This window comes from Polaribacter sp. NJDZ03 (assembly GCF_019263805.1).
Classification (GTDB): Bacteria; Bacteroidota; Bacteroidia; order Flavobacteriales; family Flavobacteriaceae; genus Polaribacter.
This window is the reverse complement of sequence record NZ_CP079195.1, coordinates 2,635,687-2,693,357: the sequence shown is the minus strand read 5'-3', so window position 1 is coordinate 2,693,357 and position 57,671 is coordinate 2,635,687. Positions and strand designations below refer to the sequence as shown.

Annotated in this window: 53 protein-coding genes and 1 pseudogene (2 of these 54 only partly in view); 25 read left to right on the top strand and 29 right to left on the bottom strand. The window is 30.4% G+C overall.

Annotated features, from left to right (window positions below; genetic code table 11):
- Positions 1-457, top strand: partial view of an ATP-binding protein gene (locus KV700_RS11445; protein WP_166383800.1) — the 3' portion only. The gene continues 683 nt to the left of window position 1, outside the view; 457 of the gene's 1,140 nt are visible here — the last part of the coding sequence; its start codon lies off the left edge, out of view; the stop codon is at positions 455-457.
- A 633-nt stretch (positions 458-1,090) separates the two neighbouring features.
- On the opposite strand, the gene KV700_RS11440 is transcribed toward KV700_RS11445, so the two are convergent.
- The 10 genes and pseudogenes from KV700_RS11440 to KV700_RS11395 form a co-directional block, all read right to left on the bottom strand.
- Positions 1,091-2,281, bottom strand: a complete 1,191-nt coding sequence (locus KV700_RS11440) for a DUF1501 domain-containing protein (protein WP_218597953.1) — start codon at positions 2,279-2,281, stop codon at positions 1,091-1,093.
- 120 nt (positions 2,282-2,401) lie between these two features.
- Entirely contained in the window at positions 2,402-3,775 is a 1,374-nt protein-coding gene (locus KV700_RS11435) for a DUF1800 family protein (RefSeq protein WP_218597952.1), read from the bottom strand.
- Positions 3,776-4,347: 572 nt separating this feature from the next.
- Positions 4,348-4,923: pseudogene (locus tag KV700_RS11430) on the bottom strand (DUF6515 family protein).
- A gap of 288 nt (positions 4,924-5,211) precedes the next feature.
- Positions 5,212-5,511, bottom strand: a complete 300-nt coding sequence (locus KV700_RS11425) for a hypothetical protein (protein WP_166383809.1) — start codon at positions 5,509-5,511, stop codon at positions 5,212-5,214.
- Between the two features lie 126 nt (positions 5,512-5,637).
- On the bottom strand, positions 5,638-6,378 hold the full coding sequence (locus KV700_RS11420) for a LytTR family DNA-binding domain-containing protein (RefSeq protein ID WP_166383811.1): 741 nt from the start codon (positions 6,376-6,378) through the stop codon (positions 5,638-5,640).
- A gap of 3 nt (positions 6,379-6,381) precedes the next feature.
- Positions 6,382-7,416 (bottom strand): sensor histidine kinase, encoded by a 1,035-nt coding sequence (locus KV700_RS11415; RefSeq protein ID WP_166383813.1) that lies wholly within the window; start codon positions 7,414-7,416, stop codon positions 6,382-6,384.
- Positions 7,417-7,423: 7 nt separating this feature from the next.
- Positions 7,424-8,644 carry an ABC transporter permease gene (locus tag KV700_RS11410; protein WP_166383815.1) on the bottom strand — a complete coding sequence of 407 codons (1,221 nt, stop codon included), beginning with the start codon at positions 8,642-8,644 and terminating at the stop codon, positions 7,424-7,426.
- A 2-nt stretch (positions 8,645-8,646) separates the two neighbouring features.
- Positions 8,647-9,390, bottom strand: a complete 744-nt coding sequence (locus tag KV700_RS11405) for an ABC transporter ATP-binding protein (protein WP_166383817.1) — start codon at positions 9,388-9,390, stop codon at positions 8,647-8,649.
- Positions 9,391-9,394: 4 nt separating this feature from the next.
- Positions 9,395-10,609 carry an efflux RND transporter periplasmic adaptor subunit gene (locus KV700_RS11400; protein ID WP_218597951.1) on the bottom strand — a complete coding sequence of 405 codons (1,215 nt, stop codon included), beginning with the start codon at positions 10,607-10,609 and terminating at the stop codon, positions 9,395-9,397.
- Between the two features lie 11 nt (positions 10,610-10,620).
- Entirely contained in the window at positions 10,621-11,952 is a 1,332-nt protein-coding gene (locus KV700_RS11395) for a TolC family protein (RefSeq protein WP_218597950.1), read from the bottom strand.
- Between the two features lie 282 nt (positions 11,953-12,234).
- Here KV700_RS11395 and KV700_RS11390 point away from each other — a divergent pair, with 282 nt between their 5' ends.
- Positions 12,235-12,681 carry a hypothetical protein gene (locus tag KV700_RS11390; RefSeq protein ID WP_218597949.1) on the top strand — a complete coding sequence of 149 codons (447 nt, stop codon included), beginning with the start codon at positions 12,235-12,237 and terminating at the stop codon, positions 12,679-12,681.
- An 82-nt stretch (positions 12,682-12,763) separates the two neighbouring features.
- Here KV700_RS11390 and KV700_RS11385 read toward each other — a convergent pair whose 3' ends face one another.
- From KV700_RS11385 to KV700_RS11350, 8 genes are all read right to left on the bottom strand, one after another.
- Positions 12,764-13,132 (bottom strand): hypothetical protein, encoded by a 369-nt coding sequence (locus tag KV700_RS11385; RefSeq protein WP_208889126.1) that lies wholly within the window; start codon positions 13,130-13,132, stop codon positions 12,764-12,766.
- A gap of 53 nt (positions 13,133-13,185) precedes the next feature.
- Positions 13,186-13,530 (bottom strand): hypothetical protein, encoded by a 345-nt coding sequence (locus tag KV700_RS11380; RefSeq protein WP_218597948.1) that lies wholly within the window; start codon positions 13,528-13,530, stop codon positions 13,186-13,188.
- 315 nt (positions 13,531-13,845) lie between these two features.
- A complete protein-coding gene (locus tag KV700_RS11375; protein WP_218597947.1) occupies positions 13,846-15,387 on the bottom strand; it encodes an aldehyde dehydrogenase family protein in 1,542 nt (513 codons plus the stop codon).
- A gap of 182 nt (positions 15,388-15,569) precedes the next feature.
- Positions 15,570-15,914, bottom strand: a complete 345-nt coding sequence (locus KV700_RS11370) for a hypothetical protein (protein WP_166383829.1) — start codon at positions 15,912-15,914, stop codon at positions 15,570-15,572.
- 82 nt (positions 15,915-15,996) lie between these two features.
- Positions 15,997-17,322 (bottom strand): PorT family protein, encoded by a 1,326-nt coding sequence (locus tag KV700_RS11365; protein ID WP_218597946.1) that lies wholly within the window; start codon positions 17,320-17,322, stop codon positions 15,997-15,999.
- Between the two features lie 3 nt (positions 17,323-17,325).
- Entirely contained in the window at positions 17,326-17,829 is a 504-nt protein-coding gene (locus KV700_RS11360) for an RNA polymerase sigma factor (RefSeq protein WP_205860395.1), read from the bottom strand.
- A 46-nt stretch (positions 17,830-17,875) separates the two neighbouring features.
- Positions 17,876-18,280 carry a hypothetical protein gene (locus KV700_RS11355; RefSeq protein ID WP_240914561.1) on the bottom strand — a complete coding sequence of 135 codons (405 nt, stop codon included), beginning with the start codon at positions 18,278-18,280 and terminating at the stop codon, positions 17,876-17,878.
- A gap of 16 nt (positions 18,281-18,296) precedes the next feature.
- Entirely contained in the window at positions 18,297-18,989 is a 693-nt protein-coding gene (locus KV700_RS11350; RefSeq protein ID WP_218597945.1) for a hypothetical protein, read from the bottom strand.
- A 195-nt stretch (positions 18,990-19,184) separates the two neighbouring features.
- Between KV700_RS11350 and KV700_RS11345 the strand changes: the two genes are divergently transcribed.
- The 4 genes from KV700_RS11345 to KV700_RS11330 all read left to right on the top strand — a co-directional run bounded on the left by KV700_RS11345 (position 19,185) and on the right by KV700_RS11330 (position 22,878).
- On the top strand, positions 19,185-20,159 hold the full coding sequence (locus KV700_RS11345; protein ID WP_166383837.1) for an acyl transferase: 975 nt from the start codon (positions 19,185-19,187) through the stop codon (positions 20,157-20,159).
- A gap of 11 nt (positions 20,160-20,170) precedes the next feature.
- On the top strand, positions 20,171-20,629 hold the full coding sequence (mscL, locus tag KV700_RS11340; protein WP_166383839.1) for a large conductance mechanosensitive channel protein MscL: 459 nt from the start codon (positions 20,171-20,173) through the stop codon (positions 20,627-20,629).
- A 72-nt stretch (positions 20,630-20,701) separates the two neighbouring features.
- Positions 20,702-21,628: a septum formation inhibitor Maf gene (locus KV700_RS11335; protein WP_218597944.1), complete on the top strand. Its 927-nt coding sequence runs from the start codon at positions 20,702-20,704 to the stop codon at positions 21,626-21,628.
- A gap of 149 nt (positions 21,629-21,777) precedes the next feature.
- A complete protein-coding gene (locus KV700_RS11330) occupies positions 21,778-22,878 on the top strand; it encodes an alanine--glyoxylate aminotransferase family protein (protein WP_205860396.1) in 1,101 nt (366 codons plus the stop codon).
- Positions 22,879-22,976: 98 nt separating this feature from the next.
- Here KV700_RS11330 and thiL read toward each other — a convergent pair whose 3' ends face one another.
- Entirely contained in the window at positions 22,977-24,026 is a 1,050-nt protein-coding gene (gene thiL, locus KV700_RS11325; protein ID WP_166383844.1) for a thiamine-phosphate kinase, read from the bottom strand.
- A gap of 104 nt (positions 24,027-24,130) precedes the next feature.
- Here thiL and KV700_RS11320 point away from each other — a divergent pair, with 104 nt between their 5' ends.
- Positions 24,131-26,050, top strand: a complete 1,920-nt coding sequence (locus KV700_RS11320) for a M1 family aminopeptidase (protein WP_218597943.1) — start codon at positions 24,131-24,133, stop codon at positions 26,048-26,050.
- Between the two features lie 413 nt (positions 26,051-26,463).
- Entirely contained in the window at positions 26,464-27,225 is a 762-nt protein-coding gene (locus tag KV700_RS11315) for a UDP-2,3-diacylglucosamine diphosphatase (RefSeq protein WP_218597942.1), read from the top strand.
- Between the two features lie 46 nt (positions 27,226-27,271).
- Here KV700_RS11315 and KV700_RS11310 read toward each other — a convergent pair whose 3' ends face one another.
- Positions 27,272-30,193, bottom strand: coding sequence for a TonB-dependent receptor (locus tag KV700_RS11310; protein ID WP_218597941.1), 2,922 nt, complete (start codon positions 30,191-30,193; stop codon positions 27,272-27,274).
- A gap of 197 nt (positions 30,194-30,390) precedes the next feature.
- Between KV700_RS11310 and KV700_RS11305 the strand changes: the two genes are divergently transcribed.
- The 13 genes from KV700_RS11305 to KV700_RS11245 all read left to right on the top strand — a co-directional run bounded on the left by KV700_RS11305 (position 30,391) and on the right by KV700_RS11245 (position 44,754).
- Positions 30,391-31,380 carry a MoxR family ATPase gene (locus KV700_RS11305; RefSeq protein WP_166383852.1) on the top strand — a complete coding sequence of 330 codons (990 nt, stop codon included), beginning with the start codon at positions 30,391-30,393 and terminating at the stop codon, positions 31,378-31,380.
- 101 nt (positions 31,381-31,481) lie between these two features.
- The gene (locus KV700_RS11300) at positions 31,482-32,351 is read left to right on the top strand and encodes a DUF58 domain-containing protein (RefSeq protein ID WP_218597940.1); all 870 of its coding nucleotides are present in this window, start codon (positions 31,482-31,484) and stop codon (positions 32,349-32,351) included.
- A gap of 109 nt (positions 32,352-32,460) precedes the next feature.
- The gene (locus tag KV700_RS11295; protein WP_254712909.1) at positions 32,461-33,462 is read left to right on the top strand and encodes a BatD family protein; all 1,002 of its coding nucleotides are present in this window, start codon (positions 32,461-32,463) and stop codon (positions 33,460-33,462) included.
- A complete protein-coding gene (locus KV700_RS11290) occupies positions 33,449-34,453 on the top strand; it encodes a VWA domain-containing protein (RefSeq protein WP_218599848.1) in 1,005 nt (334 codons plus the stop codon). The genes KV700_RS11295 and KV700_RS11290 overlap by 14 nt, the downstream gene beginning before the upstream one ends.
- Positions 34,454-34,605: 152 nt before the next feature.
- Positions 34,606-35,652 carry a VWA domain-containing protein gene (locus KV700_RS11285; RefSeq protein WP_205860397.1) on the top strand — a complete coding sequence of 349 codons (1,047 nt, stop codon included), beginning with the start codon at positions 34,606-34,608 and terminating at the stop codon, positions 35,650-35,652.
- Between the two features lie 339 nt (positions 35,653-35,991).
- The gene (locus KV700_RS11280) at positions 35,992-37,386 is read left to right on the top strand and encodes a glycosyltransferase family 2 protein (protein ID WP_218597939.1); all 1,395 of its coding nucleotides are present in this window, start codon (positions 35,992-35,994) and stop codon (positions 37,384-37,386) included.
- A gap of 286 nt (positions 37,387-37,672) precedes the next feature.
- Positions 37,673-38,512 (top strand): tetratricopeptide repeat protein, encoded by an 840-nt coding sequence (locus KV700_RS11275; RefSeq protein ID WP_254712908.1) that lies wholly within the window; start codon positions 37,673-37,675, stop codon positions 38,510-38,512.
- Between the two features lie 78 nt (positions 38,513-38,590).
- Entirely contained in the window at positions 38,591-40,411 is a 1,821-nt protein-coding gene (locus tag KV700_RS11270; protein ID WP_254712907.1) for a BatD family protein, read from the top strand.
- 59 nt (positions 40,412-40,470) lie between these two features.
- Positions 40,471-41,229 carry an SH3 domain-containing protein gene (locus KV700_RS11265; RefSeq protein ID WP_218597938.1) on the top strand — a complete coding sequence of 253 codons (759 nt, stop codon included), beginning with the start codon at positions 40,471-40,473 and terminating at the stop codon, positions 41,227-41,229.
- Positions 41,230-41,283: 54 nt separating this feature from the next.
- Positions 41,284-41,577, top strand: coding sequence for a hypothetical protein (locus KV700_RS11260; protein WP_166383862.1), 294 nt, complete (start codon positions 41,284-41,286; stop codon positions 41,575-41,577).
- A gap of 79 nt (positions 41,578-41,656) precedes the next feature.
- Positions 41,657-43,249: a SulP family inorganic anion transporter gene (locus KV700_RS11255; protein ID WP_166383864.1), complete on the top strand. Its 1,593-nt coding sequence runs from the start codon at positions 41,657-41,659 to the stop codon at positions 43,247-43,249.
- A gap of 117 nt (positions 43,250-43,366) precedes the next feature.
- Complete coding sequence (locus KV700_RS11250) at positions 43,367-43,996, top strand: carbonic anhydrase family protein (protein ID WP_218597937.1); 630 nt, start codon at positions 43,367-43,369, stop codon at positions 43,994-43,996.
- Between the two features lie 131 nt (positions 43,997-44,127).
- Positions 44,128-44,754, top strand: coding sequence for a carbonic anhydrase (locus tag KV700_RS11245; protein ID WP_166383868.1), 627 nt, complete (start codon positions 44,128-44,130; stop codon positions 44,752-44,754).
- 73 nt (positions 44,755-44,827) lie between these two features.
- On the opposite strand, the gene KV700_RS11240 is transcribed toward KV700_RS11245, so the two are convergent.
- Positions 44,828-45,331: a CvpA family protein gene (locus tag KV700_RS11240; protein ID WP_166383870.1), complete on the bottom strand. Its 504-nt coding sequence runs from the start codon at positions 45,329-45,331 to the stop codon at positions 44,828-44,830.
- An 83-nt stretch (positions 45,332-45,414) separates the two neighbouring features.
- Here KV700_RS11240 and KV700_RS11235 point away from each other — a divergent pair, with 83 nt between their 5' ends.
- The 3 genes from KV700_RS11235 (at position 45,415) to KV700_RS11225 (ending at position 47,701) form a co-directional block, all read left to right on the top strand.
- Complete coding sequence (locus KV700_RS11235) at positions 45,415-45,765, top strand: hypothetical protein (RefSeq protein WP_166383872.1); 351 nt, start codon at positions 45,415-45,417, stop codon at positions 45,763-45,765.
- 80 nt (positions 45,766-45,845) lie between these two features.
- The gene (locus tag KV700_RS11230; RefSeq protein ID WP_218597936.1) at positions 45,846-47,210 is read left to right on the top strand and encodes a TlpA disulfide reductase family protein; all 1,365 of its coding nucleotides are present in this window, start codon (positions 45,846-45,848) and stop codon (positions 47,208-47,210) included.
- Positions 47,210-47,701, top strand: coding sequence for a TlpA disulfide reductase family protein (locus KV700_RS11225; protein ID WP_218597935.1), 492 nt, complete (start codon positions 47,210-47,212; stop codon positions 47,699-47,701). The genes KV700_RS11230 and KV700_RS11225 overlap by 1 nt, the downstream gene beginning before the upstream one ends.
- Before the next feature lie 5 nt (positions 47,702-47,706).
- On the opposite strand, the gene KV700_RS11220 is transcribed toward KV700_RS11225, so the two are convergent.
- From KV700_RS11220 to KV700_RS11210, 3 genes are all read right to left on the bottom strand, one after another.
- Positions 47,707-48,612 (bottom strand): DMT family transporter, encoded by a 906-nt coding sequence (locus KV700_RS11220; RefSeq protein ID WP_218597934.1) that lies wholly within the window; start codon positions 48,610-48,612, stop codon positions 47,707-47,709.
- Positions 48,613-48,735: 123 nt separating this feature from the next.
- Entirely contained in the window at positions 48,736-49,095 is a 360-nt protein-coding gene (locus KV700_RS11215) for a YraN family protein (RefSeq protein WP_166383880.1), read from the bottom strand.
- Between the two features lie 156 nt (positions 49,096-49,251).
- A complete protein-coding gene (locus tag KV700_RS11210) occupies positions 49,252-50,211 on the bottom strand; it encodes an LD-carboxypeptidase (protein ID WP_218599845.1) in 960 nt (319 codons plus the stop codon).
- A 172-nt stretch (positions 50,212-50,383) separates the two neighbouring features.
- Between KV700_RS11210 and metG the strand changes: the two genes are divergently transcribed.
- Positions 50,384-52,438, top strand: a complete 2,055-nt coding sequence (gene metG, locus KV700_RS11205) for a methionine--tRNA ligase (protein ID WP_218597933.1) — start codon at positions 50,384-50,386, stop codon at positions 52,436-52,438.
- Between the two features lie 462 nt (positions 52,439-52,900).
- On the opposite strand, the gene KV700_RS11200 is transcribed toward metG, so the two are convergent.
- The 5 genes from KV700_RS11200 to raiA all read right to left on the bottom strand — a co-directional run.
- A complete protein-coding gene (locus KV700_RS11200; protein WP_218597932.1) occupies positions 52,901-55,117 on the bottom strand; it encodes a molybdopterin cofactor-binding domain-containing protein in 2,217 nt (738 codons plus the stop codon).
- A 20-nt stretch (positions 55,118-55,137) separates the two neighbouring features.
- Entirely contained in the window at positions 55,138-55,599 is a 462-nt protein-coding gene (locus KV700_RS11195) for a (2Fe-2S)-binding protein (RefSeq protein WP_166383884.1), read from the bottom strand.
- 233 nt (positions 55,600-55,832) lie between these two features.
- Positions 55,833-56,279 carry a hypothetical protein gene (locus tag KV700_RS11190; protein WP_166383886.1) on the bottom strand — a complete coding sequence of 149 codons (447 nt, stop codon included), beginning with the start codon at positions 56,277-56,279 and terminating at the stop codon, positions 55,833-55,835.
- 91 nt (positions 56,280-56,370) lie between these two features.
- Positions 56,371-57,222, bottom strand: coding sequence for a universal stress protein (locus tag KV700_RS11185; protein WP_218597931.1), 852 nt, complete (start codon positions 57,220-57,222; stop codon positions 56,371-56,373).
- 274 nt (positions 57,223-57,496) lie between these two features.
- A protein-coding gene (gene raiA, locus KV700_RS11180; protein ID WP_166383890.1) for a ribosome-associated translation inhibitor RaiA crosses the window boundary here: on the bottom strand, positions 57,497-57,671 show its 3' portion. Its footprint extends 128 nt past the window's final position; the window shows 175 of its 303 coding nt (coding positions 129-303); its start codon lies beyond the right edge, outside the window — the gene reads right to left on this strand; its stop codon occupies positions 57,497-57,499.

The window sequence follows — 57,671 nt, the reverse complement described above, 5'->3', positions numbered from 1 at the left end:
AAAGTTGTTTTTTTCTGCTTTAGATGATGTACAAATTAGTTATAATCAGCACTCTTTTATTATCACCGAATACATCTATTTAGGATTAGAAAAGCAGGAAGAATTGTATCCTTTAGAGAAAACAATTATCCATTTTAAAGAAAACGGACAGCATGATATTGTAAAAGAATTCTTGTTTGTTCCTCCAAAATTTGATGTAAATATTATACATCACATTTACAATGATTGCAATGCTATTGTAAAAAAAATTGAAAACAACATCCCTCTTTCTGTAATTGAAGATGTGGATGTGTTACGTTTACCTACCAATTATTTAATCTGTTATTTACACGGTTATGTAGACGTCTCTAAACAGTTAAAGAAGGTAAAAACCTACCTAAAAGATTTAAAAGATAAAACAACGTATATAAAGTATAAGGAAGCTATGCGTGTAATTAGAAAAGTGCAGTATCATTAAATAAAAAGAGGTCGTCTAAAAAAGTATTTTTTTGTCAGTAAAACAACGTTTAAGACTTTTAAGACAACCTCTTCTTGCAAAGGGGTATTAAAATTTATAGGCTACTTTCTGGACTTCCGCTTCTTCATTTTTTTATCTTCTAATTTCTTTAAAATTTTCTCTTGTTTTTTCTCGTTTAATTCTGCTTTTGTGAGCTTTTTTCTCAATACAGCCATGATATTAGTATTTTTAATTTATATATAAAAAAACAGTATCGTAAACTCTAAATGGAAACATTATTACATATGCGAGTAAAGCCATTCAATTTGTTATTTTGAATATCTTCTATAAGAAATAATGAAATAGAGTTGTGTAGGCACACTCGAAATGCCTAATTAAGACACAAAGATAATTTTACGTTTTCTATACATTGCAAAAGAAAAAGAAGCACAAACAAAGCCATGGACGAGCGTCTCATAAAAGCCTTGTAGATATTTTCTTTTTATTGATTTCATTGCAGTATTAAAATAAAATATTGATTAGTTACCAAAGATAACTTTAAGATTTCGACTTTCCAAATTTACATGCATCGTTTAATTTTAATCTCTAAAAACAGGATATATTCTTCTAAATGTATTTTGAATATGAGAAATATTAAACAAAATTCAATTTAGAAAATGATTTATTCAAAATAGCCACATCATCTACTTGTAACCATTTGTCTAAAATTGTTGCATAAATCTCTCTAAAATCTATTTCATATTTAAGATTTCCGTTTTTATCTAAATCGCCCAAATTTGGTAAATTATTATACAAACCTTGTTTCTTTAAGTTTTTTCCCATCACAAAAACATTGTTGGCTGTTCCGTGATCTGTTCCTTTAGATTCATTTTGTTTTACACGTCTACCAAATTCTGAAAACGTAAGAATTAAAACATCATCAAACGTATTATTTTTCTGTAGATCGTTGATAAAAACCTCCATACTTTCTGCATATACTTTTAATAATCTTTCTTGTGTACCTGCTTGGTTTGCATGTGTATCAAAACCACTTAAACCCGCATAATATACTTGTGTTTCTAGACCAGAATTTATAAACTGAGAAATAGTATTCAACTGCTTTCCAAAGATGTTTTTAGGATATTCTGCAGAAGTACTTTTTGTATTACTTTTTTCAAAAATGTGTTTTGCAGATGATTTTGCATCAATCATAGTATTGTACAAATACCCTAAATTATGTTCACTTAAATGGGCATCATTATAATTGGTTACCACATTGTTAAAAAAGGGAGCTCGCATAGAATTATAAAACATTTTTGGATCTGTAATTGCCAATCCGTTTTGTGTATTTCCTTTCATCATTAAAGACAAACTTTCATCTACCTCAATAGCAGCATATGGATTTCCTTTGGTATAATCTAAATAACGCCCTACCCAACCATTTTGTAAGTACTCATTACTATCACTAGCCGTTTGCCAAATATCTGTAGATCTAAAATGAGATAAATTAGGGTTCGGATACCCCACATTATTTATAATACTTACAAAGCCTTTGTTGTATAAATCTTGCAAAGGTTGTAGGCTTTTGTGTAAACCAAGCTCATCAGAAATTTTAAATACATCGTTTTGTTTTATAGCGATGTTATTTCTTTGTTGATAATAAATATCGTTGTTAAAAGGAACCACCGTATTTAAGCCATCATTACCTCCTTTTAACTGAATAATTACTACTTTTTTATTGCTAAATGTTTTATTTGGAAGCTGTTCAAAAGCTTTTAAAAATTGAGGAACAAAAAACATTCCTGAAGCAAAAGTTGTCTGTTTTAAAAAATCTCTACGTTTCATGTATTTATTTTTTTTCAATGATCACATGTTGCATCATATAAACATTTAATTAAATAGCCAAAAATTTAATTATGAATGGTTCATAATTTTGATATTGTCATCTCGAGCGCAGTCGAGAGGTTAGCAAAGTTGATATTCTGGTAAACTCATTAATTGCACAACAAAATCGTGCTTAGAAAGTTGCTGATTTCTTTCTAACATTTCTTCGGTTCCACTATTAATTTTTGATGTTATAATTTGATGTACCAATTCCTTATTAGATTCCTTTTTATAATTTTCTTCAAAAGAACTCCAATCTGCAGAAACTTTTATGAAAGCTTTTTTACGCAATTTTCTTTTCTTAAAATTGGTAATCATGGTTTCTTCATCACCAATTTCTGAATACGCAATTTCTGCATTGTTTAACAAAACAGAAGGTAGACGCAAACGGGTAACAATGGTATTGCTGTCAATCCAATTTCTACCCGTTTGCCAGCCAGCAACATTTGGCGGACTCAATAAAATTTGCCCTAATAAACGTTGCAATAATAAAACTTGTTTTGGTTTTTCTATTTTATAAGGTACAATAGTGTTTATACCCACTAAAAATTCAATAGGCGATTTTATTTTCGTTCCAATATTTTCATCGTTATAAAACCAATTAGAAAGCAATACAAAACGCATTAGATTTTCTATATTATAATCTTTATAAAACACCTCTACCATTTCATCTACATGGTTAATACTAATGTTTTCGTTAACAAAATAGCTGTAAATTTTTTCTGATATAAAACGTGCACATTGTTTCTCTTCTAGAATGATATCTATAATATCATCACCCTTAAAATAGCCCGATTTACTAAAGAATGTTTTTTCTTCGGCATCATGTTGTCCTTGTTTAAAATTGAATTGTCCTTTAAAATTATGGTTATATCCTGTAAATGATCTTGCAGACTCTTTTATATCTTGTTCTGTATAATTGTCTTGTCCCAACGTAAAAAGTTCCATTAATTCGCGTGCAAAATTCTCATTCGGACTTTTTTTCTTGTTCTGTTTGTTGTTTAAATAAGAAAGCATAGCGGCTTCTTTAGAAACCGATTTTGTGAAATTTCTAAAATCTCCCAAAGCATTTTCACGCAACATATTATTGTAACTCTGTACAAATAATATGTTTCTATTTTCACACACAAAATGATTCGCCCAAAACAAGGTCATTTTTTCACGTAAAATTTCTGATGGATTATTTAAACGTTCAAACCAAGCTGTAGAAAGTTCTTGTACTTTTTTCCTACTATTTTTTTGAAGTTCTTTACGTTTGTTTTTATCCTTGGCATCTTTAAAAGAAATACCTTTTAAAAAAGAAGTATCTACAGATAAAATAGTTATTTTCTTAGAAGAAGCAAATAACTCGTTCACAACGTTTTTTTTACTTTTCTTAGATAAACGAGCCAATTCTTTTGGTGTAATACCAAAACCAACTCTGTTATATAAATGTTGTATGTGTGCTAATTTCATAAACCTTAGACTCTATAAATTAAAAATGGTTTAAATCTTATCATTTAAAGATAGCTTAAAAGAAAAATATAAAATGGAGGGGACTTAGGAATATGGTTTGTTGCGTGGTTAAGCAACCAAGTTATTAAATAAATCACGAACGGCTAAATTCCGAAGGAATTTCGTAAGTGAGCTAAAACTAGCAATAAATTATATACTTTGTTGCCAGTACTGCTTAATTCCATAATACTATGAATTTTGTTGTATAAAATCTTTTATGTCTCTTAAAAACAAATCATAATCTTTTAAAACAATTTTTAAATCCAGAGTGTGAAATTTTGGTTGATTTTTTAAATCGTTATAATCCAGCGTGTATGCAAAAACTACAGGGTATTCTGAACCTTTATATGAATGAGTGTTTAAATCCATTTGAAATTTCATTAATAGTTTGTAATGTTTCTATGTGCGAATTTAATTTTCCATTAATAATTATAGTGGCGATAATAAAACCAGATTCAAATTTATTAAATAGAAAAGTGAGTAATTATAAAATAACCACCCACTTTTTAATCACTATCAATCAAATCAATTTTTTATTCCATATCTATAATACCTACCACTTCATAGCCTCTTGAACCATCAACTTGCACTTTCTCATAAAGTATATTCGCATATTCGTAGTACGTTAAACCATCAATGATCACTTTTTCGTAATCGTCTGGTAGTTAGTAAACTATGGCACCAACTTCTGGGTCAACAACCTCGTATTGGTTGTTTATTTGAATATAAAATATGCCGTCTGCATTATAATAATTACGATTATTAAAACTCACACTTCTATAGTTAGTAGGCAATACATTTATTCTAAACCCAACTTTTGGTGCAATAACAATGTAACGTCCTCGAGATTGCGTGTAATATCTGTTATTTGCATAATAGTAATTCTGATTTTTGTATTTTACAACCGTTTTCTTAGGAAGTGATCTTACCGAAGTTACTTTTTTAGTGGGTTTTTTATAAGTAACCTTAGTACTTGAAATCCTTTTATTTGATGTTTTTTTTGCAACTGCATTTGTTCTTTTGGTTGTCGTTGTTGTAACGGTTTTAGCTTTCGCATTACTACGTTTTGCTTGTGCAGAAACCTGTGTTGTCACTGCCACAATAAACATTGCTGGCAAAATGATTGTTTTTATAACTGTTTTCATAATAACAAGATTTTAATGATTAAACTTTTTTTCTCAATACTAAACGTTATTTACTATTGATAGTTTAAAGGTATTTGAATTGTTTCTGAAATAAAAAGACAATAGAGGTTTGCTGTAATTGTATCTACGAATAAGAAACTTATATCGACATAGATATCTGAAGGTTAATACTAAACCACATAAAAAACCATAAAAAAAAAGGATATACTATTTAAAAGCACACCCTTTTTAGTTATAAATTTATCTAGAAACTTATTTTAACAAACCTAATAAACCCGTTAATTCTGTTAAGTTTAAGCTTGAATTATTATCTGTATCTAAAACATTAAAGTTTTCTGACACAGTACCAATTGCTTCTGTAGAACTAATAGCTTCATCATTATTAGTGTCTAATAAACTAAAAAGAGTAGTAATTTGTTGTACAGTAGAATTAGAGCTTAAAGAACCTAATAATGTTGCTGCTTGTGTAATACTTGATGTATTTGCGTTGTTAAGACTACTACAGCTAAACATAGTAGCAGTTAATGCTAATGATAATAAGATTTTTTTCATAATTATAGGTTAAGATTTTATGTGGGCACAAAAGTACTTTTATATGATTGTTTGGTAAAAGTAAATAGACAAACTATATCTATTTATCGCCCAATTAGGTTGTTTGATAGATGAAATGAAACAACCCTAGTTTTGTAATGAATTACCATTTACAAATGCTAAGAATTTAGGCTTGTATTGTTCTGAAACTGTAATACGTTGTTTGTTTATAATAATCTGACTACGTTCTATAACTTCTATATTCTTTAAGGAAACTATAAAAGATCGATGTACACGCATAAATTGTGTTTCAGGCAGTTCGGCTTCTAAAGATTTTAAGCTCATTAATGTTAAAATGGCTTTCGGATTATCTTTCAACCATATTTTTATATAATCTTTTAAGCCTTCAAAATACAAGACATCAGCCAATTTTATCCGTAATTGCTTGTATTCAGATTTTACAAAAAGAAACTCTTTTTCGGGCGATAAAACTTGTTGCTTCTCCCCTTTTCCTTTTACCAAATCGAACCAGGTATTTGCTTTGTTGGCTGCGGCAAGAAATTCAGCATAATCAAAAGGTTTTAGTAAATAATCTAAAGCTTCAACCTTAAAACCTTCTAAAGCATATTGATCGAAAGCCGTAGTAAAGATTACACGTGTTTCTTTTGGTAGCATTTTAGAAAACTCAATACCAGTTAAATCGGGCATTTGTATGTCTAAAAACAATAAATCTACAGGTTCCGTTTTAATAAACTCCATAGCTTCAATAGCACTACTACATTTTTGTTTAAGCTCTAAAAAAGGCGTTTTTTCGACATAACTTTCCACTAGATTTAACGCCATTGGTTCATCATCTACAATAACACATGTAATTTTTAAGTTACTCATATTTTAAGCTGTTTCTATTTTTAAATCTATTAAAAAACGATTATTCACTATACGCGTATTAAAACTATGTTTATTAGGGTAAAGTAATTGTAACCGCTTCTCAACATTTTGAAGCCCTATTCCAGAACCACTTTTATCGTTTGTTTTTTTAGGAAAATTATCGTTTTCAATGGCAAATTGAACTGTTTTTTCATTTGATGTCATAGAAATATTAATATAACTTTCTTTAGTTGCAGACACACCATGTTTAAATGCGTTTTCAATTAATGAAATAAATAACAATGGTGCTATTTTAATACCAGTTTCTTCTTCAGGAAAATTATAACTAACTTCTGTTTTATCCGAAACTCTTAACTTCATTAAATCGATATACTTTTTCATAAAATCGATTTCTTTAGAAAGTGGTAATACATCCATATTGGTTTCATACAGCATATAACGCATTAATTTACTTAAACTATGAATGGATTTTTTTGCCTGTTCTGGCGAAATATCCACCATAGAATATATATTGTTAAGCGAATTAAAAAAGAAATGCGGTTGCAGCTGGTAATGCAAATGTTGTAATTCTGATTCTAGTTTAGAATTCGTCGCTTCCTTACGTTGTGCTTCTGTTTTTATTAATCGCTTAGTGGTTTTAATGGCAGCTGAAAAAAGTACAGGAGCTAAATAAGATAGCATTTGCACATAAATAATCATTTTAAATGGTGGTCCAACACTAGTATTGCTTGATGATTTTCTAATTATATCAGTAAAAAAAAGTGCATCAATTTGCGATTTTATTGTTAAAAACACCATAATAATAGCACCATTTATTAGGATGTATTTAATGGTTTGATTCTTAAAAAGAAACCTGTCTATTAATACAAAATAATTGGTGTAAAAAAGAATGGCATAAAAAAATAAGGGAATCCAAAAACGAGAGATAACTCTATTAATTTCTTCTTCTAGACCATAAGATAGCACATAAGGAATACTAAATAAGGTAAACCAAACAATAAGGTGCGAAAAAAGGGTTACTTTTTTATTTTTTTTCATCATTAATTTATTCATAACGCAATGCTGTAATAGGGTCTAAAGCTGATGCTTTTCTTGCAGGATACCATCCAAAAAAGATACCAGTCACAGCACAAACAGCAAAGGAAATTACAACAGAATACATTGCTACACTTGTTGGCCAATTTAAGAATTTTTCAATAAATATGGTTGATGCGAGTCCTAAAAGTACACCTAAAATTCCGCCAGTTATACTGATTAACACGGCTTCAATTAAGAATTGCATTAAAATATCAGCTCCTTTTGCTCCAACAGCCATTCTTAAACCAATTTCTTTGGTACGTTCTTTTACAGAAACATACATGATATTCATAATTCCAATACCTCCAATTAATAACGAAATACTAGCAACTGCCACTAATAATAAAGTTAACATCTCACTTGTAGAACTAAAAGTAGAAATAAGCTCTTCCATAGATTGTACAGTAAAATCGTCTTTATTTGGATTAGATATTTGATGTTGAATTCTCATAATTTCTGAGACTTCAGTAACAGCATTTGGCGCATCGTCTTCACTTATTGCCGAAGCCATAATTTGATTGATATAATCAATAGCCAAAATACGTTTTTGTACGGTTGTATATGGAGCAATAACCACATCATCTTGGTCTTGACCAAAGGTGTTTTCTCCTTTTACTTCTAATACACCAATCACTTTAAACGGAATATTATTAAAACGAATCATCTGTCCAATAGGATCTTGCCCATCAGGAAACACATTGTCCACGACCGTTTGCCCAATAAGTGCCACTTTAGAAGCCATTTTTACTTCGGCATCTGTAAACATACTGCCGCTTTGCAAATCAACTACTTTAATTTTTAGATAATCTGGATTGACACCATAGATACCCGATGGCCAGTTGTTAGCACCATTTATAACTTGTCCTTTACCAGTAACCAATGGTGTTGCATAACTTAAAAAGGTGGCTTGATCTTTAACGGCTTCATAATCTTTAAGGGTAAGTGTTTGCATCTCATCTGCACTTGCACGAACACCACCACTTGAAGCAGATGCAGGTCTAATAGTAATAATATTAGAGCCCATACTTGAAATGTTTTCGCGAATGCTTTCTTTAGAGCCTTCACCTATAGCGAGCATTGCAATTACCGATGCTACACCTATAATAATGCCCAACATTGTAAGTAGGGTCCTCATTTTATTAAGAACAATGGCTTTAAAAGCGATTTTAAATAAATTTAATAGTCTCATAATTAATGATTTTCTTTAGGCAATTTTGCTAACTCTTCTGCTGCCGATTGTACATTTTCATTTTTGTAATCTTGAATTATATTTCCATCTTTTAAAACAATGGTTCTACTACTAAATGTTGCAATATCTTCTTCGTGCGTTACAAAAGTGATGGTAATGCCTTGTTTGTTCAAGTCTTGAAACAAAGACATAATTTCGTAAGAAGTTCGCGTATCTAAGTTTCCTGTTGCTTCATCGGCAAGAATCATTACAGGGTTGTTTACTAACGATCTTGCAATGGCAACACGTTGTTGTTGACCACCTGAAAGTTGCGAAGGCGTATGGTCTAATCTATCGCCCAAACCTACTTTTTGCAACGCTTCTATTGCACGTTTTCTACGTTCTTCTGTGGAAACTTTACTGTTATATAAAAGCGGTAATTCTACATTTTCAATAGCAGATGTTCTGGCTAATAAATTATAGGATTGAAAAATAAATCCGATTTTTTCATTACGTATGGTTGCTAACTGATTTTTAGTAAGGTCTTTAACCTTAACACCATCAATTTCATAGTTCCCAGATGTAGGTTGGTCTAAACAACCCAAAATATTTAACATCGTACTTTTTCCAGAACCAGATGAACCCATAATGGTTACAAACTCGCCTTCTTTTATATCAAACGAAATACCTTTTAACGCGTGAACCGTTTCATTGCCCATTGTAAACTCACGCTTTAAGTTTTCTATTTTTATGATTTCTTTTTTCATCGTATTATCTTTTTCCTCCACCTCTTGTTGTTTGTGGCATAAATGGACTTTTACTTTTATCTGCTGCACTTGCTGCTGTTTTACTAACGCCTTCTAAACTGTACACTAATTTATCACCTTCAGTAATACCACTTAAAATTTGCACATTTACGCCATCGCTTGCTCCCAAAGTGACTTTTTGAGGTTTTATTTCGCCATTGCTACTGTAAACCCAAACAACGCTACCATTACTTCTTTCTGTAGGTCTTTCATTTGTTTGTTGTACTGTAAGATTTTGTTGTTCATTATAAGCTGTTAACTCTGGACGTGTTGGTTTAAAGTTAATGGCTTTGGCTTCGGCAGTTAATACATCATTTAATTCCAAGGTGTAAATTGAAATGGTTGCTGTTAAGCCTGGTTTTAATTTTAAATCAGGGTTATCTGCTTTAATTACTACCGTATAAGTAACCACGTTAGAAGTTACCGTTGGGTTTAAACGTACTTGTGTAACAACACCCTCAAACTCATCTTCTAAATAAGCATCAACAGTAAAACTAACACGTTGTCCTTCTTTTACTTGTCCTATATCTGCTTCATCAACATTAGCCTCTACTTGCATTTGTTTTAAATCTTTTGCAATAGTAAATAGTGTTGGTGTGCTTAAACTTGCCGCAACAGTTTGTCCTTCGTCTATGGCTCTCGACAATACTACACCATCAATTGGTGAATGAATATCGGCATAACTTAAATTGGTTCTCGCTTTTTGTAAATCAGACAAACGTTGAGTAACTGTGCTTTTTGCTGTTTCGTAATTGAAGTTCGCATCATCAAAATCAGACCTACTTATAACCTGACTGTCATACAAGGATTTTTGACGGTCGTAAATGGTTTTGGTGTAGTTCTTTTGATTTACAGCATTATCATAAACAGCTTGCGCCTGCGATAATGTAGTTAACAGATTAGTTTTGTCTAATTCGGCAATTAATTGTCCTTCTTTAACTTCACTGTTATAATCAACAAATATTTTTTCGACTACACCAGAAACTTGCGTTCCAACCTCTACTTTGGTTATAGGCTCGATGGTTCCAGTTGCCGTAACCATTGTAGTAACTTTCGCTTTTTTTGCGATGACCGTTTTAGCTTCTATTATTACAGCATCATCATTGTTAACAAAGCTGTAAACTACGATAGCAAGTATAACTACTAGAATGCTACCTATTATTAATTTCTTATTTTTCATAGTATTGTTGATTAAAGTTTAATATCGTTTCCTTGGTAAAATTGTAATAATTGATGATATAAAATATTTAAGTATTTGGCTTGTAAATAATTTTGTTGAGCATTTGTATATGTGTTTTGACTAATCACTAAATCTGTAGTACTCAAAGCTCCTAATTCATATTTCTTTTGTGCCAGATTAAACGATTGTTCGGCTGCAGCTTTAGAAGCTTCTGCAGCAATAACTTGCTCTTGTGTTGAGAGTGCATTTTGGTAGGCAGTCTCAACTTTTCTATAGATTTCTTTTTCAGAATTTTGTTTTTGTATTTGAGCTTTTTTAATGTTTATAGTTGCTGTGCTTATAGCCGCTTTGGTCTGATTTTTATTAAAGATTGGAATATTTAGTGAAAGCCCTATTCTTTGATTAAAATTAAGATTAAACTGGTCTAAAAATGTATTGTCTCTAATACTTGTGTAACCAGTTCCCATACTTCCTGTTAAAGATAATGTTGGTAAATAGCCACCTTTTGCAATGTCCAACTCCTTTTCGTTAACAGCGATATTTAAGCTACTTGCTTTAATTTCTGGTAGATAGCCTAACGCATTGTTATAAATCGTCATTTTATTAAGTTCCAAATTAATTAAATCTATATTTTTATCAATGGTTTCAACCTCCATCTCTTGTGTAGGTGGCAATTCTAATAATTGCTTTAAAACAATTATATTTTGTTGGTAATTGTTTTTTGCAGCAATTACTTGGTACTTATTTGTTGCCGTTTGACTTTGTGCTTCTGTATAATCATTAAGTGCAATTTCTCCTGCGTCTAATCGTGCTTTGGCACGTAACACTTCTTTTTCTGAAGCCGAAAGATTATTTTCTGCTATACTAATACTTTCTTTACTATATAAACTTTGCAAATAGGTTTCTAAAATGCTAACAACAATGTTATTCTTTGCTACTTCTTCAATAAATGAACTCTGTTCTAAAAGTAATTCACGTTGTTTTATATCATTGTTAATTTGATTGCCTTGAAACAAGGTCATTGAACTATTGATGCCCACATTGGTGCTATAGATTTGGTCTGACACAAAATCACTTGTTATTGGGTCAATAGAATTTCCGTTAGAAAAATTTTGAGAAGCACTACCAAATAAGTTAGGCAGTCTGGAAGATTTTGCTTTATCATAATTTACTTCTGCAATATTGGTATTTAAAGAAGCATCCTTAACGGTAATGTTGTTTTCTAAAGCGTAGGTAATACTTTCTTCTAATGACCATATTTTTGCTACTGAAGTGTTAGACACTTCTTGTGCAAATGAAAATTGCACGATTAAAAAACTTGTTATGATGAGATATAATTTCATTTTTGTGTGTTTTTAATTAACACTTCAAATATGAAACTATATACTTCCTTATAAAACTGAAATAGATCTTTAAGGCAATTGTCTATACAGAACGGCTTTTTTTATCGACGGTATTTTTTATGATTTTATGAACTGGAAGATGTGATGAAGTCTTTTCTTCATTTATCAGATTATTGAATTTTATTTTTTTTTGAAATGAATTAAACCTTTTTTAAAATAGAATAGTCTTTATACCGTATGAATAATTTAAATCAGAATTCTAAACTCTAATAATTACAAAAAATGAAACATTTAGCCATTTTACTTACACTACTTTCAAGCCTTTATTCTTTTGCTTCAAATACAACAAATTTTCCCACGGATACAACACAAGTATCCAATGAGAACATTTTATATAAAGTTTCACAAGATGACAATTATGTTTACTTAAATATAAGTACTACAGACACAAAGACCTCTATGTCAATAATTAGAACAGGCCTTACCGTTTATTACGACATCAAGGGAAAGAAAAAAAAGAATGTTTATGTAAAGTATCCATATAGTACTGAGCCAAGACAATCAGGACAAGGTTCGCGGGGAAATAATGGCCAAAATATTATAGACTTAAATAGTATTATTGAAAAATTACCTACAGAAGCAGAATATAGTTCTTTAGAAGAAAAACAAACGTTTAACGTTTTTGTGTATGGTTTGTTGCGTGTTTTAAGCAGTGAATTTAGTAAATAAAACACGAACGGCGAAATTCCGGAGGAATTTCCCAAGTGAGCTAAAACCAGCAATAAAGTTTATACGGTGTTGTAAGCAGTTTTTATTCAGCTAATTTATTTTTTCCGTTTTCTGTTTTTATAAATTTTGCGTTCCTTTTTTCAATAATCTTTCCTAAATCTACAAAGTCTCCAATTTCTCTCGAAACTTCTGAAATTTTAATAGATTTTCCATCTTTTATAAAAACAAGGAGGTTTACAGAGTCGATATATTCAATTCCATTTACTTTAATATTTTCTAAATCTAAATTCAGCTTTTTTTCGACATTATCAATCATAGAATATGGTCCAAGAATTAATAATTCTTTCCATTCAAAACTGTTGAGTTTAGTTAAGTCGATTGTTTCTGATTTCGACTTAAATTTGGTTTCTATTTTTTTGGTCAGAGTTTTGTCAGAATGCAATGAAGTCATTTGTTGACAAGAGAATAAAGTCAAGGATATAATCGTAATTATTATTAGTTTTTTCATTTATGTTCAGCAATTCGTTTCTCGAAAATAAGTTCATTGTGTTCAGGTTTTTTTTCTGAATAATTAACTTCAAATTTATCTCCGTTTTTTATAGTTTCCTTTTTTACAGTTAATTTTTGATTTTCAGTATATTTTTTTCCATTTACTTTAAATTCATATTTTATAAATATTCCTCTCTGAAATCGTTCTTCAATTTCAATAATAGTTCCGATTACTGTTTTTGAATTCTTCAATTCATTTTTCTCAACCAAACTGTTCCAAATGCCAAAACAAATTCCAGTAATAATTAACAGAATTAAAATTGAAAATTGCCATTTATTTTTTTCTTTTTTTTCTTTCAATTTTAAATATTTTCTTTTAGTTCGAGTGGTTTTTCAAATTGCTTACAACTATAATGATAAGGTGAGTTTTAATTCATTTTATCAGAAGTTAAACGAAGTTAGCTGTTTTATTTTAGAAAGTCAAGTTTTTAAAAGCTTCTGTAAAAGAACTAAAGAGGCTGTCTAAAAAGGATTAAATCTTGTCATGCTGAACTTGTTTCAGTATCTCTACTTACTAAAAATCAACCTTCAAAATAATCTGAAATAAATTCAAATTGACAAAAAACTCACTTTTTATACAGCCTCTTCAAATATATTTAAGACTCTAAAAAACAATTAAAGATCAAACTTTATTCCTTGTGCCAAAGGTAATTCATCAGAATAATTAATGGTATTTGTTTGTCTACGCATATATACTTTCCAAGCATCAGAACCCGACTCTCTACCTCCTCCAGTTTCTTTTTCACCACCAAAAGCACCACCAATTTCTGCACCAGAAGTTCCTATGTTTACGTTTGCAATTCCACAATCTGAACCTGCATAAGACAAGAATTTCTCTGCCTCTTTTAGTTCGTTGGTCATAATTGCTGATGATAAACCTTGGGCAACTCCATTTTGTTTGTCAATTGCGTTTTCTACTTCTCCAGAATATTTCATCAAATATAAAATAGGTGCAAAAGTTTCATGCTGAACAATTTCAAAATGATTTTCTGCTTCTATAATTGCTGGTTTAACATAGCATCCAGATTCGTATCCTTTACCTTCTAAAACACCACCTTCTACTAAAACTTTTCCACCTTCTGCTTTTGCTTTTTCTATTGCAGCTAAATACGTATTTACAGCATCATGATCTATTAACGGACCAACATGATTGTTTTCATCTAAAGGGTTTCCTATTTTAATTTGACCATAAGCGCCAACAATAGCATCTCTTACTTTATCATACACAGATTCGTGAATAATTAATCTTCTTGTAGATGTACAACGTTGTCCGCAAGTACCAACAGCACCAAAAACAGCACCAGGCACCACTACTTTTAAATCTGCAGTAGGCGTAATAATAATGGCATTATTACCTCCTAATTCCAATAATGATTTACCAAAACGTTGTGCAACAGTTGCACCAACAATTCGTCCCATTTTGGTAGAACCTGTTGCAGAAATTAATGGAATACGAGTATCGGTAGTCATCATTTCTCCCACTTTATAATCGCCATTAATAATAGAAGAGATTCCTTCTGGTAAATTATTTTTCTTTAAAACATCGGCTATAATATTCTGACAAGCAACGGTACATAAAGGTGCTTTTTCAGAACCTTTCCAAACACAAACATCACCACAAATCCATGCTAAAGCAGTGTTCCAAGCCCAAACAGCAACCGGAAAGTTAAAGGCAGAGATAATACCAACAACACCAATTGGGTGCCATTGCTCTCTCATTACATGTCCTGGTCTTTCAGACGGAATTGTTTGTCCGTTTAATTGGCGAGATAAACCTACAGCAAAATCACAGATATCTATCATTTCTTGTACTTCTCCATAACCTTCTTGCAAAGATTTTCCCATTTCATAAGAAACCAACTTGCCTAAAGGTTCTTTTAAATCTCTTAATTTGTTACCAAACTGACGTACAATTTCTCCTCTTTGTGGAGCTGGCATATTTCTGAAAGATAAAAAAGCTTTAGCGGCTGTTTCCATCACTTTTTCGTAATCTTCTTTTGTAGTTGCTTTTACTTTTCCAATCAATTTTCCATCAACAGGAGAATAACTCTCTATCAATTCGCCATTAGAAAAATTAGTAGATCCTGTAGAAGTTCCATTATTTATAGCTTTTAATCCTAGCTTTTGTAAAGCTTCTTGAATTCCAAAGTCTGTCATTTTGCTGTTCTGTTTTTGTTGTTAATATCTTAAAAACGAATTTACGAATAATTTTTAGACTTACATATATTAAACAAAAACAACGCTAATTGTTTATTATTAAACAATTAGCGTTGTAGAAATAAATTATTTTTATTTAATCCCCAAAAAATAAAAATAGAATACTTTAATATAAAATTATACTACAAAGAGTATGCCAACCATTCTTCTGGTATTGGCCCTAAGTCTAATTCTACTTTTCTAGATTTTATAATTTTTTTAAAACCTAATCTAGATTTTATAGGTACGGATAAGTTAATATTGTTCTTATTATTAATAATCTCTAAAACTTCGTAAATTGTTCTTTTAGTGCACAATACTAAGCTATTCATCATAGCATTAGATTCTTTGTCTAAATCATAAAAATCTACAAAATAAGCAGGTTTTTCATCCTTATAGACAACCCATTGTGTAGATTTTTCTTCTAATGATACTATAATTTCTCTGGTACCACTTAATGTTCTATATGTGTTTGCTAAAAATGTCATATTGCTTTCATTTAAAAAGTCAAATTTAATATAATGAAGAAGTAATACTTCTTACATTTCGACGGAACAACAATAAATGTCGTTAAAATGTATATTTGATACCAGAGTAGATACCAAAATTAAAAGGGGAAAAACCATTAGAATCTTCACTAAAGGTATTTAACTGAGCCTTAAACATAGGGTTTAAATTTAAAGACCAATTATTATTTAAAAAATAATTAAAATCGAAACCTAAGTTACCACTAAAGTTAAGCTTATTTAAATTATTAGCAGTACCAGAATTTGAAATAAATTGAGAACTAAAATTAACTTCATTTTTATTTAAAAATAAAGAACTAAACCCTGCAACCACCTGTGTATTAAAGTTTTTAACACTTAAAAAATTATATTTCACTTCTAGTGGAATTTCTATATAACCGTATATTTGATTCAAATTTCCAGTTAAACTACTTCTATCTAAAACCGTATTGTTACTATAATCTAAACTTTGAGTAGGTGCTTTGTTAAAAGAAAAAGAAGCACCACTATTAAATGCTATAGCAGATGAACTTTTTGAAATTGAAGAAACAGCTGTTACCTGATTGTTCACAAAACTCATTTCTTGCAAATGTACACCAGATTGAATGCTCCATTTTTTATTAATCTGGTATCCTATTTGAAAACCATAAGAAAAAGAGCTTTTTCCTTTTGTAGAATTTGATAAGTTTTTATTTACAGGAGATGAATTTGAAAATGAATTTGAATTTAAAATTGCAAAAACAGGCGCAATAAACCATTTATTTTTTAAATTTTTAATAGAAAAAACACTATCTTTTTCTATTATAAATTTATCTAAATCAACTTTATTTTTAGGCAATTCTTTTTCCTGAGTTACAATCTCTACTATTTTGTTTTTTTCTTCAGAAAAAACTTCCTTATTTATAGTTATCGTTTTATCGTTAACAGAATCTAATATTTCGTTGTTTGTATTATTAGCTAATAAAATCTTTTTAGTAGCTATTTCTTTACGTACTAACTTCTTTTGAAAACCAGGTTTTTCTATTCTCTTTTTATCATTTTCTATTAGTTTCTTATCAGCAACGAGTATCTCTTCTTTAATTTTTATATTTTGAATAAGTGTATCTGTTTTAGGTTGATCATTTTTTTCAACTTCGTTTTCTGTACTTTCCGTAACAATAGTTTTAGAATCAATTTTTATAAAATCTGTTTTGTTTTTATCGACTGGAAACAACACCATTCCTAAAAGCAACATGGCTGCCGCTGCACCTGCAAACCACCAAAAAGGTACTACTTTCCTTTTCTTCTTTTTAAGTTTAGATTCTATATTGCTCCAAACTTTTTTATCTGGAGTTACCTCCAAATTTTTAAGCTGATCTTGAAACAATTTATCTAAATTCTTATTTTTCATCAATTAATCGTTTTCTGTTGTTTTTTGATGCATTTCTAATTGATCTTTCAAAATTTTTCTTGCTCTAGATAAGTTTGACTTTGATGTTCCAACAGAAATACCTAACATTTCTGCAATATCTTTATGAGCATAATCGTCTAAAACATATAAATTAAAAACCAATCTGTATTGATCTGGTAATTGCTGAATAAGGCTCAACAAAACATCCACATTAAAAGCAGTGTCTTCTATATTAAACTCTTCTTCTGTTTCTAATTCATCAGAAAAATTACTAACATTTTGCAAAGGAGACTTTACTCTATATTTTTGTAAAACTGTATTTACAGTTATACGTTTTAACCAACCTTCAAAAGAACCTTTATGATTATATTGTTTTATTTTCTCAAAAATAGTCATAAAACTATCTTGTAAATTATCTTCTGCATCTTGATAATTACTGGAGTATTTTAAACAAACCGCAAACAGCTTATCGGCATAAAGCTGATAAACTGTTGATTGCGCTGCCATTTTTTGCTGACAACATTCTTGTATGAGCTCTTCTATTTTGATGGTACTAATTTACAGGAACTATTACTTCCTCAAAAATATTTTCGCCCTCACTATCAGTTCCTTTAAAAAACTTAAAAATATAGTCTTCTGTTTGAGACACGGTAACTACAAACTTCTTTTCTTCTTGCACAATTTCTTCTGTACATTCTTTATCTAATAAAACCGTTGCTCTCACTGCAACTGTTCTTGTAGAATCTTTAGCCTCATAATAAATTTGATTAAAGGAATAACAACTGTTGGGGAAAGAATATTTTATGGTAATGGTATCTGTTTCTCCAAATGTAAAACTTTCTGGAGTAATTGCTTCGTCTATTTTTAAGAATTCATAGGCAAAATTTGGCGAATCATCTTGATCTAAACAAGAAGTAAAGATTAGTAATCCTAATAAAAGTAAACTGATTTTTTTCATGGTTTTTGTTATTAAATTAATATTTAAGGGTTGGAATTCCATTTTCGCATTCAACAGAAACTGGAACACTTCCTATAGAACAATCTGAAATTATGCCCCATTTAACATTAAATGTTTTTTCTGCTTCTGTGTATATTTCTATTTTATTTAAAAAATTATTTATATCTATTTCAGATGAATAAGCTATATATCCCTGCGAACCTCCACAAGCTTTTGCACCGTAAGCGGTAAACAACCAATTTGCAGTATCTGAGCAAGAAACACTGCTAGACAATTCTTGAATTTCATTGAATAAATCCATTAAACTTCTATGTTCAATTTCTTGCGCTGTTAGTTCTCTTTTAACCACTAATTTATGTTCTGTGAGTGTAATAATTCTCCACGCATAATTTGCTGGATAGTTTTCTGTAGAAATATTAACAAGGGTATTTTCTAACTCAAAAGTTCCTTCAATATTAAAAAAAGATAAAGGCGGTGTACCGCACCAACCAGAAGTTCGTTCTATAAAACCACCATTTTTATGAAATGAAATTCCGTAGGCATCATTTGGCAAAGAGTTTCCTCTTTTAAATGTTGTCGTTTCACCATTGTAAACAGGATCGAACCAAGTTCCTATTAATAAATTATCTGAATCTATTAGTACTTCGTTTTCTTCACAAGAAGATAATGAAACTAGAAAAACAATTAAAATGATACTTTTTAACGTCATTATTTGGCTCTTTTATTATAAGATGCAAAAACTTATAAAAGGTTGCGTTAAATAATTCTATTTTTGCATTGTAAAGTTTTTTAAAGAGAATTCTTTATGTAAATCTCCGTTTTACTGAAACTAGTTCAGCACAAACAAGGGAATGATAATTATAAGAAACTACAACAAAAGTGTTGTGGACGTTTTTTCGAATTTATGCAAAACAATATTTTTAACATCCAAAACCAAGAAGATTTTAAGCAAGTTGCTTTAGCTGTTTTTAAACATCAATTTAAAAACAATAAAGTATATAGGTCTTTTTGCGATTTATTATACATTCATCCTTCAGACGTTACTAAGGTTGAAGAAATTCCGTTTTTACCTATTCAGTTTTTCAAGAGCAAAAAAGTACTTTCTTCCTTAGAAGAAATTGAAGAAACCTTTACAAGTTCTGGTACAACAGGTAGTGTTACAAGCAAGCATTTTGTAACAGATATTAACCTCTACAAGGAAAGCTACCTAAAAGGATTTGCTCATTTTTATGGCAATATAGAAGAGTATGCTGTTTTAGCTTTATTGCCAAATTATTTAGAAAGAAATGGCTCTTCTTTAGTGTATATGGTTGATGATTTAATTCAGAAATCTAACAACTTAGAAAGTGGATTTTATCTAGATAATATTCAAGAATTAGCAAAAAAACTAGTTGAATTAGATAAAAAAGGACAAAAAACGCTCTTAATTGGTGTTTCTTTTGCGTTGTTAGATTTGATAGAAATGCAACAATTCAACCTGAAAAATACCATTATTATGGAAACTGGTGGTATGAAAGGACGAAGAAAAGAGTTGATTAGAGATGAATTGCATCAGCTTTTACAAAGCGGATTTGGGGTTACTGAAATTCACTCAGAATACGGAATGACAGAATTATTGAGTCAGGGGTATTCTAACGGAAACGGCGTTTTTGACACACCTCCTTGGATGAAGATTCTTACCCGAGACACAGAAGATGCTTTAACAATTCAACAAGTAGGAAAAACAGGCGGAATTAACGTAATTGATTTAGCCAATTATAATTCTTGTGCTTTTATTGCTACGCAAGATTTAGGCAAAGTACATAAAAACGGTACTTTCGAAATTATTGGTCGTTTCGATAATTCAGATATTAGAGGTTGTAACTTAATGGTGTTATAAAGAAATTAAAGATGAAGTTTAAATTAATTGAAGATTTTAAAGAGTTTGCCGTAAAAGGTAACATGATAGATATTGCTATTGGGGTTATTATTGGCGCTGCTTTTAACAAAGTAATAAGCGTATTGGTAAAAGAAGTTTTAATGCCTCCGCTATCTTTTATGACTCAAGGTACAAAATGGGAAAACAAAAAAATTATTCTAAGAGAAGCGATACTCGTTAAAGAAAAAATTACTGTTGATGAAATTGCTATTGGTTACGGTAAATTATTTGAAGCTAGTATCGATTTTTTAATTATTGCTTTTACAGTTTTTCTGGTTGTTAAAGTGATGAATTCTATAAAAAAGAAAGCAGACGACCCAAAGAATAAAGCAGTTGTAACTCCTAAAAATATTGAGTTAATGCACAAAACCAACGAGCTTCTAGAAAAACAAAATGACTATTTGCAAAAGCTTTTAAGTGATAAAAAGTAAATAATTAAACGTTTTGTAAAATTTATCTATAATTTTCGACCAATTTATGATTAACTACATAAGTTACAAAACATGATGAATACTAGATCTGCCCTTTTTTACTTAGTCCTTTTTTCTTTTATAGGTTGCCAATCCGGACAAACAAATAAAACATCTCAAGCAACTATAAAAAAAGAGACCAACCCTATTTCTAAAAATAATCAATTTAATAAGTATTGGTATTCTGGGAAAGCTGAGTTGAGTAGTTATACTTTAAAACAGGCTAGATATGGCGAAATACGAGACGGAGAAGTTGTTTTGGTTTTTGTTACAGAACCATTTTCTATTAGCAAGCAAGTAAAATTAGACAATCCGCAAAAAGCAGGAACCAACGCTGTTTCTGTCATGAAACTAAATCATGTTCGTAAATTTAATACAGGCATTTACGATTATGCTATTATCACTTCTACTTTTACACCTATTAACACTAAAAAATATCCTTTTACCTTAAAATCTTCAACCAGTATTCAAGAATGGTGCGGACATACTTTTACGCAGTTAAACCTTGCTGATGACACCTATAATTTTAAACAATTTTCTTATTTTGAAGCTGATGGAGACGAAGAGAAAACAATTAATGCTACTTATTTAGAAGAAGCATTATTTACTAAAATTCGTATTGCAAAAGGGCAATTACCAGAAGGAGAAATCAATTTAATTCCTTCTACTATTTACAGCCGTTTTAACTACAAAAAAATGGATGTAGAGAAAGCAAAAATTAGCAAAACAACATCAGAAAAAACACTCAACTATAAAATAAAGTATCTAAGTATTAATAGAACACTTACCATTGGAGTAGAAAAAAACTTTCCATACAAAATTTTGAATTGGACAGAAGATAATGGAACAGGGTTATTAACAACTGCAAAACTAAAAGCAAGCAGCACAGAGCCTTATTGGAAACAAAAAAAAGTATCGGATCAAGACAAAAGAAAAGCACTGAAATTAAAATACGAATAGACTTTTTAAAATTTCTACGGTTATTTATTTACAAGAATAGTTTACTTGGCTTTCTCATAAAAAACTACTAATTTCGTTTAACTTCTAATCTAAAACATTAAAACTTTACAGATCAATTAAGTTACCAACAATTTAAAAATAGAATACAATTGAAAAAATTATTAATGATTCCTGGCCCAATAGAGTTTGAAACAAATGTTTTACAATCTATGTCTGAACCTACACCAAGTCATTTAGACCCTCATTTTATAGATATTTTTGCAAATAGTTTAAAAGGTTTTAAAGAGGTCTGTCAAACAGAGCTTGGTCAAGTATTTATTGTTGCAGGAACAGGAACTTTTGCTATGGAAATGGCAGTAGCTAATCTTATTGAACAAGGAGATAATGTACTTGTAATTTCTACAGGTTATTTTGGTTTACGCTACGCTGAAATACTTAAACGATATGGTGCAAATGTAGATATTGTAGCTTCTGAAACAGGAGATATTGTACCTATGTCAGTTATTGAAAAGCATCTAAAATCTAAAAACTATAAGCTTTTAACGTTCACCCATGTAGATACTTCTACAGCGGTATTAAACGATGCAGAAGCTATTTGTAAATTAGCTACAAAATACAACGTACTTTCTATTCTTGATGGTGTTTGCTCTGTTGCAGGAGAAGAAATTAAACAAGATGATTGGGGAGTAGACGTTGTACTTACAGCTTCACAAAAAGCTATTGGAGTTCCTCCGGGTTTGGCTTTATTATCAGTATCAGAAAAAGCGATAGAATTATTTAAAAAAAGACAAACTCCTGTACCAAATTATTACGCTGACTGGAATAATTGGCTACCAGTTATGAAGGCTTATCAAAACAAACAAACTTCGTATTTTGGGACACCACCAGTAAACCTTATAATTGCCTTAGAAAAAAGTTTAGATAACATTTTAAAAGAAGGCTTAAATACTCGTTTTGAAAGACATAAACATATTGCAACAGAAATACGAATTGCACTTAAAAACCTTGGTCTAAAAATGATTCCAAAGCGAGAAAGTATAGCTGCCAATACACTTTCAGCTATATTTTACCCAGAAAATATGGATGCATCTATATTAAAATCAATCAATGAAAAAGGAGTTATACTTGCTGGAGGATTATTGCCAGAACTTAAAAACTCTTATTTTAGAATTGGTCATATGGGAGCTACCAATGAAAGCCAAATGAAAACTACATTAAATGCTATAACAGCAGTGATACAAGAAAAATAACTTTTATATCAAATTAGAAAAACTATTGATAACAGTAAATAAAAAAGGCGAAAAATTTAAAATTTTTCGCCTTTTTCTATATAACCTCATCACTGTATTTATTCATTCTTTAAAGCGTTCCAACCTTGCGCTTTCAATTCAATTTCTTGCTCTGCTCTTGTTACTAAATTTAAGCCCTGGTTTTCTGCAGTAATATGTCCAATAATAGAAAAGTGTGGGTTTCCTTTTATTTTATCAAAATCTGCAATAGGCACTGTAAATAAAAGTTCGTAATCTTCACCACCACTTAAAGCAACCATGGTAGAATCTAATTCAAATTCTTCACAAGCAGAAATTACTTGCGGATCTAAAGGTAATTTATCTTCGTATACCTTACACCCTACTTTGCTCTGCGTGCAAATATGAAAAAGTTCAGATGAAAGTCCATCAGAAACATCAATCATAGCAGTCGGTTTTACTTCCATTTCTTTTAATAAACCCGGAATATCTTTACGTGCTTCTGGCTTTAACTGACGCTCAATTAAATAGGTATAATTATCTAAATCTGGCTGATTATTTGGATCAACGTTAAAAACTCTTTTTTCTCTTTCTAAGACCTGTAAGCCTAAATACGCAGCACCTAAATCTCCAGAAACCACAATTAAATCCGTCTCCTTTGCTCCATCTCTATACACAACATCTTCTTTTGCTGCTTTACCAATAGCAGTTACAGAAATTAAAATTCCTTTGGTAGAAGAAGTAGTGTCTCCACCAACCAAATCTACATTATAGCTTTCACAAGCCAACTGAATTCCGGCATACAATTCTTCAATTGCTTCTAATGGAAATCTGTTAGAAACGGCAATAGAAACTGTAACCTGTTCTGCAACACCATTCATTGCATATACATCAGACAAATTTACCATTATTGCCTTGTAGCCTAAATGCTTTAGCGGCATGTAACTTAAATCGAAATGCACACCTTCAATCAACAAATCTGTGGTAACCAAAGTTTGTTTATCCGAAGCATCTAAAACAGCAGCATCATCTCCAATAGCTTTTATTGTTGATGAATTTTGTACTTTAAAATATTTTGTAATATGGTTGATTAAACCAAACTCACCTAGTTCGGCCAACGACGTCTTTTGTGTATTTTTATCTTCTAACATGTTGCAAAGATAGGTACATTCTAAAAAATTACAGAACTACTTTAACACCTATATTTTTTATTTTAAATTTTAAACAGTACTTTTAAATTCTAATCCTATTCATTATGATTCGTTTTTTGGTTGTCTGCCTCCTTATTTTTAGTCATATTTCAAGCGCAACTGCCCAAGAACTCATAAAAATAGCAGAATCAGAAGCAAAATTTGCCGCAACAAAAATTCATTTTAAAGCAAACCCAAACACGTCTAATTACAATATTACCTATCATAAATTAGAGTTTACTGTAGATCCTGCCATAGCAGCTATTTCCGGTAAAGTAACTACCACTTTTACTGCTTTAAACAATTTAAGCGCTGTTATTTTCGATTTAGATGATAATATGACCGTTACTTCGGTAACTCAAAATGGAAATGCAGTTACTTTTTCTCAGAATTCAAATGACGAATTAGTTATTACGCTTCAAAATACTTTAAATCAAGGAAATTCTACATCAGTTATTATCGATTACAACGGAAACCCAACAAGTAATGGCTTTGGTTCTTTTGAAGTAAATACACACGGAGCATCAAATACGCCAGTACTTTGGACACTCTCTGAACCCTATGGCGCTTTAGGTTGGTGGCCTTGTAAGCAAGATTTAAATGATAAAATTGATACGATTGATGTGTATATTACTGCACCAAAACAATATATTTCCGTTTCCAACGGATTAGAGCAGAGCACAACAACTACTTTAGGTTATAAAACCACCCACTTTAAACACCAACACCCTATTCCTGCTTATTTAATAGCCATTGCAGTGACCGATTATAAAACCTATTCGCATCAGGTTTCTCATAATGAAAATAATTTTCCGATTATAAATTATGTGTATCCAGAGAATTTAACTTCAGCACAAAACAACACTTTAATTACGGTTGATATTATGGAACATTTTATTGATTTGTTTGGCGATTATCCGTACAAAAATGAAAAATACGGGCATGCTCAATTTGGTTGGGGCGGAGGAATGGAACACACCACTGTTTCTTTTATGGGGAATTTTAATCGTGGATTAATTGCACATGAATTGGCACACCAATGGTTTGGGAATAAAATTACTTGCGGTAGCTGGAAAGATATTTGGTTAAACGAAGGTTTTGCTACTTATTTATCTGGTTTAACCATAGCGCACCTAGATGGAGACGCTTCTTTTAAAAGTTGGAGAAATTCTACAATAAACTCTGTAACCTCATCTAAAAATGGCGCTGTGTATCTTACAGATGCAGATACCACAAGCGTTGCCAGAATATTTAACAGTAGATTATCTTACAACAAAGGCGCAATGGTTTTACACATGTTGCGAAAGAAATTAGGAGATACCCATTTTTTTGATGCTTTAAAAAACTACATTTCAGATCCTGATTTAGCTTATAATTATGCAAAAACTCCAGATTTAATGGCACATTTAGAAACCGTAAGTGGTTTAGATTTAAATGAGTTTTTTAACGATTGGGTTTACAACCAAGGCTATCCAACTTATAATGTAAACTGGCATCAACCAACAACAAACACCATAAGCATACAATTAAACCAAACTCAGAGTCATGCTTCTGTTTCTTTCTTTGAAGCCAATGTTCCTATACGTTTATACGGGAGTAATGGAGAGGTTTTAGATCTTGTTTTAGACAATTTAACAAATGGAGAAACCTTTATAGAGAATGTAAATTTCTCTGTAAGCGCTATCAATATTGATCCTGATTCTCATTTAATTTCAAAAAATAACACCACTACGTTAGGTATAGAAAACAATCCTTTTATATTAGAAAACATCTCTTTATTTCCGAACCCAGTAAGTGATATTTTAACTATTGAAACATCAAAAAAAATAACTTTTAAAAGTGCTACCATTTACAACTCCCCTGGTAAAGAGATACTTACACCTACCAACAAAGAAATTAATCTAAGTAAACTTAGTAAAGGTGTTTATTTTATCAAAGTTTTTACGGATGCTGGTAACTTATATAAAAAGATTATTAAAGAATAGTTTTTTTGATTGAAGTGTTCTCGATACCAAATTTCTGAAAAAGAAATTTCACTCGAACTGACAGCGTGTATTATTCAAAATATTTGTTAAGCGGAAAGGGTAAAATACAGTTTTGTCATTTCGACAAAAGGAGAAATCTCATAACAGTGATACCACAGCGCCAACAAACTATATGTGATTTCTCCCAAAAGGTCGAAATAACAAAACTGGATGGAAACAAAACTGAACGCAAAGAAACTACGTGATTATTCATTCTAAACCCCATACTGTCACATCGAGTGATTTTGCTTTTTCGCAAAATTGTATCGAGATGTTTTTAATCTAAAAACAAAATCTGCTTCCAACCTTTTTAATTGCTTTTACCGGTTTATAAATTAGTTTTTATATTTTTACCGTTCTAAATAAATAACTCCTTGATTTCTATAACAACATCAGAGAATAAAAAAGTCTATTTCGCATCCGACCAACATTTTGGTGCACCTACTCCAGAAGCTAGTTTTCCTCGCGAAAAAAAGTTTGTTGCTTGGTTAGATGAAGTTAAAAAAGATGCAGAAGCCATTTTTTTACAAGGCGATTTATTCGATTTTTGGTTCGAGTATAAAACCGTAGTTCCTAAAGGGTTTGTAAGAATTTTGGGGAAAATAGCGGAAATAAAAGACTCAGGAATTCCTATTTACTTTTTTATTGGTAATCATGATTTATGGATGAATGGTTATTTTGAAAAAGAACTAAACATACCTGTATATAAAGAACCACAAGAGTTTTTAATTAACAATAAAAAATTTTTAATTGGTCATGGAGATGGTTTAGGCCCTGGAGACTACGGTTACAAACGCATGAAAAAAGTGTTTACCTTTCCATTATTCAAATGGATGTTTAGATGGTTACACCCAGATATTGGTGTAAGTCTAGGTCATTATATGTCTGTAAAAAATAGACTAATTTCTGGTGATGATGATGCTAAGTATTTAGGTGATGAAAACGAATGGCTGGTTTTGTATTGTAAAGAAAAACTAGCCCAACAGCATTACGATTATTTTGTATTTGGCCACAGACACCTTCCTTTAGAAATAAAATTAGAAGAGAATAGTACGTATATAAATATTGGAGATTGGATTCAGTATTTTACGTATGGAGAGTTTAGTGATTCCTTTAAACTTTTAAAGTACAAATAAAAAAAAGCGGCAAAATTGCCGCTTTTTTTATTATAAGATACTTATTTTATTTTAAGTTAAAACTTACTCTTGCAAATAAATGTCTACCACCAGCACCAAATTGTTGCGATCTTCTAGACCAATCGAAACGACCACTACTACGGTTTGCTTCAATAGATCTGTCTGGATAGATATCTAATAAATTATTAGCTCCTATTGTAAAAGTTAAATCTTCGGTAGCTTTAAATCCTAGAGATAAATCTGTAACAACTTTAGATGCAAAATTTTGTTGATTCGCTATTGAATTAGTAGCCTCTGACACTTTACCAAAATAAACATTTCTTAAGAAAACATTAAATTTACCTGTAGTTAAACTATTTGTTAACACCATTTTAGTTCTTGGCACAGACTCTTCTAAATAAATTCTACTATCTTCTGGAAAATACGTTTCTTCTTGACCTGCATCTTTTAAAATTTGAGAAGATTTAATACCTCCCGTTTGTTTTGTTTGAGAAAACGTACCAGATAAATCTGTTTTTAATCTTGTATTTGCCCCAAGGTTTGCTTTATGAGAAATAACAACATCTACACCAGTAGATCTAGTATCTATTGCATTTGCAAAGAACGACGCTGCTGTTGCATTTGCTTGTATTAATAAATTTGAAAGCTCTGCATTTCCTGGTTTAAATTCCTTTGATTCATCTACAGCTGTTGCAGGGTCATCATCTTTATATTGTGGCTTAAATTGACCAGTATACACTACTCTATCATTAATATTTACAACATAACCATCTACCGTAAATGTAATGTTAGATTCTGGAAGTTTTGCTGTAAAACCTGCACTAAAACTATTTGATGTTTCTTCTTTTAATTGAGGAATACCTAACAATTGTGCTGCTTTACTATCATTTGCAAAAGTACCAACTTCTATAGGAGCACCATCTTGAAAAATGGTAGAAGTAGAATTGTAATTTAATTGATGTAAAGAAGGTGCTCTAAAACCAGTGTTAAAAGAAGCTCTAATTCTAAAGTTATCAGAAACCTTATAAATAGATGCTAATTTAAAATTTAATGTTCCTCCAAAATCTGAATAGTTTTCATAACGTGTAGCAAAAGTAGTTGAAAAAGTATCAGAAAACTTTGCATCTAAATCTACATAAGCAGCAACACTACTACGTGCTCTATCTAATTCGTTTTTAGGTCCAAAACCTGGAAATACTTGAGAACCTCCTGGTCTATTTCTTCCAAAAAAGTCTAGTAAAGGATTTGTTCCAGAAACACCTGTAAAAGTAGTACCATTTGCTTGGTATTGTGTATAAGATGCTTCTTCTCCAGAAATAATTTCATAATTTTCTAATCTGTGTTCTGCTCCAAAAGCAACACCAAAACCATCAAAAGTATCTTCGTAAAATCTTGCCAAATCTAAGTTTGTTGTATTCTGAGAAAAAGAGAATCCACCGGCATCAAAAGTAGTTCCAGAAGCAGTTCCTTGAGAAGCATTGTAGGTATTACCAATAATATAATCAAAAGCATTTTTACCATACGTATTAGAAAAATCTACACTCCAGTCACCAATTTTTCCTTTAATACCCACTGCAAATGATTGATCTGAAATTCTTGAATTAATTTCTGGTAAAAATCCATTAATATAAGCTGGCGTATACGTTCTTTCTTGGTTTGGTAATCTGTAAAAACCTGCAGAGTTACCATCTCTAGAACTGATACCCGCAAAAGAGTACAACTCGGTTCCGTTATCATCTAAAGGTAATTTAAAGTTTGCAAAAAATCTACCTCCACGTACTTTAGACTGTCCCACTCTCATGTTAAAGTCTTTTCTTTCTAAACCCCTTGCAGCTAATTCTGCTGTAGTATTATCTCCAATTAAAACACCTTGCAAATCCGTTTTTGTGGTTGCACCATTTAAATTAATACCAGCTTGGTTTGCATATTGTATAACATCACTTACATCATCATCTATTAATTTTGTAAGATCATAACCATCATTATTTGCAAACCTTTCTACGGTGTTATATAAATTAAAAACATCTCCTTCCCATTCTTTCATTCTGTTGTAAGCTTCACGTACATCAAAATCTCCAGAGAAGTTAATAAAACCACCTTTGTCTCCTAAAGGCAATCCATAACTAGCACTTACGTTGGTTGTTTGTCCGTCTACTCCACCTGTTTGTCCGTTTGCATTTTTACTAAAATTAGCACCCGTAGTAACAGACATAGATAACTCATTAACACTTTCGTTTAAAACAATGTTAATTACACCAGCAATTGCATCAGAACCATATTGTGCAGCAGCACCATCTCTTAAAACTTCTAATCTTTTAATTGCAGCAGCAGGTATTGCATTTAAATCTGTACCTACAGAACCTCTACCAAAAGTTCCATTAACGTTAATTAATGAAGATGTATGTCTTCTTTTTCCGTTGATTAATACTAATACTTGATCTGGACCTAAACCTCTTAAAGAAGCAGGATCTACGTGATCTGTACCATCAGCAATTGTTTGTGTATTTGAAGTAAAAGAAGGTGCCACAAAATTTAAAATCTGATTTAAGTTTACTTGTGGTGCACTTGCCGTTAATTCTTTAATATCTACAACATCTATAGGTACAGGAGAATCTATAGCAGACCTATTAGGATTTCTAGACCCAATTACCACCACCTCTTCTAAAGAGTTATCATCCTTTACAGAAATTGTTACATAAGCAGCGGTACTAACATTTACCGTTTTTGTAGCAAAACCCATAGAAGAAACTACCAATTTAATAGGTAAGCTTTTTACAATAATGGTAAACTCTCCATTATCATCTGTAACGGTTCCGTTGGTTGTTCCTTTTTCTACAACATTCATATAAGGCAATCCGCCTCCAGATGCATCTGTAACTTTACCCTTTATTGTTTGCCCCACCATAGCTATAGGAAGTAAAAACATTAAAGTGATAACTAGGTTTTTAAATAAGTAATTTTCTTTCATATTAAATTATATTTAAAGTTATTGACTCTAAATATCGGGTTTTTAAACTAAAATCCCAATATTTTAACAATTTCATTATGTTATAATTTTTTTATAAATTGAAAAAATAGACATCTTTAACCTTCTTTTAACAACAATAATTTTGTTATTATTGTAGCTTTGTTCCTGTAAAAAATAACACCTAACACAATATTACAATGGATGTAGATGTAAGAGCTATTAATGAAAAAATAGAAAGAGAAAGTGCCTTTATAGATATTCTTACTTTAGAAATGAATAAAGTAATTGTTGGTCAAAAACAAATGATAGAAAGTTTGTTAATTGGTTTGATTGGAAACGGTCATATTTTGTTAGAAGGGGTTCCTGGATTGGCAAAAACGCTAGCAATAAACACTTTGTCTAAAGCAGTGCAAGCTTCTTTTAGTAGAGTGCAGTTTACACCAGATTTATTACCCGCAGATGTTGTTGGAACCATGATTTACAACATGAAGGAAAACAACTTCGAGATTAAAAAAGGGCCTATTTTTGCAAATTTTGTATTGGCAGATGAGATTAACAGAGCACCAGCAAAAGTGCAATCTGCTTTGTTAGAAGCAATGCAAGAGCGCCAGATTACTATTGGTGATACTACTTTTAAGTTAGACGAACCTTTCTTAGTAATGGCAACTCAAAACCCAGTAGAACAAGAAGGAACCTATCCTTTACCAGAGGCACAAGTTGATAGGTTTATGTTGAAGGTTGTTATTGATTACCCAAAATTACAAGACGAACAAATTATTATGCGTCAGAATTTATCTGGCGGATTTGCAAAAGTAAATCCTGTAGTTACTGTTGCAGAAATTTTAAGAGCAAGAGAAGTCGCTAACGAAGTGTATATGGATGAGAAAATTGAGAAATATATTCTTGATATCATCTTTGCAACTCGTTATCCAGAAAAATATAACTTACCACAATTAAAAGATTTAATTAGTTTCGGAGCTTCACCAAGGGGAAGTATTAACCTTGCAAAAGCTGCAAAGTGTTATGCTTTTATCAAACGAAGAGGGTATGTAATACCAGAAGATGTTAGAGCGGTTGTTTTTGATATTTTACGTCACAGAATAGGAATTACCTATGAAGCGGAAGCAGAAAATGTAACCTCTGTAGATATTATCAACTCAATTATTAATGAGATTGAAGTACCATAGCAAAAAGTTGGCAGTAAAAACAGTTGCAGTTGGCAGTTGCTTACTCATGTTTTAAAAAAAACCGATTCAATTACACGCTTCAACAATTAAACAATTACACGTTGCAAACTAAGGAGATACTTAAAAAAGTTCGTAAAATAGAAATTAAGACAAAACGTTTGTCTAATGATATTTTTGGAGGTGAATACCATTCATCTTTCAAAGGGCGTGGTATGACTTTTTCTGAAGTAAGACAATACCAATTTGGCGATGATGTTAGAGCAATTGACTGGAATGTTACCGCACGCTATAATGAGCCTTATATAAAGGTTTTTGAAGAAGAACGTGAGTTAACCATGATGCTTTTAGTAGATGTTTCTGGTTCTGAATTATTTGGTACATCTACACAATTTAAAAAAGATACGGTTACAGAAATTGCTGCAACATTGGCTTTTTCTGCTACACAGAATAACGATAAAGTAGGTTTAATTTTATTTTCTGATGATGTAGAGCTTTTTATTCCCCCTAAGAAAGGAAAAAGTCACGTTTTAAGAATTATTAGAGAACTGATAGAATTTAAACCTAAAAGTAAAAAAACCAATATTGCTGCCGCTTTAAAATTTTTATCTAGTGTGATGAAAAAAAGAGCCATTGTTTTTATGTTATCCGATTTTATGGATGATGATTACGAAAAAACACTAAAAATTGCAGCTAAAAAACACGATTTAACAGGAGTTCGAGTTTTTGACAAACACGATGAAGAAATTCCTAATTTAGGAATGGTACCCATGTTAGATTCAGAAACTGGTAATGTACAGTTAATAAACACCGCCTCTAAATCTGTAAGAACAAGCTACAAAGCAAATGCTTTACGTTTGGCAGATTATTACACAAACATGTTTAAAAGAAGTGGCGCAGGAACTGTTAACACCAGAGTTGACGAAAACTACGTAAAAAAATTATTAGGTTATTTTAAACATAAAGGAAGGTAAAAGCCCATCTTAATCTTCCCATTTCGTCTGCGCTCAATGCAGGCTCCAGGAAGAAACTCATGCTGGAAACTGTATGAAAGCTAAATAAAAAAACAGAGAAAATTAAAAGTTGAAAAAAAATAATACATATTTCGAGTTGAAAAAAAGTGATAATAAATCACAAGCTAAGTGCTTTCTTTCCTTCGGAAAGAGAGTTAGAGAGATAGGCTTTTTATTTATTCTATTCGTTTCTACCATAAGTTTTGCACAAAAACCAGTGGTAAAAGCAGAAATTGACACCACTAATATTAGAATTGGTGAACAATTCAATTTAAAGATTACTGTGGATGACACACAGAATGTAATCTTACCTAAATTACTTCTAAAAGGCTTAGAAATTATAGACTCTACCAAAGTAGATACTGTAAAAAACTCATTAATTAGAAAGTATATTTTAACAGGTTTTGATAGTGGTGCGTTTTACATTCCGCAACAACAAATTTTTGTAAAAAACCAAGCTTATTTAACCGACTCTTTACTAGTAAATGTAGCTACTATTGCTATTGACACCACTAAAGTTAAGAAGTTTCCTATTAAATCTATAAAGGCAGAACCATATACTTTTGATGATTTCAAAATATACCTTTACATACTTTTAGCAGCATTAGCAATTATCGGTTTCTGGATTTATTGGTTTGTCATCAGAAAAAGAAAAGAAAAAGTGGAGGAAGATACTTATAAAGCAATGCCTCCTTATGATGAAGCTATTTTAAAACTAAATGAATTAGACGAAAAATTATTGTGGCAAAACAATAAAGTGAAAGAATACTATTCTGAATTAACAGAAATTGTACGTGGTTATATTGAGCGAGAATTAAAAGTACCTGCTTTAGAAAAAACAACTGACGAAGTTTTAGATATGCTAAAAGACTTTAAAGATGCAGAAACCATACAAACATCAGAAGATACTATTAAAAAGTTAAGAGATTTGTTACGAGAAGCAGATTTGGTAAAATTTGCAAAATCGAAACCTTTAGCTATAGAAATAGAAGAAGATAGAAAAGATGCTCAGGATATTGTGAGTAATTTAAAACCTAAACCAATTATTGAAGAAAATGATGAATTGGAGTAATTTTGAGTTTCATAATCCGGAGTTTTTGTGGCTGCTAATTTTAATTCCACTTGTAGCGGTCTGGCATTTTTTTATGCGCAAAAAAGATGCAGCAGTATTAACAATGCCAAGTATAAAAGGTTTTAAAACAGACTCGCTTTTATCAAAATTAAAACCAGTATTATACCTTTTAAGAATACTGGCCTTAGTTGCAATTATTGTTGCTTTAGCAAGACCTAGAAACGTTGCTGTAAGTAAAAAAACAAAAAGCAATAAAGGGATAGATATTGTAATGGCAATTGATGTCTCTGCCAGTATGTTAGCAAAAGATTTAAAGCCTAACAGATTAGAAGCGCTGAAAAAAGTAGCTATAGATTTTGTAGATAGAAGACCAAACGACAGAATAGGAATTGTAGTGTATGCTGGAGAAAGCTTTACACAAACACCAATTACAAGCGATAAAGGAATTGTAAAACGAACTATTTCTGAGCTTAAATGGGGACAATTAGAAGGTGGAACAGCAATAGGAATGGGATTAGGTTCTGCGGTGAACAGGTTAAAAGAAAGTACCGCAAAAAGTAAGGTTATTATCTTATTAACAGACGGTGTAAATAACTCGGGTAACATAGACCCAAGAACAGCCACAGAACTTGCAAAAGAACTAGAAATTAAAACCTATACCATAGGACTAGGAACTAATGGAATGGCAGATTTTCCTTACAGTAAAGATCCAAGAACAGGAGAATTACAATTTAGAAAACTCCCCGTAGAAATTGATGAGGAACTGCTTAAAGAAATAGCTACCGAAACCCAAGGTAAATACTTTAGAGCTACAGACAATGAGTCATTAAAAGAGATTTATGATGAAATTGACAAGCTCGAAAAAACAAAGATAGAAGAGTTTAAATATTACAATTATCAAGAAAAATATAGAATTTTCATCTTTTTAGGATTAGGATTCTTGTTATTAGAGTTTTTGTTGAGAAACACCATTTTTAAATCATTCATTTAAAAAATTAGAAAAATATAATGTTAGTTCGAGTGATTTTTGAGGAACGAAAAAATTGTATCGAGAACATTTAAAGCATCTCGATACAAATTTGATAAAAAATCAAATTCACTCGATGTGACAACATAAATAAAAAACGATTACACAATAAAACAATGTATAAGATAGAAGAACCAATTTATTTTTCACTTTTAATAATCATTCCAGCAATGATTGTTGTTTTCTTGTTGGTTTTATGGTGGAAAAAAAGAACACAGAAAAAATTTGCTGATTTAAATTTACTTAAAAATTTAGCTCCAAATTCATCCACATTTAAATCGGTTTTAAAACTGGTATTTTTACTTTTAGGAATTACTTTTTTAGTAATTGCTTTAGTAAACCCTAAAATGGGAACCAAATTACAAACCGTAAAAAGAGAAGGTGTAGATATTGTTTTTGCATTAGATGTTTCTAAAAGTATGTTGGCAGAAGACATTGCGCCAAACCGACTAGAAAAAGCGAAACAAATTATCTCTAAAACAATTGATAAATTAGGCTCAGATAGAGTTGGTATTATTATTTATGCTGGAAATGCATATCCGCTTTTACCAATAACCACAGATCATGCTGCAGCAAATATGTTTTTGCAAAACGCGAATCCAGATATGGTTTCTAGCCAAGGTACAGACATCAATGGAGCGTTAGAATTAGCAAAAACCTATTATAATAATGATGAACAAACCAACCGTTTTTTAATTATTATTTCTGATGGTGAAGATCATCAAGAAGAAACAAAACAAGTAGCACAAACATTAACCGAAGAGGGCGTAAAAATTTATACAATTGGTGTAGGTACAGAAAACGGAGGACCAATACCCATGCGCCTAAATGGCTCTATGATTGGTTACAAGAAAGACAATAAAGGAGAGACTGTAATTACCAAACGTATGCCAGATGTATTACAAGGCATTGCAGATGCAGCAAATGGCACATATATTGATGGTAACATTACAGAAAAACCGGTAACAGTAATTGCAGATATTATTGCTAATGCTGAAAAAAGCGAATTCGAAACAAAACAATTTTCCGATTACAAAGACCAATTTCAATGGTTTGTTGCAATTGGATTGCTATTCTTAGTGATTGATATTTTATTATTTGATAAGAAAACCAAATGGTTGCGAAAAGTAGATTTGTTTGATGAAGAAAAAACGAAGAAATAATAATTTCTTTCAATGTTAGCTACCAAGTAATCTATTAAACTAGAGAAACTAATTTCTTAAATAATTAGATTTTTTTTATAAAGTAAAATTTTAAATGAGCCGATTAATACTTTTTAATCGGCTCATTCGTTTTAATACATTCATCAGAAAAAACTTTATCAAAAAAGATAACTGTGTATGCTCTTTACCTAATAAGGTATACTTTTTACTCACTAAGTGGGTAAAAAATACACACATTAAAAACCTTAAAAAAGGTAACTCCCTATAAACAAGGTACAACTACTAATGGTACGTAAATTGATTTAATATTAGTACAAGAAGAACTAATTAATAATCAACATGAAAATAGCTAGCTTTAATTTAAAATTAAATAATAATAAATTTTCTATAGAAGATAAAATAAATACGCCAATTAACTTTAAAGCTATCCTTACTTTGGTAGCCTCTTTTGTTATAATGATTGGAGCTGCGTATGTAGTTTACTTATTACAAGATGATTTTTCTAAATTTAATTTAGATAGATTAAATAACAAGTTTGGATTTATATTTTTTACTCTAGCCGCAGTACTATTTGCTTTTGGAGTATTAACTTTTATTTACGATGTGTTTTTGTATTTTAAATACAAACCTATAGAATCTGTAAGTAATGAAGAATTACCTACAATTACGGTAATTGTACCAGCTTATAATGAAGGAAAACAAGTTTGGGACACTTTAAAAAGTTTAGCTAAAAGTGATTATCCTAAAGAAAAATTACAATTATTATCTATAGATGATGGTAGTAAAGATGATACTTGGCATTGGATGAAAGAGGCTAAAAAACTTTTAGGAGATCAAGTAACTATTATGCAACAACCCAAAAACATGGGTAAAAGACAAGCTCTATACCGTGGTTTTAATATGGGAAAAGGAGAAGTATTTGTAACTGTAGATAGTGATTCTATAGTAAAAAAAGATACTCTTCGTAATTTGGTAAGTCCTATTGTTGTTGATAAAAAATGTGGTGCAGTGGCTGGTAATATTCAAGTCTTGAATAATAAGAAAGCATTATTACCTAAAATGCTAAATGTAAGTTTTGTAATGAGTTTTGAGTTTAAACGTTCTGCAGAAAGCAGCTTAAATTCTGTTTTATGTACACCTGGTGCTTTAGCCGCTTATAAAGCTAGTGCCGTTTTTGCGTGCTTACCAGAATGGATTGATCAAAAATTTATGGGTAAAGCTTCTGATATTGGAGAAGACAGAGCATTAACCAATATGATTTTAAAACAAGGTTACAGCGTGCTATTTCAAAAAAATGCTTACGCTTATACAAATGTACCAGAAGATTACAAGGGGTTATATAAAATGTTTATTAGATGGGGAAGAAGTAATGTTAGAGAAAACATTGCCATGTATAAATATGTATTTACAGACTTTAGAGAAGGAAGTAAATTCGGGTCTAGATTGTTATTTGTAAATCAGTCTATAAAAATGATCATGTCATATCCTTTTTTATTATTTATGATGTTTTTTGTTTTTACACACCCAGTTTTGTTTATCAGTTCTACGTTATTAAGTATTTTAATTGTGTCAACATTCCCGGTATTATTCTATACTAAAAGATATGATTTAAAAGAAGCGCTGTGGGCATATTCTTACAGCATACTATATACTTTTGGCTTATTCTGGATAACACCTTACTCAATTGCAACTGCCGGTAAAAGCGGATGGTTAACTCGAGAAATAGCTGCTTAAGTAGATTAAATATAATACATACAGTTCTGCACTTATATGCAGCGATAGTAATAAAAAACATCCAATAGAATCTATAACAGATTTTATTGGATGTTTTTTTTGTTTAGAGAAATAAAATGACAAATCTTCTATAATTCAACTCATTTACCGTTGTTACAACACACTACTAAAAGCAACCTAAAAAAATGAATATTAGCCTCCTTAAAAATAACAACTTATTAACAAAATTCTTTTTTTGAATACCTTACTTTTGTAATCATTACTTTTATGTAAAAAGACACAAATTATGAAAGAAGTTAAAGATAACATGAAGATTTTACAATACATCCTTATCGTTTTCTTAATGCTATTTTCACCGAAAGAAATTTTAGCACAAAAAGATTCTATTGCCTTACAACGAGAAGCTAGAAAATTGTTAAGACAAGGAAATGATCTCTACAATAAAAAACAATTTACAGATGCTTCTGTTGCGTATCAAAAATCATTAGCAAATAATACAAAATACGATAAAGCGTCTTATAATTTAGGAAATGCTCTTTATGAAAACAATAATTTTAAAGAGGCAATACCCCAATACGAATTAACTGCAGAAACTGCAAAAGACAAATTTACTAAGGCAGAAGCGTATCATAACATTGGTAACGCAATGATGGAGCAAAAACAATATCAACCTGCAGTAGATGCTTATAAAAATTCCTTAAGAAATAATCCTAATGATGATGAAACTCGTTATAATTTAGCCGTTGCCCAATCTTTATTAGAAAAGGAAAATCAAGATAACAAAGACGATAAAAATAAGGACAATAAAGATAAAAAAGACCAGGATAAGAAAGACAAAGACGATAAGAAAGACGGAGACGACAAAAATAAAGACAAAGATAATAAGGACAAAAAAGACGAGAAAGACAAAGACGGCAAGGGAGATGATAAGAAGGATAAAAATAAAGATCCTAAAAAAGATGAGAAAAAGGAACAAGAAAAACCAAAACCTCAACCAGGAAAAATGTCTCCAGAACAAGTAAAGCAATTGCTAGAAAGTTTAAATAATGAGGAAAAGAAAACTCAAAAGAAAATGAATGCTCAAAAAGCAAAAGGCAAAAAAGTAAAACAAGAAAAAGATTGGTAAAAATCTGCCATTCTTCTTTCTGGGAGCTAGCGTACATCATATTCTAAAAATTAGTTTGTTTAAAAAATAAGTACAAAATTGAATACCTATAAAATTAAAACAATAAGTAAAACTCAAGATTGGTTCTCCTTGTTAGGAAAATCTCAAGGAGCTTTAATGCTTATATTTTGTTTCGTAACCACTTTTGTAGCTGCCCAAGAAGCTACCTTAACAGCCACAGTAAGCAAAAATAAATTGGCAGTAAACCAACGATTACGAATTGAGTTTACCATAAACAAACAAGGTGGAGATAACTTTTCTCCCCCTAGCTTTACTAATTTTAAAGTAGTAGGAGGTCCAAGCCAATCTGTTAGTCAATCTTGGATAAATGGAAAAACAAGCTTTTCACAGTCTTACACCTACATTATTCAACCAGAAAGAAAAGGAGAATTAACTATTGGGTCTGCAAGTATTAAAATTTCTGGTAAAACCATAAAAACAGAACCTATAAAAATTATCGTTTTAGATGCTGTAGATATTCCTAAGAACCCAAATGATCCAAATTATATTGCTCAACAAAATATTCATTTAGTAGCAGAAATATCTAAATCTAGCCCTTATGTGGGAGAAGGTATTTATGTAGAATATAGATTGTATGTTAGTGAAAATGTTAGCGTCTATGATACCAATGTTACAGAAGCTCCTAAATACAATGGTTTCTGGAACCAAGCTATTAAAATAGATAATTACCCTGTAAAAATAGGGAAGTATAATGGCGAAGATTATAGATATATCGTGCTTCAGAAGGCATTATTAATACCTACAAAAACAGGGGTTTTAACAATAGATCCAATGAAAATGGATATTGTTATTGGAGTTCCTACAGGTAGAGCAGATTTTTTTGGAAATGTAATTACAAGAAATGTTCAAAAAGAATTTGCATCAGCTAAAAAAATAATTAACCCTAGAAGTCTTCCTTTAGAAGGAAAACCAACAAACTACAAAGGTGCCGTTGGTGATTTTAATTTTAATGTTACCTTAAGTAAGGGAGTTTTAAAAGCCAATGAAAGTTCTCAAATTAAAGTAGCTGTTTCTGGTAAGGGGAACTTAAAATTATTTGAATTACCAGAGGTAACAACACCTGTTGAGTTAGAAAAATATCAACCAGAAAGAAAAGAAAAAATACAGATAAATGCTGGTGGAATTTCTGGTGAAGTATCAGATTTATATACCATAGTTCCGCAGTATAAAGGGAAATATAAAATACCAAATGTTTCTTTCTCTTATTTTAATCCGAATGAAAAAAAATACCATACAATTACAACAGATGATTTCTTTGTAGATGTGTTGGATGGAAAAGAATTAAAACCTGCAATAGATACAAATGCTACGCGAAAACAAGATGTAGTTTCTACAGGTAATAATTTTAGATACATACAAACAAAAAGTAATTTAGAACTTGTAGACACAGATGATTTCTTTAAGTCTAACTTATTTTACATTTTATTATTATTACCTTTAATAACAATTCCTATTGGTATTTTTATTGCTAAAAAGAATGAAGAAAGAAGTAATGACCTTATAGGTAACAAGCTTAGAAAAGCAGAAAAATTAGCTAAAAAATATTTATCTGAAGCTCAAAAACAATTAGGTAAAAAAGAAGCTTTTTACGAAGCTTTAGAAAGAGCATTACACAACTACTTAAAAGCAAAATTAGGTATTGAAACAGCAGATATTAGTAAAGAAAAAATTACAGAAATTTTAGAAAATAAAAAAGTTGAATCAACAACAATTATTCAATTTATAGAAGTTTTAAAACATTCTGATATGGCGCGTTACTCACAGATAACAAATACAGAAATGGAAGCTGAATTTGAGCGCGCAAAACAAGTTATTGTTCAATTAGATAAACAATTATAACCTATTTCCTGCAAGGCTTTAAAAACCTTGTAGGTATATTTCAATATAAACTATTTCGAATGAAAAGAATATTTTTTTTATTGTTGATAATTGCCAATTCGGTTACTGCACAAAATGTAGATAGCCTATTTGTATCTGCAAATAACTTATATAAAAACGGCAAATTTAGCGAGGCTATTGAGTTTTACAAGCAAATAGAAGCAAAAGAATTAGTATCATCAGAATTGTATTATAATTTAGGTAATTCTTACTATAAGCTTAACAAAGTAGGACCATCAATCTATTATTATGAAAAAGCTTTACTATTAGATCCTTTAAATGCAGATGTAAAAAACAATTTGGTTTTTGCAAAACGTTTAGCATTAGATAATATTGAGGAATTACCAAAAACAGTATTACAAAAATTTAAAATAAATTATTTACAACAGTTCTCTTACAACCAATGGGCAATAGTAGTTATACTCTTTTCTGTTTTAGGAAGCTTCTTGTTTTTACTATTTTATTTTGCTGATGGACCTTCTAAAAAAAGATTCTATTTTACAACAAGTATGGTGAGCTTTATATTGTTAATTACCTCACTATTTATCACTTACAATCAATATAATTTTACTATTAATAATAAAGAAGCGATTGTTTTTGCAGAAAAAACTAAAGTTAGAAATGCACCTACATTAAACTCCGAAGAAACATTTACGTTGCATGAGGGTACTAAAATTATAGTTTTAGATGGCTTAGATGAATGGAAAAAAGTTAAGATTAATGATGGTAGATTAGGCTGGATACACTCTGAAGACATCAAACTATTAACCGCTTTTTAATTTTTTTTTAACATTAAATACAAAAAGCTTTATTAAATTTGCAAAAAAAAATATTTGAAGCTTAAAGTAGCATTTTTTTTTATATTGATATTTTCTTCCCTATTAATTACGCCAACAGTAATTAGTTTAATTGATAACGCCCAAGACATTTCTATCTTAATTAACATGAATGAAGAGGAAGAAAATCATGGAAAAAATACAATTAAAGAAGTGAAAATTATTCCTTATTCTGTTGTTTCTATCTCTTTTAGAAAAAATCAGAAGCGTAAAAATGTGCGTTTTAAGTCTAAAAACTATATTTCTGAGTATCCAAATATAGATACCCCTCCACCAAAATTTGTACTATAGCTTCCGTACAAAAAAACAAAATTTACAAAACTTAACAAATAGCTCTACTCTAAAAAGAATAGAGTAAAAATATATACATATGTTTAAAAATATTAAAAGCGACTTACCTGCAAGTATTGTAGTGTTTTTCGTAGCATTACCTTTGTGTTTAGGTATTGCATTAGCAAGTGGAGCACCTTTATTTTCTGGAGTAATTGCAGGTATCATTGGAGGTGTTGTTGTAGGTGGTCTTAGTGGATCTAAACTTGGTGTTAGTGGTCCTGCTGCAGGATTAGCTGCTATTGTTTTAACTGCTATTGGTACTTTAGGTGGTTATGAAAACTTTTTAGTTGCCGTAGTCTTAGCTGGTATCATTCAATTAATTTTTGGTGTTTTAAAAGCGGGAGTTATTGGTTATTATTTTCCATCTTCAGTAATTAAAGGAATGTTAACAGGTATTGGTATCATCATTATCTTAAAGCAAATTCCTCACTTTTTTGGTTATGATGCAGAACCAGAAGGAGCCGAGAGCTTTATTGAAGCTTCAGGAGAAAATACATTTTCATCAATATTTAACATCTTCGATCATCTTATTCTAGGATCTCTTGTAATTGGTATTATAGGTTTATTAGTTATCTTATTCTGGGATACTGTTTTATCTAAAAAAGCAAAGTTCTTTACAGTAATACAGGGTCCGTTAATTGCGGTTGTTTTAGGTATTGTTTACCATCTTTTTACTGCTACAAATGAAACTTTAGGTATTTCTGCATCACACTTGGTAAGTGTTCCTATTCCTGAAGACATTAATTCTTTTTTAGGTCAATTTAGCTTTCCTAATTTTGCCGCAATAACCAATACAGAAGTATGGGTTGTAGCATTTACTATTGCTTTAGTTGCTAGTTTAGAAACCTTGTTGAGTGTTGAGGCTTGTGATAAATTAGATCCAAATAAAAATGTAACTCCAACCAATAGAGAATTATTGGCTCAGGGAGCAGGAAATATTATTTCTGGTTTAGTTGGTGGTTTACCTATTACACAAGTAATTGTAAGAAGTTCTGCAAACGTACAATCTGGTGGAAAGACAAAATTATCTACCATTTTACATGGTTTATTTTTATTAATTTCTGTAATTTTAATTCCTACTTTATTAAATAAAATTCCATTATCTGTACTTGCAGCTATATTATTAGTAGTTGGTTATAAATTAGCAAAACCAAAATTGTTTACACAAATGTATAAACTTGGTTGGAAACAGTTTGTACCATTTATTGTTACTGTTGTTGGTATTGTTTTTACCGATTTATTAGTAGGTATTGGTTTAGGGTTATTTGTTGGTATTATAGTTATTTTATTAAAAAGTTACCAAAACTCTCACTTTCTTCATATTGAAGATAAAAGTAATGGTAAGCATAAAATAAAAATGACCTTAGCAGAAGAAGTAACATTTTTTAATAAAGGTGCTATTTTAAAAGAATTAGACAGCTTACCTGTAGATACGTACTTAGAAATAAATCTTATTAAAACTAGATATTTAGATAATGATATTATTGAAATTTTAGAAGACTTTTTATTTAAAGCTAAAGAAAGAAATATTGATATTAAACTTATATCTAAGCGAGGTACAGTAGAAAACCCAGAAAGTTTTATCCATTTCTTTAAAGAAAAACCAAAATCAGATATTAGTTTAAGCTAAATCTATTATTTAAAGGTAGTTGTTAACTAAAATAATAGCTACCTCTATAAAAAACATAAACATTATAAAAAAAATGTTCTTTATTCATTTTTAGAGAACATTATAAAAAATATATACATGAAAGCACATACTAAAGAAACACAGTCTACAATGACACCAGAAAAATCTTTAACCTTTTTAAAAGAAGGTAACCAAAGATTTCAAGATAATTTAAAAGCACATAGAAACCTACTAGAACAAGTTAATGATACAAGTACAGGTCAATTTCCTTTTGCAACAATTTTAAGTTGTATTGATTCTAGAGTTTCTGCAGAACTAATTTTTGATCAAGGTTTAGGAGATATTTTTAGCATTAGAATTGCTGGTAACTTTGTAAACCAAGATATTTTAGGTTCTATGGAATTTGGCTGCAAGTTAGCAGGAACAAAATTAGTAGTAGTTTTAGGCCACACAAGTTGTGGTGCCATAAAAGGTGCTTGCGACAATGCTAAATTAGGAAACCTTACTGCAATGCTTAACAAAATTAAGCCAGCAGTAAATGCTGTTTTAGAGCCAAAAGAAGCTAGCTCTAGAACATCTGCAAACTTAGACTTTGTAGATAATGTTGCCGCTAGAAATGTAGCACTTACTATAGAAAGAATTAGACGCGAGAGTGAAGTTTTAGCAACAATGGAAGAAAATGGTGAAATTATGATTGTTGGTGCTATGTACAATATTAATGATGGTGCAGTTAGTTTTATAAACTAAAAAATAAAACAACTTAATAAAAGAGGTACTACAAGCCTCTTTTATTAAGTTATAATAATTACCTTTCCATTGTTAATACACAACTTAACTATAAAGTAAAAACGGAAAAAACACCAACTAAAACTTCTATAATGAACTTAGAAACTGTATTTAAAAACAATGAAAATTGGGTTAAAGAAAAATTAGCTACAGATAAAAACTATTTTGAAGAATTAGGAAAAGGTCAAAAACCAGAATTATTATATATTGGTTGTTCAGATAGTAGGGCTACTGCAGAAGAACTAATGGGAGCTAAACCCGGAGAAGTTTTTGTGCATAGAAATATAGCTAATATGGTTATTAGTATCGATTTAAATGTAATGTCTGTAATTAATTATGCCGTAGATCATTTAAAAGTAAATCATGTTATTGTCTGCGGGCATTATGGTTGTGGAGGTGTTAAAGCAGCTATGCAATCTGCAGATCTTGGTATTTTAAACCCGTGGTTACGTAATATTAGAGATGTGTATAGAATTCATGCTACAGAGTTGAATGCTATAAAGTCTGAAGAAAAAAAATACGAACGTTTGGTAGAATTAAACGTTAAAGAACAATGTGTAAATCTTATTAAAACAGCTGCCGTACAAAAAGCGTACAGAGATCGTGGTTTAAAAGTTCATGGTTGGGTCTTTGATGTGCATACAGGTAAATTAATTGATCTAAAAATTGATTTCGAAAAATACTTAGATGATATAATGGAAATTTATCATTTAGATTAAATAACAAAACCCAAGAAATTAGTTTTTCTTGGGTTTTTATTTATATTTTAAAATCTACAGTTTTATTTCTTTACTATACTTCTTTTTCCTTTTCCACTTCCTTTATTATAGATGGAAAAATAGTAGGTGCTACTTTTTTTACGGGCCCATATAAAATAGACTCTTGCAATGTTTCCTTTTCTATAAAAGGAATTGTATCATTCATTTTACCAAAAAAAATAAAAAGAACACTTAATATCAACCCTATTTTTAAAGCACCAAACACACCGCCTAATATTTTATTTAAAATTCCTAAAGAAGCAAAATCTGCAATTTTAGTCAATGCTTTTCCTAAAAGCGCAATTACCAAAATAATTATCACAAAAGTAATGGCAAAAGAAGCTAAAGAAATATATTCTGGGTTCCAAGAAACATACTCTTTTAAAAAATCTGAAGCAAAGTAAGAAAAATGAATTGCGCCATACACACCGGCAATAAGTGCTACCAAAGAGGCTACTTCTACAAACAAACCTTTTAATACCCCTCTAACAAAACCAAAAAGCAATAAAGAAGCTATAACAATGTCAAAAATATTCATGAAATTAATTTTCTCAAACCTACATAAATTTTGATCAATTTAAAAATGCCAGTCGTATCTTTACAACTTATAAAAAAAGTAACATGCCAAAAACACTCACCTTAAAAGAAAAATGGGAATTGTTAGTTAGTAAATTAACCAATCAATTTGCAGATGGAGACGAATTAAATATGGATGGAATTATCTATTTAATTGGTGTACAAGAATTAGGACAAGGTCAAAGAGAATTTAAAAAAGACGAAAAAGTAAACCTAATGCATATTGCCATTTGCAAACTTTTAGAGCCTTATGGTTATTACGAGTTCGATTATTTTGATGATGATACTTGGCCCCATTATAAAACACTAACAGAGTTACCAAATTTAAAACCTGGTGAACAAACAGTGTTAATGAAAGAAGCTATTATTAACTACTTTGAAGCTTTAAACTATTAATATTACTTTAAAATAGAGAAATAGTCCTTTTGGTATACTTCTTGAAAATAGTTTAATACCATCAAAAATAAACTTAAAAGATGAAAAAAATACTCGCATTTATATTCTTAATTTCTTCGTTTGCACAAGCACAATATACTGTTAATGGAACCATGTCTCCTACCATAGATACAGATTGGGTTATCTTATACAAAATTGAAGGTGCATCACAAAAGTTTATACAAAACTCAAAAATTAAGATAGATTCTGTTGCTATTCAAGGAAAAAAACAAGCAATAGGTAGCTTTAGTTTTACACTGCCAGAAAGCACAAAAGTAGGTTCTTATAGAATAACTTACAGACTAGAAAATGCAGGTTTTGTAGATTTTATCTTTAATAAAGAAGATGTAAATTTTGGTTTTCATCCAGAATACGCAAACCAAACCGTAACTTTTACCACTTCTAAAGAAAACATGTTGTATAAGGATTATGTTGATAATATTTCTACAGCACAACAAAAATTAGATTCTATACAAATTGCAGGTTTAGAAGACCAAAGCTTACATCTTAAGGATGAATATAAACAGGCTTTAAAAACATTGAATAGTATTCAAAAAGAATATTTAGAAGCTTCAAACGGAATGTATGTTCAGCCCTTTATTAAAGCTTCATTAAGAAATAATCTTCCAGAAATTATAGAAACGCCAGAGAAATATATGTCTAATATGATTGGCTCCTTTTTTGACCATATTGACTTTAATAACAAAACATTACTAAATTCTTCTTTTATAACAGATAGAATTACAGATTATGTTTTTTACATTAATTACTCTCAAGATACAGAAACACAACAAAAATTATTTAAAGAATCTGTAGATAAGGTTTTTTCTAAGATTGATAATATTTCTTATAAAAAAGAAATTATTGAGTTTTTAATTAATCAGTTTGAAACTGATATGAATCTTGAGTTAATAGATTATTTGTTCGATAATTACTATGCTAAATTACCCGCTAACATTCAAGATAAAAGCTTTAAAGAAGAAAAACAGGCCTTATTTGCTGCAGAAATAGGTAGAATTGCACCAGATTTCTCTTGGAAAGAGGACGGTAAACAATTAACGCTTTCTAAATTAAACGAAGCAGAAAATTATTTATTAATTTTTTGGAGTACTACTTGTTCTCATTGTTTAAATGAAGTACCACAAGTACATACATTTTTAAAAGAAAATGAAAAGGTAAAAGTAATTGCGTATTCTTTAGAAAATGATAGTTATGGCTGGAGTAGTTTCAAAAAAACATTACCAAATTGGCATCATGTTTTAGGTTTAAATAAATGGCAGAATAAAATTGCTAGAACTTACAATGTAGTTTCTACACCTAGTTATTTTATTCTAGATGCTAACAAAAAAATAATTGCAAAACCAGAACATTTAAAAGATGTAAAACAGTTTTTTGCTAAAAAGTAATGGCAAAAAAAATATTCGTTTTTTTAATTTTTACAATTCATTTCTCTGCGGTAAGTCAACAATTTTTTAAAATTAATGATACTGCTCCAGACTTTAACTTATGGCTTACAGATGGTACTAAATTAACAAATAAAGATACTAAAGGAAAGGTAGTTGTTTTTAAGTTTTGGTTTACCTCTTGCATGCCTTGTTTAACAGATATTCCTAAATTAAATAACCTAGTACAAGAGTTTAAAAAAAGAGATGATATTCTATTTATCGCACCTGCTTTAGACAGAAAACCTGTAATAGAAAAGTTACTAAAAGTACATCCATTTCTATTTAAAATTGCCTATTCGGCGATGGATGTTAGTCAGAAATTTAACAAACAACAAGTATATCCATCTTATTTTATCATCAATAAAAAAGGAAAAATTTCTTATATAGATAGTGGCAGTAAAAAATCTGAAATTAAAGATTTAAAAAACGCCCTTTTAACAGCTTTAAAGTAATACTATTACTTCTTATTTTTAGCCTGTTTTAAAGAGGTTATAACAATACCAATAATTACTAAAAAGGCGCCAAAAAACTGCAACATAGTTAAGCTTTCTCCTAAGAAAAAAGACGCTAATATAATGGTAGATATTGGCCCAACACCTGCAACAATAGCAAAATTAGACGAGCTAATCATTTTTATAGAAGTACTTACCAAAAACGAAGGGATTACAGTTGCAAAAACAGCTATTAAAAGTCCAAAACTATATACTTGCCAAGGCAAATTAAACAAGTCTGTTTTACCTATAAAACTAAAGTGTATAAACACGCAAAAACAGGAAACTAGCATAGCATAGGCTGTAAATTTTACAACCCCGAATTTAGGAATTAACCAACCACTTCCAACTAAATAAGACGCATAGGTTATGGCACTTAAAAGCACATAAAAACCTCCTAAATAAACGTTATTTCCAGAAACATCTACTTCATCAGAAAACGCAATTACAATTCCTAAATAAGATAAAAAAATGGCTAAAGCTTGAAATTTAGTAATCGGTTGCTTAAAAAAAAGTCTATTTAATAGAATTACAATTGTTGGGTACACAAATAAAATAATACGTTCTAAACTCGCCTTTATATAAGTTAAACCTTCAAAATCGAAGTAGCTTGCTAGATAATAACCAACCAAACCAAAAAATACAATCCAATAATAATCGCTTTTTGTAGTTTTAGTCTCTTTATTTTTATTTCGATATACGTAGGCTATAATTACATAAAACGGAAAAGAAAACAGCATTCTTAACAACAACATGGTAATTGCATCTACATTATAATTGTATGCAAGCTTCACCATTACCGCTTTAGAAGAAAAAAGCACAATGCCCAAAACACCTAAGAAAACACCCACCCAAAAGTTTTTTTTCATCATAAGACAAAACTAAAACTTACGGTTCTAAAAAGTAGTTTTAAAATGAAACGATTACGATGTTCAGCTAAAAAATTGAATTGATCATTACAAGATTATGAAACAAGTTCAGATTGACAAAAAATGTTAGAAATGCAAAAAAGCATCTTCTAAATGTTCAATTTTTGTTTTATTTTTTTGATGGATGATAGCAATAATATCAAATCGAACCTCAACATCTAAATCTTTATCAACCACATAATAATCGATAGCAGAAACTAATAACTTAATTTTTTTAGCCTTTACAGCATCTTGTGGTTCTTCAAAATAATCTGAACTTCTTGTCTTTACCTCAACAGCAGCTAAAACTTCTCCTTTTTTAGCAATAATATCTACTTCCGCTTTTAAATAGCGGTAGTTTGTTTCTAGGATTTTATAGTCGTTTTTTAATAAAAAATCGATGGCTAATTTTTCTCCCTTTTTACCAAGTTCATTATGTTCTGCCATTTTTTAGTTTTCTGTATTCAGTGGCCGTTTTTACTAATCAATAAAGTCTTAAAAATAGTTTTGATTTGCCAATGTGTTAATTTACATAATAATAGTTAATAAGACCTCACAGGTTTTAAAAATCTATGAGCTGTTTCTTTATGGTAAACACTTTACTTAATCTTCAAAATCTACAGAATACTGCTTACTACCAACAGTCAACTTAACTTTCCTTCCAAAAATCATTGCTCTATTATCTGCTTCATGACCTGCAGGAAAATCAAATAAAACAGGAATATTTTCTGGTACAACATCTAAAATTAATTGCTCTATAGCACTTCCCCATTTGGTAGAATTCTTTCTAATAGAAGACATATTACCTATAATTACGGCATTTACATTTGTAAAATACCCGGCACGTTTTAAACTTTGCAGCATTCTATCTATAGAATATTTATACTCGCCAATTTCTTCAATAAATAAAATTTTACCATTCGTATTCAACTGACTTTTAGATCCTAACATAGAGCTTAAAATAGCCAAATTCCCTCCTATTATTTGTCCTTCTATTATTTTTGATGAAGAATTAACTCTATTATATTTTGAAGAAGGAATTTTATAACTCAATTTTTCTCCGAATAAAGATTTCTTAAATGAAGCTATTGTTTTAATTATTTCTTCTGGTTTTTCCTCTAAACTACTCGCCATCATTCCATGAATAGTTTCTACACCTAAAGTATGAATATGGTTGTGAAACGCAGTAATATCAGAATACCCAATAATCCATTTTGGCTGTTGTTTAAACTTAGTATAATCTAATAAATCTAAAATACGTACAGAACCATAACCGCCTCTTGCAGCCCAAATTGCTTTAATGTTTGGGTTGTCTAACGCGTCTTGAAAATCTTGACATCGTTCTACATCTGTTCCTGCAAAATGATTATTCTGCTTATATAAATTTTTACCTAAAACAACTTTTAAACCCCAACTCTCCGCTAATTTTACAGCTTTTAATACAGTTGCTTTTCTATATTGTTTTAAAATTCCGGCAGGTGCAACAATGACAATGGTATCTCCTATTTGTAAATAAGCTGGTGTACTTAATTTGTCTTGTGCGTTTACAGATGATAAAATCATCAAAAATAAAAGTGTGAAAAGTGTTTTTTTCTTCAAAATAGCGCTGGTTTCTGGATTATAATTGTCTAAAAATCTTATTATGGTAAATGTATCAATTTTCAATGGTTTTTAAAACTCCCTTTTTCGTACTTTTGCACTTCAAAAATCAGTCCACAATTAATACATAGAACACATGAGTGCTCCTAAAAGATATACAATTACTGCCGCTTTACCATATACAAATGGTCCAATACATATTGGTCACTTAGCAGGTGTTTACGTTCCTGCAGATATTTACGCACGTTATTTACGTTTAACAGGTAATGACGTTGCTTACATTTCTGGTTCGGATGAACATGGTGCTGCTATACCAATGAGAGCGAAAAAAGAAGGTGTTTCTCCGCAAGTTATTATCGATAAATATCACGGAATTATTAAAAAATCTTTCGAAGATTTTGGTATTTCTTTTGATAATTATTCGAGAACTTCCTCTAAAATTCATCATGAAACGGCCTCAGATTTTTTCACTAAGCTGTATAATGATGGTGAGTTTATAGAAGAAGTATCGGCACAATTATACGATGCAGAAGCAAACCAATTTTTAGCAGACAGATTTGTGGTTGGAACTTGCCCAAAATGTGGTTTCGAAGAAAGTTATGGAGACCAATGTGAAAACTGCGGAACAAGCCATAACGCAACAGATTTAATAAACCCAAAATCTTCAATTACAGGAAATGTACCAAGTTTAAAGGAAACAAAACACTGGTTTTTACCTTTAGATAAACATGAAGCATTTTTACGTGAGTGGATTTTAGAAGGACATAAAAAAGATTGGAAACCTAATGTTTACGGACAAGTAAAAAGTTGGGTAGAAGATGGTTTAAGACCAAGAGCGGTAACGAGAGATTTAGATTGGGGAATTCCGGTTCCTTTAAAAGATGCCGAAGGAAAAGTACTTTATGTTTGGTTTGATGCGCCAATTGGCTACATTTCATCTACTAAAGAATGGGCAGCAAGAGAAGGCAAAAATTGGGAAGATTACTGGAAAAAAGATGATACTAAAATGGTTCATTTTATAGGGAAAGATAATATTGTTTTTCACTGTATTATTTTCCCGGCGATGTTAAAAGCACACGGAGATTATATTTTACCAGATAATGTACCTGCAAATGAATTCTTAAATTTAGAAGGAAATAAATTATCTACTTCTAAAAATTGGGCAGTTTGGTTGCACGAGTATTTAGAAGAATTTCCAGATCAGCAAGATGTTTTGCGTTATACCTTAACAGCAAACGCTCCAGAAAGTAAAGACAACGATTTTACTTGGAAAGATTTTCAGGCAAAAAACAATAACGAATTGGTTGCTATTTTTGGTAACTTTATTAATAGAGTTGTAGTTTTAACAAACAAATATTACGAAGGGATTGTACCTGCTGCCAATGATTTTACAGAAGTAGATGAAGATGTTTTAGCTGCTGTAAAAGAGTTTCCGAATATTATTGGTAAATCTATTGAAAGATATCGTTTTAGAGAAGCTAGCCAAGAATTAATGAACTTAGCCAGACTTGGTAACAAGTATTTAGCGGATGAAGAGCCTTGGAAAGTGATTAAAGTAGACGCAGAACGTGTACATACAATTATGTATGTTGCTTTGCAAATTTCTGCAGCATTGGCCGTAGTTTCTAAACCATTTTTACCGTTTACTTCAGATAAATTAAAAGGAATTTTAAATATTGATGATGCCCTTTCTTGGTTAGATATTACCGAAAAAGATGTTTTATTACCAGCAACGCATCAAATAAATAAAGCCGAATTGTTGTTTTCTAAAATTGAAGATAAAACGATTGATGCTCAGGTTGAAAAATTAGAAGCAACTAAAATTGCTAACGAGCAAGAAAATAAAGTTTTAGAACCTCAAAAAGAAACAATTGAGTTTGAAGATTTCACCAAGCTAGATATTAGAATTGGTACTATTTTAGAGGCAGAAAAGGTTGCAAAAACTAAAAAACTTTTAAAATTAAAGGTTGATGTTGGTATTGATACAAGAACTATTGTTTCTGGTATTGCAGAAAGCTTCTCTCCAGAAGATATTATTGGTCAGCAAGTTTCTGTTTTGGTAAACTTAGCACCAAGAAAAATTAGAGGTGTAGAAAGCCAAGGAATGATTTTAATGACAGATACACCAGATGGTAAACTTGCATTTGTAGAACCTACAAAAGCAGTTAAAAACGGACAACAAGTTAGTTAACACAAGCTTATTTATATCATAAAAAAAGTCGCTAAAGGCGACTTTTTTTTATGGTATATCTTTCCTACAAAGATAGAAATCACATAATACTATTCTTTTTTAAAGTTTTAAATAAGAAAGAAAATGCTATTTTAATTTTAAAGGAAGTTTTTTTATATAAAATAGATTTTTATTCATAAATTACACTTATAGTTCAACTATTTATCGATAATTACAAACGGCTCAAAGAACATTTTCTTCGTCTTAACTAATTAAAATATTTAATATCAAACAATTAACTAATTTAGCAGAACATTAATATAATCCCTATAAAATATTAGAGAAGTAACATGTTAAGAAATCCCTATACTTTTTAACAAATAAAAGTTACCCTCACTTTTGTTAAATCGCTAAAACATTCATTTGTTTTTAGCGATTTTCATTTTTATCAAAACTCAATTTTAATTTAATATTGCTAGTAAGTTAGCCTAAAATAGTGCTCTTTTTTAATTCGTTAATAAAAGGCTGTTTATAAATTCTTTTTCCTAAAGCTACGTTAATAGCGTTAGCAACAGCACCACCAGCAGGAGGTAAACCTGGTTCTCCTAACCCTGTAGGCGATAAATCATTTTGTACAAAATGCACCTCTACTTTTGGCGTTTCTTGCATTCTAATTAAACGATAGGTATCAAAGTTTTTAGCATTGGGTTTTCCGTCTTTAAAAGAGAAATCTGCATACATGGCATGCCCTATTCCGTCTAAAACACCACCTTCTACTTGGTTTCTTGCACCTGTAGGGTTTACAACAATACCACAATCTACCGCAACAATTACTTTTTTAACAACAGGTAGCCCCTCTTTTAATACAATTTCTGCAATTTCGGCAACATGTGTATTATGGCTATAATAAGCAGAAAAACCTTGGTAAACACCTTCTTCTTTTTTACCCCAATTTCCCTTTTCTCTCACTAATTTAATAGTATCTTCCATTCTTTGCCCAGAATATTCTATTTTTTCATCTGTAGTTCCTTTTACATTCTGTAATAAATCTAAACGTAATTGAATGGTATCTACATTTAATTCTGATGCTAATTCATCAAAGAAACTTTGTTCTGCAAACGCTAAAAAGTTTGTATAAGGCGCTCTCCAAGCTCCCGTTGTAATGTTGCTATTATAACTGGCCGTTTCTACTTTATAATTAGGGATGCATCCTGCGGGAAAAAAATTAGGAATTAATCCATACATATTTACATTTACAGCAGCTTCTTTTAAATGATAACCAGTTACTTTTCCGTCTTTTAAAGCGGCTTTTATTCTATATTTTACAGCAGGTTTGTAAACACCTGTTGTCATATCATCTTCTCTAGTAGAAACCAATTTAACAGGTTTTTTAATGGCATTAGATATTTCTGCAGCTTCATACACAAAATCTGCGTACAATCTTCTACCAAAACCACCACCCATTCTGGTCATTTCTAACGAGATTTTTTCTACATCAAAATCTAACAAATCTGCAACTACTTTTGCTGCAAATTCTGGTGTTTGTACAGGTCCTGCTAAATGTATTTTTTCTGATGTAACATCAGCATAAAAATTCATAGGTTCCATACAATTGTGTGGTAAAAAAGGTGAATGATATGTTTTTTCTATCACTTTATCTGCAGATGCAAAAGCCTTTTTTATATCTCCATCTTCTCTTCTTATATCTAGTTTTTCTCCGTCTAAAATATCTGTTAAAACTACATCATGGTTTTCTGTAGATTCTAATTTACTATCTACTTTCCAAACTGCAGTAATTGCTTTTTTACCTTTTATTGCTGCCCAAGTATTTTCTGCAATAACCACTACTTTATCTGTTTCAGACATGGTAAATGTCCAGTTTTCTTTACCAGACGCATTATACTTTCTTACTTTATCTCCAATTGTAATAACATCAATTACACCTTTTACTTTTTTTGCGGCTGTAGCATCAAAACTTTCTAATATTTGCCCGAAAGCTGGTGGTCTTAAAACAGTTGCAATTACCATTGCATCTGTTTTGTAATCTAATCCAAAAAGTGGTTTTCCGGTAATAATTTTATCAATATCTACATTTACAATTTCTTGACCAATAATAGTATAATCCTTAGCCTCTTTTAATTTTACATTCTCTGGCACTTCTAATAATGCTGCTTCTTTTACAACATCTCCATAGCCTAATGTATCTCCATTTGCATTGGTTATAATTCCTTTTGATGCTTTACACGTACTTGCATCTACATTCCATTTTGCAGCAGCAGCATTTACCAACATTTGTTTAGTAGTTGCTCCTGTTTGTCTTAAAGCATCCCAACCAAAGCGAATAGATTGACTTCCACCAGCCAATTGTCTGGTAAAATTATTAGTGTCTAGATTTCCTTGAGCAACGTTAACTTTACTCCAATCTACATCTAACTCTTCTGCAATAAGCATTGGCATTGCTGTTTTTACACCTTGCCCTATTTCTGGATTTGGTGAAAAAATAGTGACATAGCCGTCATCAGAAATTTTAATAAACGCATTAAAATCATTAAAGTTTAAATTTTCAATATCTACAGGCATTACTGCTTCTGGCTTGCAAGCTGTTAGTAAATTAAACCCAATTAATAAACCACCACTTGCTAAAACTGATGCCTTTAAAAAGTTTCTTCTGCTAAAATTATTCTTTGATATAGATTCCATTTTGTGAAGTAGTTTTATGATTAAGACATTTTATTTGCAGCAACTTTTACTGCTTTTTCAATTCTATTATAAGAAGCACATCTACAAATATTACCGTGCATGGCCTCTCTAATTTCTTCTTCTGAAGGGTTTTTGTTTTCTGATAAAAATGCAGAAGCAGTCATTATTTGTCCTGCTTGGCAATATCCACATTGTGGTACATCAATCTCTTTCCAAGCTTCTTGTACTGGGTGTTTTCCATCAGTAGACAATCCTTCTATAGTAGTTATTTTTACATCATCTAAAATAGAAACTTGCATTTGACAACTTCTTGTTGCAACACCGTCTATATGAACTGTACAAGCACCACATTGTGCAATGCCGCACCCAAACTTTGTGCCTACTAAATTGAATTCATCTCTTAAAATCCATAACAATGGTGTGTCTGCATCTGCAGATACTTTACGTGCTGTTCCGTTAATATGAAGTGTATAATTTGGCATAGAAAGTCTGTTTAAAATTAAAGTTGGAAGTTACAAAAAATTACTTTTGTTATTTTAACTAGATCTTAAATGAATATGTTTTAGGATTACTTTAACAAAAACACATCACAAACAGTTAATTACAAGCGCTTTGAGTCGTAAATATTAGTTTATATAAAAAAATAATCCGCCCTAAAAAGGGCGGATTCAACTTTTACAAATCAATTTTACACAGCTTTATCTTACTATTTTACTTATTCTACATCTATAATTCTTTTTTGTTTTTCTACTTTTTTGATCTTTTTTAAAGTATCAAATAAATTTAGTTTAAACTCTCTGTGTTCTTTTAAGTGATTTTTAAATAAAATAAGAAGTGTTTTATGTTCTTTCTTATAAGCTTCTTCTTTAGATACATTAATTCCATCAATTAGAACCTGAAGACTATTTTCATGTTTTCTAACCAATTGAATTAACTGATTATTGATTTTTATAGAATTACTTAATTTTTCTATAGTTTCTTTACTTTTAGCGTAAGGTTGAAAATCGATTAGTTGAAGGGTATTCCATTTTATTAAGTCTTCAAAAAAAAGATATTCATCATTTAAAAACTCTAGCTCTAAACGCCACTCTTTAGAATCATTATGCATTTCTTCTGCACTTAACCACTCTATATAGTTTGTATTTACATGTTTTATTTTCATAATAAATAGTATTAAATTCTACTCTAAAAAATTTACCTACCACTAATTTACCTTAAAAAACAAGCTTATAAAATGATTAATATCATCTAAATTAGTTTGTTTTTTCTCCTGAAGGAATTACTAAGAAGGGTACATTTAGATGAAAACCTATTTGACTAATTGTTGATTTAAAAAATAGATTTTCGAAAAAAGAATGCTTATTATTAATCATAACTAATAGATTAATTCGCATTTTTAATTGAAATTCAGAAATTGCTCCTGTTACACTTTGGTTGCTTACACTATAAAATAAATGGGTAACATTTTTTAATATTTTATTTAATTTTTGTTGATTTTCTAATTGATTTTTAGATAAATCATCGCCATAATTAGTGTTTATAATATTTACTTTAGAATTATTAGAAAGGGCAATATCTACAATTTGTTCTACTTGTTTTTCATTAAAAGAAACTTCATAATCCGAAGGAAATAATATTTCATTAGGAGCTTCAAAAGCATAATTACTTGGTATTGCCAACACGGGGCATTTTGCATTTTTAATAATATGCACGGTGTTAGAGCCAAATAAAATTTCTGTTAAACCCGTTGCTCCTTTAGTTCCCATTACAATAAGATCCATTACATGTTTTTTATGCAACTCTTCTATCTCATTTGTTAAAGTATTAAATGAAGCTATTTTACGATACGTGTGATTTGGGTTTTTAAATTGACTTTCAATTTTTTGTTGAAGTTTATTAAGTTCTATCTCTGATGTGTTTTTTACTACATCAATTAAATTAAAACCTTCAACATCTGGGTTCATATACTCTACATCATAAATTACTGGTGTATACGTATTCATTATAAAAAAATTACATTTTTCATCCTTCAACAATTGAATTGCATATTGAATTGCATTCCATGAATTATCGGAAAAATCTGTAGGTAAAAGTATATTTTTCATGATTCTTATTTTTAATAAATTCTAAATTACATATCCTATTTCATGATTACCAAGAAGGGAGGTTTAGATATAGGCTTATTTTATCTGTATGGTTTTAAAATAGAATATTGTATTTTTTTTAAGTATAAAATGAACCTCTAAATTTCTTAGATTCTCCTTAGTAAAGAGTTAAATATCTATCAGAAAGATAAAGCACATTTGTTGCAGAATTATTATCAGACTAAAAAAAGTCTTTATTAGCCTGATAATAATTTAACCGAGCATTTATCTGTCTTTACAAATAAGGTTTTGTAATTGCTTTTCTCTTATTTAATTGTTTTTCTAAATCTGAAATGGTGTTTTTAACAGCAAGTTCATAATTTTTTTCATTAGAAGAAGCAAATAATCTTGGTCCTGGTGCACTTAATTCTATTTCACAAATTACACCTTTGTTTTTAGAATCGTTTTCT

What these genes read in the sequence shown, in the direction of transcription:
- KV700_RS11440 (WP_218597953.1), bottom strand. Translation starts at nt 2,281, where the DNA reads ATGAAACGTAGAGATTTTTTAAAACAGACAACTTTTGCTTCAGGAATG.
- KV700_RS11435 (WP_218597952.1), bottom strand. Translation starts at nt 3,775, where the DNA reads ATGAAATTAGCACACATACAACATTTATATAACAGAGTTGGTTTTGGT.
- KV700_RS11425 (WP_166383809.1), bottom strand. Translation starts at nt 5,511, where the DNA reads ATGAAAAAAATCTTATTATCATTAGCATTAACTGCTACTATGTTTAGC.
- KV700_RS11420 (WP_166383811.1), bottom strand. Translation starts at nt 6,378, where the DNA reads ATGAGTAACTTAAAAATTACATGTGTTATTGTAGATGATGAACCAATG.
- KV700_RS11415 (WP_166383813.1), bottom strand. Translation starts at nt 7,416, where the DNA reads ATGAAAAAAAATAAAAAAGTAACCCTTTTTTCGCACCTTATTGTTTGG.
- KV700_RS11410 (WP_166383815.1), bottom strand. Translation starts at nt 8,644, where the DNA reads ATGAGACTATTAAATTTATTTAAAATCGCTTTTAAAGCCATTGTTCTT.
- KV700_RS11405 (WP_166383817.1), bottom strand. Translation starts at nt 9,390, where the DNA reads ATGAAAAAAGAAATCATAAAAATAGAAAACTTAAAGCGTGAGTTTACA.
- KV700_RS11400 (WP_218597951.1), bottom strand. Translation starts at nt 10,609, where the DNA reads ATGAAAAATAAGAAATTAATAATAGGTAGCATTCTAGTAGTTATACTT.
- KV700_RS11395 (WP_218597950.1), bottom strand. Translation starts at nt 11,952, where the DNA reads ATGAAATTATATCTCATCATAACAAGTTTTTTAATCGTGCAATTTTCA.
- KV700_RS11390 (WP_218597949.1), top strand. Translation starts at nt 12,235, where the DNA reads ATGAAACATTTAGCCATTTTACTTACACTACTTTCAAGCCTTTATTCT.
- KV700_RS11385 (WP_208889126.1), bottom strand. Translation starts at nt 13,132, where the DNA reads ATGACTTCATTGCATTCTGACAAAACTCTGACCAAAAAAATAGAAACC.
- KV700_RS11375 (WP_218597947.1), bottom strand. Translation starts at nt 15,387, where the DNA reads ATGACAGACTTTGGAATTCAAGAAGCTTTACAAAAGCTAGGATTAAAA.
- KV700_RS11370 (WP_166383829.1), bottom strand. Translation starts at nt 15,914, where the DNA reads ATGACATTTTTAGCAAACACATATAGAACATTAAGTGGTACCAGAGAA.
- KV700_RS11365 (WP_218597946.1), bottom strand. Translation starts at nt 17,322, where the DNA reads ATGAAAAATAAGAATTTAGATAAATTGTTTCAAGATCAGCTTAAAAAT.
- KV700_RS11360 (WP_205860395.1), bottom strand. Translation starts at nt 17,829, where the DNA reads ATGGCAGCGCAATCAACAGTTTATCAGCTTTATGCCGATAAGCTGTTT.
- KV700_RS11355 (WP_240914561.1), bottom strand. Translation starts at nt 18,280, where the DNA reads ATGAAAAAAATCAGTTTACTTTTATTAGGATTACTAATCTTTACTTCT.
- KV700_RS11350 (WP_218597945.1), bottom strand. Translation starts at nt 18,989, where the DNA reads ATGACGTTAAAAAGTATCATTTTAATTGTTTTTCTAGTTTCATTATCT.
- KV700_RS11345 (WP_166383837.1), top strand. Translation starts at nt 19,185, where the DNA reads ATGCAAAACAATATTTTTAACATCCAAAACCAAGAAGATTTTAAGCAA.
- mscL (WP_166383839.1), top strand. Translation starts at nt 20,171, where the DNA reads ATGAAGTTTAAATTAATTGAAGATTTTAAAGAGTTTGCCGTAAAAGGT.
- KV700_RS11335 (WP_218597944.1), top strand. Translation starts at nt 20,702, where the DNA reads ATGATGAATACTAGATCTGCCCTTTTTTACTTAGTCCTTTTTTCTTTT.
- thiL (WP_166383844.1), bottom strand. Translation starts at nt 24,026, where the DNA reads ATGTTAGAAGATAAAAATACACAAAAGACGTCGTTGGCCGAACTAGGT.
- KV700_RS11320 (WP_218597943.1), top strand. Translation starts at nt 24,131, where the DNA reads ATGATTCGTTTTTTGGTTGTCTGCCTCCTTATTTTTAGTCATATTTCA.
- KV700_RS11310 (WP_218597941.1), bottom strand. Translation starts at nt 30,193, where the DNA reads ATGAAAGAAAATTACTTATTTAAAAACCTAGTTATCACTTTAATGTTT.
- KV700_RS11305 (WP_166383852.1), top strand. Translation starts at nt 30,391, where the DNA reads ATGGATGTAGATGTAAGAGCTATTAATGAAAAAATAGAAAGAGAAAGT.
- KV700_RS11290 (WP_218599848.1), top strand. Translation starts at nt 33,449, where the DNA reads ATGAATTGGAGTAATTTTGAGTTTCATAATCCGGAGTTTTTGTGGCTG.
- KV700_RS11285 (WP_205860397.1), top strand. Translation starts at nt 34,606, where the DNA reads ATGTATAAGATAGAAGAACCAATTTATTTTTCACTTTTAATAATCATT.
- KV700_RS11280 (WP_218597939.1), top strand. Translation starts at nt 35,992, where the DNA reads ATGAAAATAGCTAGCTTTAATTTAAAATTAAATAATAATAAATTTTCT.
- KV700_RS11275 (WP_254712908.1), top strand. Translation starts at nt 37,673, where the DNA reads ATGAAAGAAGTTAAAGATAACATGAAGATTTTACAATACATCCTTATC.
- KV700_RS11265 (WP_218597938.1), top strand. Translation starts at nt 40,471, where the DNA reads ATGAAAAGAATATTTTTTTTATTGTTGATAATTGCCAATTCGGTTACT.
- KV700_RS11255 (WP_166383864.1), top strand. Translation starts at nt 41,657, where the DNA reads ATGTTTAAAAATATTAAAAGCGACTTACCTGCAAGTATTGTAGTGTTT.
- KV700_RS11250 (WP_218597937.1), top strand. Translation starts at nt 43,367, where the DNA reads ATGAAAGCACATACTAAAGAAACACAGTCTACAATGACACCAGAAAAA.
- KV700_RS11245 (WP_166383868.1), top strand. Translation starts at nt 44,128, where the DNA reads ATGAACTTAGAAACTGTATTTAAAAACAATGAAAATTGGGTTAAAGAA.
- KV700_RS11240 (WP_166383870.1), bottom strand. Translation starts at nt 45,331, where the DNA reads ATGAATATTTTTGACATTGTTATAGCTTCTTTATTGCTTTTTGGTTTT.
- KV700_RS11235 (WP_166383872.1), top strand. Translation starts at nt 45,415, where the DNA reads ATGCCAAAAACACTCACCTTAAAAGAAAAATGGGAATTGTTAGTTAGT.
- KV700_RS11230 (WP_218597936.1), top strand. Translation starts at nt 45,846, where the DNA reads ATGAAAAAAATACTCGCATTTATATTCTTAATTTCTTCGTTTGCACAA.
- KV700_RS11225 (WP_218597935.1), top strand. Translation starts at nt 47,210, where the DNA reads ATGGCAAAAAAAATATTCGTTTTTTTAATTTTTACAATTCATTTCTCT.
- KV700_RS11220 (WP_218597934.1), bottom strand. Translation starts at nt 48,612, where the DNA reads ATGATGAAAAAAAACTTTTGGGTGGGTGTTTTCTTAGGTGTTTTGGGC.
- KV700_RS11215 (WP_166383880.1), bottom strand. Translation starts at nt 49,095, where the DNA reads ATGGCAGAACATAATGAACTTGGTAAAAAGGGAGAAAAATTAGCCATC.
- KV700_RS11210 (WP_218599845.1), bottom strand. Translation starts at nt 50,211, where the DNA reads ATGATTTTATCATCTGTAAACGCACAAGACAAATTAAGTACACCAGCT.
- metG (WP_218597933.1), top strand. Translation starts at nt 50,384, where the DNA reads ATGAGTGCTCCTAAAAGATATACAATTACTGCCGCTTTACCATATACA.
- KV700_RS11200 (WP_218597932.1), bottom strand. Translation starts at nt 55,117, where the DNA reads ATGGAATCTATATCAAAGAATAATTTTAGCAGAAGAAACTTTTTAAAG.
- KV700_RS11195 (WP_166383884.1), bottom strand. Translation starts at nt 55,599, where the DNA reads ATGCCAAATTATACACTTCATATTAACGGAACAGCACGTAAAGTATCT.
- KV700_RS11190 (WP_166383886.1), bottom strand. Translation starts at nt 56,279, where the DNA reads ATGAAAATAAAACATGTAAATACAAACTATATAGAGTGGTTAAGTGCA.
- KV700_RS11185 (WP_218597931.1), bottom strand. Translation starts at nt 57,222, where the DNA reads ATGAAAAATATACTTTTACCTACAGATTTTTCCGATAATTCATGGAAT.